This is a genomic window from Pontibacillus litoralis JSM 072002, from assembly GCF_000775615.1.
Lineage (GTDB): Bacteria > Bacillota > Bacilli > Bacillales > BH030062 > Pontibacillus > Pontibacillus litoralis.
Window position 1 is genome coordinate 115,344 of record NZ_AVPG01000003.1, and the last position, 57,671, is coordinate 173,014.

The 57,671-nt window shown below is 39.7% G+C and carries 53 protein-coding genes and 1 CRISPR repeat array (2 of these 54 cut by a window edge); of the genes, 8 read left to right on the forward strand and 45 right to left on the reverse strand.

The genetic code is table 11. From position 1 onward, the window contains the following. From cas5c to N784_RS04050, 6 genes are all read right to left on the reverse strand, one after another. A protein-coding gene (gene cas5c, locus N784_RS04025) for a type I-C CRISPR-associated protein Cas5c (RefSeq protein WP_036832586.1) crosses the window boundary here: on the reverse strand, positions 1–553 show its 5' portion. 164 nt of this gene lie to the left of the window's left edge; only the first 553 of its 717 coding nucleotides appear in the window; its start codon is at positions 551–553; its stop codon lies off the left edge, out of view. A gap of 186 nt (positions 554–739) precedes the next feature. After that, positions 740–3,163 carry a CRISPR-associated helicase/endonuclease Cas3 gene (locus N784_RS04030; RefSeq protein ID WP_036832588.1) on the reverse strand — a complete coding sequence of 808 codons (2,424 nt, stop codon included), beginning with the start codon at positions 3,161–3,163 and terminating at the stop codon, positions 740–742. A gap of 430 nt (positions 3,164–3,593) precedes the next feature. Continuing rightward, positions 3,594–6,226: direct repeats of the CRISPR family, unit length 32 nt; unit sequence GTCGCACTCTATATGGGTGCGTGGATTGAAAT. 165 nt (positions 6,227–6,391) lie between these two features. After that, the gene (locus tag N784_RS04035) at positions 6,392–6,589 is read right to left on the reverse strand and encodes a YwbE family protein (RefSeq protein WP_036832590.1); all 198 of its coding nucleotides are present in this window, start codon (positions 6,587–6,589) and stop codon (positions 6,392–6,394) included. A gap of 160 nt (positions 6,590–6,749) precedes the next feature. Then, positions 6,750–7,019, reverse strand: coding sequence for a zinc ribbon domain-containing protein (locus N784_RS04040; protein WP_036832592.1), 270 nt, complete (start codon positions 7,017–7,019; stop codon positions 6,750–6,752). A gap of 12 nt (positions 7,020–7,031) precedes the next feature. Then, positions 7,032–8,210, reverse strand: coding sequence for a formamidase (gene fmdA / locus N784_RS04045; protein WP_036832594.1), 1,179 nt, complete (start codon positions 8,208–8,210; stop codon positions 7,032–7,034). A gap of 199 nt (positions 8,211–8,409) precedes the next feature. Then, positions 8,410–8,775: a PH domain-containing protein gene (locus tag N784_RS04050; RefSeq protein WP_036832597.1), complete on the reverse strand. Its 366-nt coding sequence runs from the start codon at positions 8,773–8,775 to the stop codon at positions 8,410–8,412. Positions 8,776–8,908: 133 nt separating this feature from the next. Here N784_RS04050 and N784_RS04055 point away from each other — a divergent pair, with 133 nt between their 5' ends. Continuing rightward, entirely contained in the window at positions 8,909–10,126 is a 1,218-nt protein-coding gene (locus N784_RS04055) for an MFS transporter (protein ID WP_036832601.1), read from the forward strand. 49 nt (positions 10,127–10,175) lie between these two features. Here N784_RS04055 and N784_RS04060 read toward each other — a convergent pair whose 3' ends face one another. Together N784_RS04060 and N784_RS04065 are read right to left on the reverse strand one after the other, a co-directional pair. Beyond that, a complete protein-coding gene (locus tag N784_RS04060) occupies positions 10,176–11,204 on the reverse strand; it encodes a FecCD family ABC transporter permease (RefSeq protein WP_036832603.1) in 1,029 nt (342 codons plus the stop codon). Then, complete coding sequence (locus tag N784_RS04065; RefSeq protein ID WP_036832607.1) at positions 11,204–12,247, reverse strand: FecCD family ABC transporter permease; 1,044 nt, start codon at positions 12,245–12,247, stop codon at positions 11,204–11,206. The genes N784_RS04060 and N784_RS04065 overlap by 1 nt, the downstream gene beginning before the upstream one ends. A 234-nt stretch (positions 12,248–12,481) precedes the next feature. Between N784_RS04065 and N784_RS04070 the strand changes: the two genes are divergently transcribed. After that, a complete protein-coding gene (locus tag N784_RS04070; protein WP_036832609.1) occupies positions 12,482–13,450 on the forward strand; it encodes an ABC transporter substrate-binding protein in 969 nt (322 codons plus the stop codon). A 225-nt stretch (positions 13,451–13,675) separates the two neighbouring features. Here the strand turns inward: N784_RS04070 and N784_RS04075 are convergent, their stop codons facing one another. From N784_RS04075 to N784_RS04110, 8 genes are all read right to left on the reverse strand, one after another. Beyond that, positions 13,676–13,975 (reverse strand): nucleotide pyrophosphohydrolase, encoded by a 300-nt coding sequence (locus tag N784_RS04075; protein ID WP_052127119.1) that lies wholly within the window; start codon positions 13,973–13,975, stop codon positions 13,676–13,678. Positions 13,976–14,134: 159 nt separating this feature from the next. Then, positions 14,135–16,333 (reverse strand): UvrD-helicase domain-containing protein, encoded by a 2,199-nt coding sequence (locus N784_RS04080; protein WP_084600121.1) that lies wholly within the window; start codon positions 16,331–16,333, stop codon positions 14,135–14,137. Next, entirely contained in the window at positions 16,318–16,749 is a 432-nt protein-coding gene (locus N784_RS04085; protein ID WP_036832618.1) for a hypothetical protein, read from the reverse strand. The genes N784_RS04080 and N784_RS04085 overlap by 16 nt, the downstream gene beginning before the upstream one ends. Positions 16,750–17,004: 255 nt before the next feature. Next, entirely contained in the window at positions 17,005–17,211 is a 207-nt protein-coding gene (locus tag N784_RS04090; protein ID WP_036832620.1) for a helix-turn-helix domain-containing protein, read from the reverse strand. Positions 17,212–17,220: 9 nt separating this feature from the next. Beyond that, positions 17,221–17,697, reverse strand: a complete 477-nt coding sequence (locus tag N784_RS04095) for a DUF2975 domain-containing protein (protein WP_036832622.1) — start codon at positions 17,695–17,697, stop codon at positions 17,221–17,223. A gap of 329 nt (positions 17,698–18,026) precedes the next feature. After that, positions 18,027–18,563 (reverse strand): GNAT family N-acetyltransferase, encoded by a 537-nt coding sequence (locus N784_RS04100; RefSeq protein ID WP_036832624.1) that lies wholly within the window; start codon positions 18,561–18,563, stop codon positions 18,027–18,029. A gap of 218 nt (positions 18,564–18,781) precedes the next feature. Beyond that, positions 18,782–19,075, reverse strand: coding sequence for a hypothetical protein (locus N784_RS04105; protein WP_036832627.1), 294 nt, complete (start codon positions 19,073–19,075; stop codon positions 18,782–18,784). After that, on the reverse strand, positions 19,065–20,057 hold the full coding sequence (locus tag N784_RS04110; RefSeq protein WP_036832631.1) for an alpha/beta fold hydrolase: 993 nt from the start codon (positions 20,055–20,057) through the stop codon (positions 19,065–19,067). The genes N784_RS04105 and N784_RS04110 overlap by 11 nt, the downstream gene beginning before the upstream one ends. 103 nt (positions 20,058–20,160) lie before the next feature. Here N784_RS04110 and N784_RS15910 point away from each other — a divergent pair, with 103 nt between their 5' ends. Continuing rightward, complete coding sequence (locus N784_RS15910; protein ID WP_052127121.1) at positions 20,161–20,778, forward strand: HIRAN domain-containing protein; 618 nt, start codon at positions 20,161–20,163, stop codon at positions 20,776–20,778. 161 nt (positions 20,779–20,939) lie between these two features. Here the strand turns inward: N784_RS15910 and N784_RS04120 are convergent, their stop codons facing one another. From N784_RS04120 to N784_RS04130, 3 genes are all read right to left on the reverse strand, one after another. Next, positions 20,940–21,923 (reverse strand): tRNA dihydrouridine synthase, encoded by a 984-nt coding sequence (locus tag N784_RS04120; protein WP_198134391.1) that lies wholly within the window; start codon positions 21,921–21,923, stop codon positions 20,940–20,942. A gap of 540 nt (positions 21,924–22,463) precedes the next feature. Continuing rightward, positions 22,464–22,703 (reverse strand): helix-turn-helix domain-containing protein, encoded by a 240-nt coding sequence (locus N784_RS04125; RefSeq protein WP_036832635.1) that lies wholly within the window; start codon positions 22,701–22,703, stop codon positions 22,464–22,466. A 205-nt stretch (positions 22,704–22,908) separates the two neighbouring features. Further along, entirely contained in the window at positions 22,909–23,106 is a 198-nt protein-coding gene (locus tag N784_RS04130; protein ID WP_036832637.1) for a hypothetical protein, read from the reverse strand. Between the two features lie 139 nt (positions 23,107–23,245). Here N784_RS04130 and N784_RS04135 point away from each other — a divergent pair, with 139 nt between their 5' ends. Together N784_RS04135 and N784_RS04140 are read left to right on the forward strand one after the other, a co-directional pair. Then, on the forward strand, positions 23,246–23,530 hold the full coding sequence (locus N784_RS04135; RefSeq protein WP_052127122.1) for a hypothetical protein: 285 nt from the start codon (positions 23,246–23,248) through the stop codon (positions 23,528–23,530). A 343-nt stretch (positions 23,531–23,873) separates the two neighbouring features. Continuing rightward, positions 23,874–24,074 (forward strand): hypothetical protein, encoded by a 201-nt coding sequence (locus N784_RS04140; RefSeq protein ID WP_036832641.1) that lies wholly within the window; start codon positions 23,874–23,876, stop codon positions 24,072–24,074. An 800-nt stretch (positions 24,075–24,874) separates the two neighbouring features. Here the strand turns inward: N784_RS04140 and N784_RS04145 are convergent. The 16 genes from N784_RS04145 to pcrB all read right to left on the reverse strand — a co-directional run bounded on the left by N784_RS04145 (position 24,875) and on the right by pcrB (position 43,434). Then, complete coding sequence (locus N784_RS04145) at positions 24,875–24,988, reverse strand: replication domain protein (RefSeq protein ID WP_232305969.1); 114 nt, start codon at positions 24,986–24,988, stop codon at positions 24,875–24,877. A 459-nt stretch (positions 24,989–25,447) separates the two neighbouring features. Then, positions 25,448–25,600, reverse strand: coding sequence for a hypothetical protein (locus tag N784_RS16795; protein WP_232305971.1), 153 nt, complete (start codon positions 25,598–25,600; stop codon positions 25,448–25,450). Between the two features lie 210 nt (positions 25,601–25,810). Then, entirely contained in the window at positions 25,811–27,187 is a 1,377-nt protein-coding gene (gene rlmD / locus N784_RS04155; protein ID WP_036832646.1) for a 23S rRNA (uracil(1939)-C(5))-methyltransferase RlmD, read from the reverse strand. Positions 27,188–27,279: 92 nt separating this feature from the next. After that, a complete protein-coding gene (locus tag N784_RS04160) occupies positions 27,280–28,191 on the reverse strand; it encodes a diacylglycerol kinase (RefSeq protein ID WP_036832768.1) in 912 nt (303 codons plus the stop codon). A gap of 216 nt (positions 28,192–28,407) precedes the next feature. Then, entirely contained in the window at positions 28,408–29,838 is a 1,431-nt protein-coding gene (gene gatB, locus N784_RS04165; RefSeq protein ID WP_036832648.1) for an Asp-tRNA(Asn)/Glu-tRNA(Gln) amidotransferase subunit GatB, read from the reverse strand. Beyond that, positions 29,835–31,313, reverse strand: a complete 1,479-nt coding sequence (gatA, locus tag N784_RS04170) for an Asp-tRNA(Asn)/Glu-tRNA(Gln) amidotransferase subunit GatA (protein WP_036832651.1) — start codon at positions 31,311–31,313, stop codon at positions 29,835–29,837. The genes gatB and gatA overlap by 4 nt, the downstream gene beginning before the upstream one ends. A 15-nt stretch (positions 31,314–31,328) precedes the next feature. Continuing rightward, positions 31,329–31,619 carry an Asp-tRNA(Asn)/Glu-tRNA(Gln) amidotransferase subunit GatC gene (gatC, locus tag N784_RS04175; RefSeq protein ID WP_036832653.1) on the reverse strand — a complete coding sequence of 97 codons (291 nt, stop codon included), beginning with the start codon at positions 31,617–31,619 and terminating at the stop codon, positions 31,329–31,331. Positions 31,620–31,950: 331 nt separating this feature from the next. Then, the gene (putP, locus tag N784_RS04180; protein WP_036832656.1) at positions 31,951–33,468 is read right to left on the reverse strand and encodes a sodium/proline symporter PutP; all 1,518 of its coding nucleotides are present in this window, start codon (positions 33,466–33,468) and stop codon (positions 31,951–31,953) included. 383 nt (positions 33,469–33,851) lie between these two features. Then, entirely contained in the window at positions 33,852–34,988 is a 1,137-nt protein-coding gene (locus N784_RS04185; protein WP_036832658.1) for a bifunctional cystathionine gamma-lyase/homocysteine desulfhydrase, read from the reverse strand. Positions 34,989–34,992: 4 nt separating this feature from the next. Then, positions 34,993–35,910: a PLP-dependent cysteine synthase family protein gene (locus tag N784_RS04190; RefSeq protein WP_036832660.1), complete on the reverse strand. Its 918-nt coding sequence runs from the start codon at positions 35,908–35,910 to the stop codon at positions 34,993–34,995. 2 nt (positions 35,911–35,912) lie between these two features. Then, positions 35,913–36,386: an S-ribosylhomocysteine lyase gene (locus tag N784_RS04195; protein WP_036832663.1), complete on the reverse strand. Its 474-nt coding sequence runs from the start codon at positions 36,384–36,386 to the stop codon at positions 35,913–35,915. 7 nt (positions 36,387–36,393) lie between these two features. Then, positions 36,394–37,035 (reverse strand): class I SAM-dependent methyltransferase, encoded by a 642-nt coding sequence (locus tag N784_RS04200; RefSeq protein ID WP_036832665.1) that lies wholly within the window; start codon positions 37,033–37,035, stop codon positions 36,394–36,396. A 250-nt stretch (positions 37,036–37,285) separates the two neighbouring features. Next, positions 37,286–38,443, reverse strand: coding sequence for a CamS family sex pheromone protein (locus N784_RS04205; RefSeq protein ID WP_036832668.1), 1,158 nt, complete (start codon positions 38,441–38,443; stop codon positions 37,286–37,288). Positions 38,444–38,459: 16 nt separating this feature from the next. Continuing rightward, positions 38,460–40,463: an NAD-dependent DNA ligase LigA gene (ligA, locus tag N784_RS04210; RefSeq protein ID WP_036832671.1), complete on the reverse strand. Its 2,004-nt coding sequence runs from the start codon at positions 40,461–40,463 to the stop codon at positions 38,460–38,462. A 13-nt stretch (positions 40,464–40,476) separates the two neighbouring features. Further along, positions 40,477–42,729 carry a DNA helicase PcrA gene (gene pcrA, locus N784_RS04215; protein WP_036832674.1) on the reverse strand — a complete coding sequence of 751 codons (2,253 nt, stop codon included), beginning with the start codon at positions 42,727–42,729 and terminating at the stop codon, positions 40,477–40,479. Between the two features lie 15 nt (positions 42,730–42,744). Then, positions 42,745–43,434 (reverse strand): heptaprenylglyceryl phosphate synthase, encoded by a 690-nt coding sequence (gene pcrB / locus N784_RS04220; protein WP_036832677.1) that lies wholly within the window; start codon positions 43,432–43,434, stop codon positions 42,745–42,747. Between the two features lie 390 nt (positions 43,435–43,824). Between pcrB and N784_RS04225 the strand changes: the two genes are divergently transcribed. Further along, positions 43,825–45,207 carry a glycine--tRNA ligase gene (locus N784_RS04225; protein WP_036832680.1) on the forward strand — a complete coding sequence of 461 codons (1,383 nt, stop codon included), beginning with the start codon at positions 43,825–43,827 and terminating at the stop codon, positions 45,205–45,207. A 195-nt stretch (positions 45,208–45,402) separates the two neighbouring features. On the opposite strand, the gene N784_RS04230 is transcribed toward N784_RS04225, so the two are convergent. Genes N784_RS04230 through N784_RS04240 form a run of 3 tightly spaced genes read right to left on the reverse strand, consistent with a single transcriptional unit; the run spans position 45,403 to position 48,534 of the window. Beyond that, a complete protein-coding gene (locus N784_RS04230; protein ID WP_036832682.1) occupies positions 45,403–45,699 on the reverse strand; it encodes a YerC/YecD family TrpR-related protein in 297 nt (98 codons plus the stop codon). Between the two features lie 19 nt (positions 45,700–45,718). Further along, positions 45,719–46,750, reverse strand: coding sequence for a DUF3048 domain-containing protein (locus tag N784_RS04235; RefSeq protein WP_036832685.1), 1,032 nt, complete (start codon positions 46,748–46,750; stop codon positions 45,719–45,721). 44 nt (positions 46,751–46,794) lie between these two features. Then, positions 46,795–48,534, reverse strand: coding sequence for an adenine deaminase C-terminal domain-containing protein (locus N784_RS04240; protein ID WP_036832688.1), 1,740 nt, complete (start codon positions 48,532–48,534; stop codon positions 46,795–46,797). A 76-nt stretch (positions 48,535–48,610) separates the two neighbouring features. Between N784_RS04240 and N784_RS04245 the strand changes: the two genes are divergently transcribed. Together N784_RS04245 and N784_RS17170 are read left to right on the forward strand one after the other, a co-directional pair. Continuing rightward, positions 48,611–48,847: a YgaP family membrane protein gene (locus N784_RS04245; RefSeq protein ID WP_036832691.1), complete on the forward strand. Its 237-nt coding sequence runs from the start codon at positions 48,611–48,613 to the stop codon at positions 48,845–48,847. 70 nt (positions 48,848–48,917) lie between these two features. Further along, entirely contained in the window at positions 48,918–49,013 is a 96-nt protein-coding gene (locus tag N784_RS17170; protein WP_332307840.1) for an EYxxD motif small membrane protein, read from the forward strand. On the opposite strand, the gene purD is transcribed toward N784_RS17170, so the two are convergent. The 7 genes in view from purD to purQ are tightly spaced (at most 17 nt apart) and all read right to left on the reverse strand, a layout consistent with a single transcriptional unit that may run on beyond the window. Beyond that, complete coding sequence (gene purD, locus N784_RS04250) at positions 48,994–50,262, reverse strand: phosphoribosylamine--glycine ligase (protein ID WP_036832693.1); 1,269 nt, start codon at positions 50,260–50,262, stop codon at positions 48,994–48,996. The genes N784_RS17170 and purD overlap by 20 nt on opposite strands. A gap of 17 nt (positions 50,263–50,279) precedes the next feature. Further along, on the reverse strand, positions 50,280–51,821 hold the full coding sequence (purH, locus tag N784_RS04255; protein WP_036832695.1) for a bifunctional phosphoribosylaminoimidazolecarboxamide formyltransferase/IMP cyclohydrolase: 1,542 nt from the start codon (positions 51,819–51,821) through the stop codon (positions 50,280–50,282). Position 51,822: 1 nt separating this feature from the next. Continuing rightward, a complete protein-coding gene (purN, locus tag N784_RS04260; protein WP_036832697.1) occupies positions 51,823–52,392 on the reverse strand; it encodes a phosphoribosylglycinamide formyltransferase in 570 nt (189 codons plus the stop codon). Beyond that, positions 52,389–53,423, reverse strand: a complete 1,035-nt coding sequence (gene purM / locus N784_RS04265) for a phosphoribosylformylglycinamidine cyclo-ligase (RefSeq protein WP_036832698.1) — start codon at positions 53,421–53,423, stop codon at positions 52,389–52,391. The genes purN and purM overlap by 4 nt, the downstream gene beginning before the upstream one ends. Further along, complete coding sequence (gene purF, locus N784_RS04270) at positions 53,423–54,844, reverse strand: amidophosphoribosyltransferase (protein ID WP_036832701.1); 1,422 nt, start codon at positions 54,842–54,844, stop codon at positions 53,423–53,425. Before purF ends, purM begins: the two co-directional genes overlap by 1 nt. Next, complete coding sequence (gene purL / locus N784_RS04275) at positions 54,820–57,045, reverse strand: phosphoribosylformylglycinamidine synthase subunit PurL (protein WP_036832704.1); 2,226 nt, start codon at positions 57,043–57,045, stop codon at positions 54,820–54,822. Before purL ends, purF begins: the two co-directional genes overlap by 25 nt. Then, on the reverse strand, positions 57,029–57,671 hold the 3' portion of the coding sequence (gene purQ / locus N784_RS04280) for a phosphoribosylformylglycinamidine synthase subunit PurQ (RefSeq protein ID WP_036832706.1). Its footprint extends 41 nt past the window's final position; only the last 643 of its 684 coding nucleotides appear in the window; its start codon lies off the right edge, out of view — the gene reads right to left on this strand; the stop codon is at positions 57,029–57,031. Before purQ ends, purL begins: the two co-directional genes overlap by 17 nt.

Genomic DNA, 57,671 nt, shown 5'->3' on the forward strand with positions numbered 1-57,671 from the left:
GAACTTCAAGTTGGTTGCGCCCTGTTTCATCAGGATAATTAATGCCATGAACCATCGTACCGAAATGAACTTCCGGAATACTATCATAAAAACCTATTCCTTCGTCAAAAGCACACGGTTCAACATACCCTTGACACTCTCTAGTCCCAAGAAAAATGTCTCTTCTTCCTCCAGCTTTAACGGATCGTTTCAAGATATTGTAGTGCTTACCTTCATTGCGATCGAAAGCCATATCAGGTCGATTTAAATTAAATTCAAAGTGCCCTTTCACTTTATATACGACGTCTCTTAAATACGTATAGTTGGCTAACGTATTTCCACCACTATATTCAATAGGTCTAATTCCCTTAGACTCCATTTGTATGGGATTCATAATACGCACTTCATCCACATAATTTATAATTGTAGGCTTCCAATATATGGAGTCCATAATCCCTTTTAAAGATTGGTATGTTGGAACTTGATACGTCATTTTTTCCCCACCAATTTTCGTAAGCGGATCTGTAAAAAGGGCATAATCTCCACGTACTTCAAATTCAATACTATTACGCACTCTTCCACTCCCTCCCTGCATTTAATATATTATCCAATTATTTTAAGTTAGTCAATATATAATAAAACATTATATGAAAATGTTAATCTTTTTTTCATATGTTATAATAGAAATTCGCTTGTTAGCGCGGATTGAAATATATATTGTTTTATTTGGGAACCTATCTTTACAATACAAGATAGGTTTTTAAAATAATTCTATCCCAGACGAGCTTTCATTTTCGACATCTAAGCCAAACGTTTTATCGTACGCACTTTCTTTCAAAGCAAGTATTTTTCCGTCAAAATAGCTCACCAGCCCATTACTGCGATTTAAATAATCTTTTTCAAAAGGATATAGGTTCACAGTATAATGTTGTGCTTTTTTCAGAAACGTTGATAACTCTTCAGTTCGGTAGTTGCCGTTAAGCTCCGCGATAATTTCTTTTCCTTCCCCATAAGGTACGAGCACAGATGTTGTCCGATCCTCAATTACTTGAAAATGTTCAGCAGCTGTGTAATAACTATTCGTAATAAATATAGGTGGCCATTTTTTATACTTACTATAGTAATCCTTCACAAAGGATGATTTATGTTTAGGGGCCATTAACAACTCCGTCATTTCTTTCTTTAATTCAGGAATAAAATAATTTAGGTCTTGGGTGAAATCAGTATAGAATTCTTTAAAATAACGCTCCATAGCTTGATTCGACAAAACACTTCCCCCATGACTCGTTTCATCTTTAGACAAATCAACTAGAATTCTTTTGGAGATTTGTTTTCCAATCGCAATTTCTCTTAATCTTGTAAGGTTCTCTTGCTTATGATCAATTACATACACTTGTTGAATGTCCTTCTCGCCATGTCTGTTGCAACGTCCTGCCGCTTGTGCAATAGAATCTAAACCGGCTAATGAACGAATAACACAATCAAAACTGACATCTACTCCCGCTTCAATTAACTGCGTACTAATGCATATAATTTTGTTCCCTTGTTTCAAATGCTCTCGGACTTCACTCAAAATAGCATTTCTATGGGCAGCACACATAGTAGTACTTAAATGATAAATAGGTATATTATTTCGCATTTCTGTTAAGTATTGATACAACGCTCTAACTGTTTTCTTCGTGTTTAATATGACTAAAATGCTATTGAGTTCCTCGATCTTATCATTAACAAATTCAGCTAATGTACTGGTATCCATTGGTTGATTTGATGCCTTATCAACAATTTCTACTCGCTTAAAAGCTTTCATTACCCGTTCTAAATGATTGATTATTTCACCGTCTGGATCCATTTCTAATTTATGCTCAACAAAATCTAAAGCAGGCTGAGTAGCAGTACATAAAAGGATGCTAGAATGACAATTGTCTTTGAGGAAGTTAATAGCTTGATTAAATAAAGAAACGCATTTAATAGGAACCTTTTGCACTTCATCAAAAACAATCACTGCATCACTAAGGTTATGCATTCTTCTAATACTTCTCGTCCCTTTACCATAGAAAGTATCTAGAAATTGAACCATCGTTGTAAATATGATTGGTGAATGCCAATTATCTTTAGCAAGTTTTAATTTTTGTTGTGTGCTCATTATTCCATCTTCATTTTCATCATCGTCATGCGTATCCTCAATTACATTGGAATGATGCTCCAAAATATTCTCATCATCTTGTAAAATTTTACGTACTTCTTCTGCATTTTGTTCAATAATAGTTGTATATGGCACAACATAAATAATTCTCTTTTTATTATGAAGTAAAGAATGTCTTAACGCATAACGTAAACTGGCTAACGTTTTCCCACCACCAGTTGGGATAGATAATGTATATACACCTGAAGGATTTTCTGCGAAGTTGTCACATTGATTTGACATTTGAGATCGTAATTTGTTTATTGGATGTTCAGCAGATGGATGATTCTCAAATGATTTAATTTTTGCAGTTAATCGACTATAATACACTTGGAATAATTCTTCATAGTTCACTCTTTCTTCTATAGAGTCTTCCTCAAATTGTCTAGTATTTGTCCGATCAGCATCAATCAATGCACTAAAAACGAATTTCGTGATAAACATTAATTGTTTTGAAATATCTTCCCTATTAATATGTCCTAATAAAGACACTATCTCTTCACATGCTTTATCTACGTACTTGTAAAACAAATCTTTCTCTATAACATTTTCAAAAAAATATGAAACAGTAGTATCGAAATCTATCAATTCTTTTTCAGATACTCTTATCAAATACTTCGAGTTTAATTCTGGGGTTATAAAATCTTGAAGGTAAGAGTGATGAGAAATTATAGCGTTTCCAACCACTTCCGCAACAATCGCTCTGTTTGGGTTTATTTTTCCAGTGTGAAAAAAGTTGTAGAGCAGTTTACCTCCAGCAGTTGAATGATCTACGCTCCCTCTTTTTGGCGGATTATCTGGATTACGAACAGCTTCTAATATGTATTCTTTGAATTCATTACCGCATTTTCCGAGGTCATGTAACATCCCAGCAAGACCTGCCAAATGTTTCATTCCTACTTTGTCACCATGCTGTTCGGCTAAATTTTTCACTTCCAACAAATGCTCTTTTACCGTCTGTATTTCTTGATCACTTTGGCGAATATGTGCAATGTATTCCAATTGTCAAACCTCCCTAAAGAAGCTATACTAAAAACAAATCAATATACCTAAATATAACTGTTTTAAAAACTATCTCCACTATAACAATTATACTATTTAATAGGTAAAAAGTATTGATGAACAGAATATTTTTACAAAGTTTACAAAAGGCATAGCTTGTTGTATAAATCATTCTCTTAAGACTACTGTATCAAAAATGGTGCACATATTTTTGTACACCCCCTAATTAAATTTATTAACAATGTAAAAACACTTTTTGAAGTGCGAATCCGAAGCTCACATGAAATCGCTAGAAGGTTCGCACCTGTTTTATCATAGTTTTAATACTAGATATCATGTATAATAGTAAATAAACACCAAATGAACCAACTTACTTGCGATTAATAATAGGATATTTTGTTTTTTCTAGGGAAAACCTATATTTTTCGCTGTCGCACTCTATATGGGTGCGTGGATTGAAATCCATCTGTAAGTGGCGGTGGTTCCGGTGGTTCTATTGTCGCACTCTATATGGGTGCGTGGATTGAAATGTAATAGCAATCCTAATTTTGCGAATTATGTTAGGTCGCACTCTATATGGGTGCGTGGATTGAAATAACAGGGGAAGGAGACAAACCGATCTCTGATAATATCGTCGCACTCTATATGGGTGCGTGGATTGAAATTCCATTATCCAAGTCCTCAATAAGCGCTTGCATGGTCGCACTCTATATGGGTGCGTGGATTGAAATTGTGACAGCTTTGTCACCTACCATTGTATACTTGTCGCACTCTATATGGGTGCGTGGATTGAAATTTTGCTACGGATCACTACTACATTACGTCATCGAGTCGCACTCTATATGGGTGCGTGGATTGAAATTGCTTTGGTTCAGCAGGCGTAGGCTCTTCTTTAGGTCGCACTCTATATGGGTGCGTGGATTGAAATAAAGCTATATGCTCGGCTCCTACCACACCTCTCACGTCGCACTCTATATGGGTGCGTGGATTGAAATATTTCCGCCTTTAGCGACTTGCTTACCCCATTTTTGCGTCGCACTCTATATGGGTGCGTGGATTGAAATAACTTTTAAACATTGGTCAAAAGGGCATCGTGTAACGGTCGCACTCTATATGGGTGCGTGGATTGAAATTTGCTTTTTTAGCACGCTCTAACGTGCTAAATGGTCGCACTCTATATGGGTGCGTGGATTGAAATTTAATCTTATACCATTCATTCCTCATTGTGTTTAGTCGCACTCTATATGGGTGCGTGGATTGAAATCTTTACTTTTTGGAGCATTTTTATAATTCCAATAGCGTCGCACTCTATATGGGTGCGTGGATTGAAATGACGCTCTCATTTAAAATGTAATCTAGTTGCATGTCGCACTCTATATGGGTGCGTGGATTGAAATCTTGGTTATAGACAACGGCAGTTAACTCCGTTTGTCGCACTCTATATGGGTGCGTGGATTGAAATCTCTCTATCAAGCACTTATGCCGTGCTTGATTGAAGTCGCACTCTATATGGGTGCGTGGATTGAAATTTTTGAGTTTTGTTCTAGCTTCTTTTGCGTTCTGTCGCACTCTATATGGGTGCGTGGATTGAAATCTCTTGAGATTGAGCCAATTCTTGCATTGAGCCGGTCGCACTCTATATGGGTGCGTGGATTGAAATTTAAGCGATTTTAAAGTAGTTAACATGGAAACTGAACCGTCGCACTCTATATGGGTGCGTGGATTGAAATAACATCGACACCGCATTCTTTAAATCTTTTAAAGTCGCACTCTATATGGGTGCGTGGATTGAAATCGTCAGTGTATATAAGCGTTTATCAGTCATATCCTTGTCGCACTCTATATGGGTGCGTGGATTGAAATGGGTATGTTCTATATATATCCTCAAGTAGTCGGGGTCGCACTCTATATGGGTGCGTGGATTGAAATTTTTAGGTTGTGATAAATGCCTCTTCTTGTGGCGTCGCACTCTATATGGGTGCGTGGATTGAAATTATTTCTACGGTAGTGGATTTGACAAACCGTCAATAGTCGCACTCTATATGGGTGCGTGGATTGAAATGTGCATACTCAACGTCAACATCTTTTGACTTACCTGTCGCACTCTATATGGGTGCGTGGATTGAAATCACCTCATAGTCTATCCTAGCCAGCTGGCTGTCCCGTCGCACTCTATATGGGTGCGTGGATTGAAATATCCATTGTTTTAGCCATTATGATTCCTCCTCAGTCGCACTCTATATGGGTGCGTGGATTGAAATACAAATTTTGGCTCCACGTTTACGGAGGCTGGTGAGTGTCGCACTCTATATGGGTGCGTGGATTGAAATCTTTAATACAAAGAGTTTCCGTAATATCTTTAACGTCGCACTCTATATGGGTGCGTGGATTGAAATCCGTAACCAAAGCCGGATTATCAATGTCTTTTTGAGTCGCACTCTATATGGGTGCGTGGATTGAAATCTGCCGTACATATCCCTACGGACAAACTAACGGGGGGTCGCACTCTATATGGGTGCGTGGATTGAAATAACGTGTGAAACATTTTTAAAAAAAGAACAAAAAGTCGCACTCTATATGGGTGCGTGGATTGAAATTGCAATATAAAACGTAAATTTACGCCCTTCTCGCGTCGCACTCTATATGGGTGCGTGGATTGAAATCTCGATCCGTGGGTCAGCGATATTTTTAGCTGCGTTAAGTCGCACTCTATATGGGTGCGTGGATTGAAATTAATGTAGTATCAAGTCTTGCATACGGCGCAAAACGTCGCACTCTATATGGGTGCGTGGATTGAAATATGGCACCGCGAGCATATTTCCAGCCCGCGGTAAGTCGCACTCTATATGGGTGCGTGGATTGAAATACAGCTTCGCTATGGGACTTGTCGTTTGATAACGTCGCACTCTATATGGGTGCGTGGATTGAAATTTCGACCCATGGCTCTCCTTCGAATGTTTTGCCGGTCGCACTCTATATGGGTGCGTGGATTGAAATATCTAGTGTGGTTTCGAAAGTCTTAGAACCTAACGTCGCACTCTATATGGGTGCGTGGATTAGAATTTCACCTATACCTCATATATAACCAAAACTATTACCGCCCCCATATGAGAGCATAAAGGAATTTATGTTCAATCATGTTTACAAATGGTAAGTCAGCAGTAAACATGCACACCCAAAAAGCCCTAACCAAAAAAGTTAGGGCTCTCGCTTAGTTACATTAAATATTCAATCCTTCTCTATTTCCTTTACTCGCCCAACTATACCACCTTCAAGCATTACTTTAATGCCGTGCGGATGCTGTGAGGAGTTCGTCAATATTCTAGAAACAACGCCTTCTGTTAATTTACCGGTTCGTTGATCTTGCTTTTGTACGACCTTCACGTTCATGCCTGGCTTGATATTTTCTCGTTTTGTTCCTGTCAATTTCAGTGCTCCTTTAAGTAGTATGTTATTTTCATTCACCATAACATAGCTCGCTTTTTTATCATCTACTAATATGGAAAAGGGGAAAAATTATTCTCTCATTATAGCATTGAAGCCGTAAGATTATAAGTCACTCCTCCAAAACATACTAGGCATAATATCAATGTCCGGCTTGCCAGGGCCTCGGAGCAGAGGGCACACGTTTCTTTGAATTGGGTAAATCGGTTCGGTTCACAACACGTGGCTCCATACCACGTTCCATTCTACTTTTCACTTTGTTATCCATTTGATTCGTCATGGGCGCCCTATAAACGCGTTTACTTAATTGATTGCATTTGGCGCATTCCGCTTCTTGATGACTTCCTCGCATATGGTTATACCAAAGTGTAAATTCACCACAGTCTGGGCACAAAAATGTATAGCTTGGCAACTGGAAGCCTCCTTATTTCGGCATGATATCAAATGTAAATATATCTTTAGGAAGTGCAATCGTACAGCAAGAATTAGGAATATCGACAACTCCCGCTAAATGCCCTTGAACAGGTGCAGAACCAAGGAGCATATAGGCTTGTTCACCAGTAAATCCATGTGCTTTCAGAAATTCAATCGCATTTAAACAGGCATTGCGATAAGCTACATTGGCGTCCATATACGTTTGCTTTCCTGTAAATTCATTTACCGATACCCCTTCAAATACAATATATTCATTATAGTGAGGATCCATTGGACCTGGTCGGAAAGCAGGGTTCTTCTTAATTTGATACTTTTCCATACCACCTTTGATAACTTCTACGTGTAAATCGATCCATCCAGGCATTTCAATACCACCGCAGAAGGTGATTTCTCCATCTCCTTGCGAGAAGTGTAAGTCACCTACGGATAATTTTGCTCCTTCTACAAACACGGGGAAGTAGATTTTTGAGCCGCGTGATAAGTTTTTAATGTCACAGTTCCCACCATTTTCTCGTGGTGGCACTGTACGAGCACCTTCTCTCGCAACTCGGTCAAAGTCTTCTCCTGTCAAGGTCCCTAAAACCACACTATCTTTATCTGGTAGATTGGCTAATGGTGGCACACGCTTCGGATCTTGATCGACAAGTTCTGATTCACGACGGTTCCATTCATCAAGCAGCTCTTGAGAAGGGGCAACTCCAATTAGACCTGGATGAATAATACCTGCAAATTTAACGTTAGGAACGTGACGAGAGGTTGCATAAATACCATGGAAATCCCAAATTGATTTTGCTGCCTCTGGATAGTGGTCCGTTAAAAAGCTACCACCATTTTCTTTAGCAAAAATCCCATTAAATCCCCACTCGTGTGCACTAAATGTACCAATGTCGAGAATATCAACAACAAGCAAATCACCTGGCTCTACACCATTAACATACACTGGACCACTTAGTACATGGACACGATTCAGATTGACATCCCGAATATCGGAAGGGTCATCATTGTTACGAATTTGTCCATCCGTCCAATCCAAGCACTCCATTCGGAATGATTCACCTGGATTCACCGAAAAAGCAGCAGGAATATCGGGATGCCATCGGTTGTGTCCCGGTACATCTTGCTTATCCATCGTCTTGTTCAAATCCACTTGAAATAACTTTTTTGGCATGTCCTCTTCATCCTTTCAAGATTGAGGTATCTTAGTGTAAATTCTTAGAAGCCCCACACAAAATACAAAAGAATTTAGCTTTAGCTTATCTTAAACTTTTGTAATTTTCAATCTATTTTAACCAATAAAATGCCTACAACAATTTACTAAAGAAGCCCTCCATCATTACGATAACAAAAGGCTTCAAGTATGATGCTCTCTACAAGATATACGTGGCAATCAACCGATCAAGCTTACGGACATCTACTTTTCTATTTAAATTCAATTTAAAATTCCCCGCTCTTGTCCACAGTTCAATTTCTGTATTAAGGTCAAACTTCCCACTATTTTCAGTAGAATACATCGTAATCGACTTAAAAGGAATCGTGTACATTTCAACCTTCTTTCCTGTAATTCCTTGGCGGTCAGCAATAATAAAACGCTTATTCGTAATAACAGCTACATCACGTACCGTTTTATAAGCTAATACCGCCTTTTCTCCTTCTACTAACATATCTTGCATGTCATTGGGAACTTCCGTTTCTTGATCAAATGTCCATGCCATGATTTCATTTACAGATGCCATGTTACGCCCTCCTGATTGTATACAATTTTGTTCGCAAATATATATTCGACATCCTATTAGAACATTCCTTCTCAAACAGATTCATTTGGATTTTTAGCACCGTGCAGTACAATAAGACAAGAGGTGACGAAATTTGAGTGAGCAAAACAATCTAGGAATTAAAAACAATCTATTACCTTTCTTTTTATTAGTATTTATTAATTTCTTCGTCGGGTCGATGGTTGGACTAGAACGAACCGTTTTACCCCTTATAGGTGAAGAACATTTCGGTATGGTTTCTGCTAGTGCTAGCATTTCTTTCATCGTTAGCTTCGGTTTCTCTAAAGCAATTGTGAACTTTTTTGCTGGGAATCTTTCTGATCGTATCGGTCGTAAACAAGTTCTTCTACTCGGTTGGGGAATCGGGATACTAGTTCCATTCTTTATCATCATTGCCGAGTCATGGTGGGTCATTGTATTCTCTAACGTTTTACTAGGTCTGAACCAAGGTTTAACGTGGTCAATGACTGTCAATATGAAAATAGATATAGCGAAAAGCACCGAAAGAGGCATTGCTGTTGGTCTAAATGAATTTGCCGGTTATATAGGAGTTGCTGTTGCTGCCATTGCATCAGGGTATGTCGCAACAACGTATTCCTTAAGTCCAGAACCATTTTATATTGGCATTGGGATTGCTATTATAGGCTTTTTCTTATCTTTATTCGTTCAAGAAACAAGTACCTCTGTGTCGAATCGCCAAGCACAATCCAAAAATCAGACATTATCCTTGAAAGAAGTCTTTCATTTAACCACTTGGAAGAATCGAACTTTATCCATTATTAGCTTAAATGGCATGATGACTAATTTTAAAGATGGCATGGCTTGGGGATTATTCCCTTTATTCTTTGCTTCTAGTAGTCTTTCAATTAACCAAATCGGAACTATTATTGCCGTTTATCCAGCAGCTTGGGGGTTCTTTCAATTATTTGTTGGTGCTTTAAGTGATCGCATCGGTCGCAAGTTACTCATTACAATTGGGATGTGCACACAGGCATTTGCTTTGTGGGGAATACTTCTCGTAGATAACTACGCTTTATGGCTCTTTTTCTCTTTCCTACTAGGGATTGGTACGGCCATGGTATATCCTACCCTTATTGCTGCAGTGAGTGATGTCGCTCACGCTGACTGGCGAGCTAGCTCATTAGGAATTTACCGCTTCTGGCGAGATAGCGGATACGCATTTGGAGCATTAGCGGCAGGATTTTTTGCTGATTTGTTTAGTATCGAATGGGCGATTGCTATTGTAGCCTTATTGCCACTCTTAGCCGGAATACGAACTGCATTTACAATGGAAGAAACACTAAAAATATAACAAAAGAATCCACCAAGCATTTTTGCTAACTGGTGGATTCTTTTTGTCACTATTTCTCTCGCGCTAATAAATATAAAAAGTATGGTGCACCAATAACTGCGACGACAATACCAGTAGGAATCTCGGTTTGAAAGATAGAGCGCCCGATCGTATCTGCTGCAATAACAAGTAAGCCACCTGTTAAAGCAGATGCAGGTAATAGAAATTGCTGCCTTGCTCCTACAAGTTGTTTAGCCAAGTGAGGACCAATCAATCCAACGAAACCAATTCCACCACTAACCGCTACGCTTGCTCCTGCTAAGCCGACAGCAGCAGCAAGTAACAATCGTCTTTCTCTTTCTACAGCGACACCTAGCCCATTTGCCATTTGATCACCTAAATAAATAACATTTAACGTTTGCGCTTTTAAAAATATATAAGGGAGTAATAGCATAACCCATGGCAACAATGCAAGAACAAAATCCCAATTCGAACCCCAAATACTTCCTGCTAACCATGTTGCCACAAATTGATAGCTTTCTGGTGTTAAACGAAGAGTTAATACAATCATTGCTGAACTAATACCTGCTGCTACTGCAACACCTGTTAAAATTAATCTTGTAGGTGAGATTCCTTCTCCTTTTTTATATGCCAATCCGTAAATTAAAATTGCAGCTAGTCCTGCACCAATAAATGAAAGAAAAGGTAAGAACATAATTGACATAAAATTCTTTTCTGGAAAAAATGTAATATAAAGGACAACCATTAATCCCGCACCCGAATTGATGCCAAGAATGCCTGGATCAGCTAAAGCGTTTCGGGAAATTGTTTGCAAAATGCACCCAGATACAGCTAATGCCATTCCTATCAAAACAGAAATAACGATTCTAGGCAAACGAAATTCAAACAAAATAACCTCTTGCTTATCCGTCCCTTTCCCAAATAATGTTTCAAATACTTCTAATGGAGAAAGTCGAATATATCCTGTATTCATACTAATAATAAATGCAACGACAATGAGAACAACGAGTAGCCCAATCACCAGAACCTTCTTCATATTTGTTTTTTGTTGTTGATTTTTCTTAAAGGTCGTGTTCATTACAACTCTTTACCTCCTTTCCTTGCAATATAAAGAAAGAAAGGTACACCAATCACGCCAATTAATGCTCCTATTGGCGTTTCATATGGAGCGTTTAAAGTTCTTGCTGCTAAATCGGCAAGAACCAATAACAAACCACCATATACCATTGAATTTGGAATAATCCAGCGGTAATCATGCCCTACAATTGCCCGAGTAATATGAGGAATGATTAGCCCAACAAAGCCTACACCACCGACGACAGATACGGCAGTACCCGCTAATACAAGTACAATCATCATTCCAACCATTTTAACGACCTTCGTACGCTGCCCGAGTCCAACAGCTACCTCTTCCCCTAAACTTATCATCGTAATAGACCGAGAAATAATCCAAGCACTGGCTAATGCCACAACTGCAATAGGGGTTATAATCTTCAAATGATACCATTTGGCACCAGATACCCCACCAGCATACCAGAACGCTAAATCTTGACTAACATTAAAATAAATCGCGATTCCCTCACTTAAGGCTATAAATAAGGAACTTACTGCTGCCCCTGCTAGCACTAAACGCATCGGTGTAAGACCATTTCTTGTCAAAGAGCCTACCCCAAATACGAGGCCAGCTCCTATAGTCGCTCCTAGAAAAGAAAATAAGATGATGAAAGAATAAGACAACCCTGGAAGAAAAGCAAAGCAAAGAGCTAATACAAACCCCGCACCCGCATTTAAACCTAACAACCCTGAATCCGCCAGTGGATTTCTTGTCATCCCTTGCATCACAGCTCCAGACACGGCAAAGCAAGATCCTACAACCGCCGCTCCTAACACTCTAGGTAAACGGACTTCTTGAATAACTTGGTGAGCCGTCACATCTTCATTATAGTGAAAAATGGAATTCCACACTGTCTTGAAATCTATATCCGCTGCACCTAACGAAATAGAAGCCATAATAGATAATATTAAAGCAATGATTCCTCCTATGAATAAATAAAGACCCACCATAGGTCGTGAAATTTTTTCCATCTCTATCTTTTCCTCATATGTCTCTGATGTTGACATGGAGAATAAGCCTCCTTAACCACAAACCTTTATTGATAATGAATTTCATAATCATTTGAATTGTACCAAATGCTGAACGATAATTATAGATGAATTTTCAAAAATCTAATTTTCTTCTTCCCTATCTGTATTTTTATTTTTTACTTTAGGATTGACCTTTTAAATGAACACGTGTATGATTACTTTTGTAATTGATAATGAATTTCATTTTCATAATATGAAAGGAGAAAGCGCATGCAAAATAATACAATAAGATTCATACCATTCCTTCTATTGTGCTTAATATTTATCATTAGTGGATGTAGCAATAGTAACGAGGCACAAGGCAGCGAAGAAAAACAGAATAATAAGGACAAGGACACTACTGCTGACGTTCGAGAATACGAAAGCTTAAACGGAACAATAGAACTTCCAGCGAATCCAGAGCGAGTGCTCGTAGCTGTACAAGATTATGTAGGAGATGTACTTGCATTAGGGGTGGAACCAGTTGGAGTAGCTGGGTGGATTTCTGAAACCTCGCCTTATCATAAAGATTTAATTAAAGGTATTGAAAATGTCGGAGAAAATCGAGAAGTAGATGTCGAAAAAGCAATGTCTCTTAATCCAGATGTCATCCTTACATATGACCCCAACATGTATGATAAACTATCCAAAATTGCACCAACAGTAGTCATTCCATTAGATTATGGCTACCACGATCGAATTACTGAAATTGGAAAAGTTCTAAATAAACAAGAAGAAGCAAACAAGTGGATAAAAACGTTCGAGTCAAAAGCAGAGGAGAAAAAGCAAGCATTAATTGATGCTAACAAAGGGGATATAAAAGTTGCGATTGTTGAACTGAGTGCGAAAGATATCTATTTAATGGGAAAAACATTTGGTAGAGGTGGACAAATCATTTATGAACTTCTTGAGCTTGAAGCACCAAAACCTGTAGAAGAAGAAGCATTTAAGAAAGGATGGGCAAGTATATCCGAAGAAATGATACCCGAAATTCTTGGGGAAGCAGATCATATCCTTTTAGGTGTTCGAGGCGATGCAGAAAAAATGGAAAGCACGATTACAGAAAGCTCATTGTGGAAAAGACTACCTGCTGTTCAAAGTGGCAATGTTCATCCATATAGCGTTGATGCACTTTATTATAGTGATGCAATTGCATTAGAACATCAATTAGATCAAATCACAGCAATGTTCTTAAAATAATAGAAATCTAAAGGAAATAGAACCCTTCCTTCGACACTAACACTCAATCGGAACATCTGATTTATCTGTTATTAGTACCGCCACCTACTGTATGTTGTTGACTACTTTATATTATTGAATAGCAAGGCACTATTTCCACAAAACAAGTTAACTACATACTATTACCTTCTAGTAAGGATAATAATTAAGCATGAAGAGAAGTGAGGAGTTTTGCCCCTCACTTCTTTACTTTACCGGATACTTTTCTCGATTCTTCGCCAATTTAGCAAGTACTTCCTTTTCTAAATCCATGTCCATTTTATCTGCCATTTGAATTAAGTAAATAAGAACATCCGCCATTTCCTCTTTTATATTTTGTTTCGACTCTGCAACAGCTTCTTCACTACTTCTCCATTGGAAATTCTCCAACAATTCATTTGCTTCAAGCGAAATAGAAAGAGCTAAATCTTTCTCTTCATGGTACTGCTTCCAATTGCGCTCATCACGGAAGCGTAATACTTCTTTATAAATGCTATGCATATTCATTGCTCCTTATATGGTTGTATCGATTATTTTATCATAATTAAAGTTCAGTCATTGGTTAGAAACGGAAAAATCCCTGCCCGTTAACACGGAACACCTAAAGGGACAAGTGTGCATTCACCTTATATAAAATGGCAAGTAGCGCCACATCTTCACACTACACTATCTCTCCACCACTTCACGTACGCCTTGCTTCATAACACTTCCACACAACGGACAATCTATCCATTCCTGTTTTGCCTCTTCCGGTTTATCCATTCGTTTCCAAGCAATGCAGTCGTTGCTTGTACATTCCCATGCACGGACAGACACCCTTTTTCCTGTTCTCTTTTGCTTTTTTTTCTGTGGCTTTTTATATTGTAATTGGCGTTTTTTAATTGGATCAGTAAATACATCCATGATAAATCTAGATATGCTCGTCTGATTGCCTTGGTTCAAGCGTGGGGAACTGATATATAACGACTGTTGCGCTCTCGTTATAGCTACATACGCTAGGCGGCGCTCTCCTTCTATTGCCAGCTCTGTTTTCTTCTGTTCATTCACTACTATATCCTTTTTGGCATTAGCCTCTAGAGCGGAACGATGTGGTAAAACATTTTCTGATGCTCCAATTAGATAGACAACCGGAAATTCTAAACCTTTTGATTTGTGAATCGTCATTAGCTTCACTACGTCAGCTTGATTGTTTCGGCGAAGTTGGTCCATTTGTTTGTTCTTTTCAATAATTTCATCGACAAATGTAATAAAATCGGCAATTGTTTTGTACCGGCTTGCTGAAGATTCAATTTCAGATAAAGTATCTTTTATCATTTCTTTATGCATAGTTAAATTCTTCCGTTTATCGGCATCTACATACGCATCATATAGTTTTCTAACTTCACGTACTGCTTCTAGCGCGGTCATTGCTTTCAACCGCTTCAACAGGCTAATCCGTTCCATAATATGCTTCTTTTGAAATGGTTTAATGTTCGGTAAATCAAGCGTATGAGCTAGCAAGTTGTGTTTAGGGCTTGTCATCTCTTTTCGCATAATGAACTCTGCTGTTTGTTCCCGGTTCAAATAAAGAGACGGTAATATTCCTGTAACAGCATCCATTTGATTCCCATCTAAAGCCAATCGTAAATGATCCATAACAGGTTTAACTAACGACTGTTCATAGAAGGTATTCTTATCCCCATACGTAACAAAAGGCACCTCTTGTAAAATGAACTGTTCATAAATAGCCCGGCTATTACTATTCGCGCGGTACAATATAGCATAATCCTTGTAAGCACGATCACCTGCTTTGACATCACGTATAATTTGCTGAACGATTTCCTCTGCTTCCTCATTCACATCATTCGGGCGTAAAAAATGTGGAGAAGCCTTTGCTTCATTAACAGCTTGTAACGTTTTATCATGGCGTTTCTTATTGAAAGCAATTACTTTATTGGCCAATCCAACAATACTCGTTGACGAACGGTAATTAACGTCAAGCTTGTACGTTTTCGTTTCTGGATACTGTTCACTGAAATTCAATATAATCGAAGCATCAGCACCATTAAACTCATAAATCGTTTGGTCATCATCCCCTACGACAAATAAATTATTTTGCGGAAGGGCAATCATTTTAATCAACTCATACTGCACCGGATTCGTATCTTGCCATTCATCACACAATACGAAAGCAAAACGATTTTGCATCATTTGACGCATGCGTTGATTTTGCTTCAATAAAAAATAGCAGTCCAGTAAGATATCGTCAAAATCCATATACCCATAGTTACGCTTCACCTTTTCATATTCTGTTAAAATTTGCTTCACTTCTTTGTCAATCAGCGTTTTTACTGGTAAACCTTCAACAGGTACCATGTTGTTCTTATAATGGGACAAAATAGCCAACAACGATTCTGGCTCATAATTATCTTTATAGCCAAGTTGCTTCATAATCTTTTTGAGATAAACATGCTTTTGCCGCTCATTACTCAAAATGTTGCGAGCATCTCCTTGCCCTCTTAATAATCTCAAAAAAATTGAATGATACGTCCCACTCGTTACATTTCTTACTACACTGGGCGATAAACCAGGCAACAACGCGAGCCGCTCCTTCATTTCTTGTGCAGCCTTCTTTGTAAAGGTCAGTAACAATATATCGCTTGGATCTACATGGTGAAAGGAGAGTAAATAACCAGCTCGTGACGAGAGCACTCTCGTTTTTCCGCTTCCTGCCCCAGCTAATACTAAAGCCGGCCCCTCATAATGACGCGTTGCTTGCAACTGTGGTTTATTCAACCAAATCCCACTTCTTTCAAGTGCACGAAAATAAGAAGCATCACTATCATCAGCCGTGACTAAATCAAACGTCGTCATCGCATTTGCCATTTCCGCCTTAGGTATAACGTTCCTCGTAGCCCCTTCTGGAAGAGTAAATGAAGCGCCCCATTGTTGAATAATTTTACAGGCGAGCGAACGATTGACTTCCCTATTATCATTAGCAAACCACCATTTACCTTTCTAATATCATCCTCCGTAATCGTTAGCTGATTTTTAGGAAGCGCCAATAAAGCTTCTAATATATTCTCACGTAATTCCCCGTTAGATGAATCAATATGTTGGAGCAAATACGGAAAAGCTACCGCACATTCCGCCGGATATTGCACCACCAACTTCCTAATCGCACAAGCAGCTAACCCCTTGTCCTTTTCCGAACCTTGTTGTAAATATCGCACTATATATTTAATAGCTTCATTACTATTACTCTCTCCTAATCCATAGGGCGACATCCGTTCGAAATCCATCATGATTCCCCCTCTATCAAAAAAACTCCTTCCCTAGTTTATCATTTTCCCACAACAAAATCCCCCTCCCTAATATTAGGAAGAGGGATTTTGTTGTGGGGATTTCTAGTTTAAATCAAATCTAACATTACATAATAACTGCAAAAAAGCTAACACTTTGCGAAACAACGTTATCTTTTTAGTGAGATTAGTGGACGAAGTAGTAGAGTGATAACAAGTAATATACTCTCATTACAATCTTCGTTTAGACGTATTTCATTCGTTTTTATACTCTAGTATATCACCAGGTTGACAGTCTAAAGCCTTACATATTGCATCTAATGTAGAAAATCTAACAGCCTTTGCTTTGTCATTTTTTAAAATGGAAAGGTTCGCCATTGTAATTCCAACTTTCTCCGATAATTCTGTAACGCTCATATTTCTTTTCGCTAACATTACATCTAAATTAACTATTATCGCCACAATTTCACCTCAAATTGTTAAATCATTTTCTGTTTTCATTTGTACTACCCCATTTAATAATTGTTGAAGCACAGCCGTGAATAGCATAATAACTATTGATGAAAAAAGGATGACCAACCCAATGATTGCTATACCAGGATGCAATGCACTTTGGGTCATAAGCGCAATCATGCCGATTACATAGAACGTGCCGATTATACCTGCACAGTACTTTATCCGACCCAAAGCACTTATCGATAGGGTTGAAAAAGCATGATTGATTTCAATATTCTTTAGGAGCCGCCAAGCTTGAATTAACGCAAAGAAAAATGGAATTACAGTGGCATACAAACCAAGGAGAACCGGATAATGTAAATAAGCAAACTCTGGATACAACTCTGCTGTATGAGTAGCAAGTGGCGGTAATGCAAAGGCACACAAACTACCTACAACGATCCCAATAACAACAACAGCTACTTTCAAGAAAATCACCATTCCACGTTTCATAAAGCACCTCACTTATTATTGTTATTTATATCCTATACTATATTTTATTGTTTATCAATAAATATGGGCACAAAAATCTGTAAATAAATATCAAAATGTAGGATTAAGCAACAAAACTCTGGGGAGATGCTCTATTTTTAAGTCCTAAATCCCCTTAAAATTAGCTTAGTTAATCGTTTAGTCATTCGAATTACTTCTTCTGTAAATTTTTTTACCGCTTCCTTTAATACGTATTTCAAGTGGTCAATAAAAATAAAAACTAAACTGTGAATAATGAGCTCATACTCATTTTTTACACAGTTTAGTTTGATCTCTTTAAATAAAGAAACTTATATGTTATCAGATTTTAATTTTGAATAGATATTTAAATCAACAAATGTTCCTTTTGATTTCTCCGCTTGTCTCATTGTTCCTTCATAAATAAAATGAAGTTTGTGTAGAACTTTAATGGAGTTTACATTCTCAGGTTCAACTTTCGCTTCGATTCTATTAAACTCCAAAGAATTAAATGCGTAATCCATTAAGGAAGCAATCGCTTCTTTAGCATATCCCTTCCCCCAATGCTTTTTAGCTATGTCATATCCGATTTCGGCCTTCGCATTTTCAAAGTCTATGAAATTATAACCGCAAGAACCAATGATTTCATTAGAGCTTAATTCTACTATGGAATAACGCAATGCTTCATTGTTTTGACTTAATTGATCAAGATGATAAATCATTTCTTTTGCCTGATTTTCGTTAGTAAAGTTACTTACATTCATATACCTAGTAACATCTGAATCAGACCATATGTCAAACAAACTCGGTGCATCTGAAATCTTCATTTTTCTTAAGTGCAATCTTTCTGAATATAAATCTGTAATCAATACCTTTACCTCCATTTTATCCTGTATTCTATGTTTATAGGTAAAAAAATATTGATATCTGCGCATCGTTCATTCCTTTCAAATTTGAAGTAATTAAATTGTATATTGTTTTTACCTTTCATACAAGATATAAGTGGAAGTACTCCACTAAAAAAACTGTATGAGCAAGAGCCATACATATTCTTACTTACACAGTTAAAATTACATTATTCTTACTACTAAAACCAAGATCTCAACCTTATATTTTCATAGATACCTTCATACATACGATCGATTTCCATAAGGTCGATTTGGTTTTCTTCAAATCGCTTTATGAGTACTTGATTCGCTTTTCCATCGAAGCTATGTTCTAGTTTATTGATGATATCTCGATGCTTTTCAGAAAGCGGTTGAACCGCATAACAATGGGCAAGATATTGCTTAAAGAATTCTATGCTTGCTTCTAACTCATTTTCTTGCCTATTCACTTCTAAGTAATTGTGCCACCAGTCAGTACTATCCTTATCTTTCATTTAATTCACCGATATCCAATAACATGGGCAATCCTTCTGGACCAACACCTGTTAAATCACGGAAGATTTCCTCTACATGAGAAGCATTTAACTTATCATACTTGCCAAAACCGACAGCATTGATGTATTTGCGCTTCAACTCTGTCATCGTTGTTATATAGTCATCGAGAAAATGTGTCAACGCCTTTCTTGTGGCTGAGATTTGTTCCTCACTTTCCTTCATCTCGATAACATAACCATCCATTAAACTGGACTGGATACGAATATGAAAGTCAGAAACACCACTATTTTTCAAGGCTAAAGGAGACATCTTTAATTGACCTTGTATCTTTTCATCGTATAATAGCCGTGGCAAGAAATAACCTTTCTCATCATACATACTATTGTCCATATAATTGTTAATACCGTGGCTACTTAATCCCCAGCATCCTTCTGCCGGATTACCCATATAGTAAACAGAACCTATTGAATCTTTATAGAATGTTCCTACAGCATCATCCGGGTAGGTGTAAGAAATGACATTATCCTTAAACTCACCACTTAATGCTCGCTTTTGATTTTCTTCAGATAATAAATCAAAGACATCCGCCGCAGCGAAGGTAATAGCATTTGAATCATATTTCACAGCATAATATTGAGCAAGTCCACCGCCTAATGAGTGACCAACAAAGGTAATATTATTGGCTCCATATTTCTGCACATATTTATTTACAACGTGATCTGCTTCGGTGAATTGATTTTTATTGGTATACGTGATGGTTTGATTGTTGGGGTTTAACTTAGCCTTACCAGTGGCGAGAGCTGCATCTTGCGAGGGTCTTGTTGTGTAGGGTGTTGTTCCATATTCCTTTTTGCTATAATTGGAATTACCAAGGACAATTCCCTCGACATCTTCTTGAACATCTTTTGCGAATTCGGAAAAGTCCGTGTCTTTCGTTTCATAAATCAGATTACCATCTTTAAGGTCGATGATATCTATCAAAGTCCAATGGGAGGATTGACCGTTGATGGCAGTGTTAATGAAGGAGTTGCTGACTTTTCGGCAGGGGTTGAAAATGATTATACTGTAGGGAGTATAGGGTTGAGTGAAGGGTTCCCCCAAAGGAAGGAAGAATGTAAAGAGCAAGCGTGCAAATAATAAACAGGACGGTATTCAGAATGGGGAAATATCTCAGCGATACCATGTAGGTAGGTTGCTTCATGAAGATGGCGTCTATACATTTTCATACGAAACAAAAGGATATAGAAGAAAATTGAAAGAAGCTATGGACAACGGCTATCGACCTCATTTAGCATTTCCAGATACCAATATGACATATACTTCCAATGTTCTTTTTGGCCCGTTTGCACGCCGTCTACCAGACTCACGAAGGCCGGACTACTCATCTGTGCTTCGAGAATTAGGCCTTTCGGCAGAGTGTACAGAGATGGATGTTTTACGTGAAAATGATCATGACAATAAAGCAATCGTCGTTATGTCTGTCAATGAAGAGAAGCTAGGATATATTCCTGCTTTTTATAGTAGTTGGATGTATGAAGTGATCGAGAAAAGCTGTAACTACCAAGCGAAGGTATGGGCAGTTCATCCACAAGCGGTTCCACATCGCAAAGTCAATATTTCGATTGTCGGCGAGATAAATCATTTTATGGACATTCAGGAATTGTTAAATGATAAAGAAGAATTACGGCTAGTGATGTGTTAAAGAACCAAAAAGCGTGCACTCATCCAAAATCGATGAGCGCACGCTTTTTCTATGCCCCAACCTCATCAAAGAACTTGAAACTGATTAAAAATAAGTACACATGAGTTAATGTGATTCATTTTTTTCTACCTTTTAGGGAGTTACTCCATTTCTCTATCCCATCAACGTTGTTTTCCGAAGGTGTCCAGCAATGCACGCACTTCATCTGTTGATTTCGTGTTCATCAATTGATTTCTTAATTCAGCAGCTCCTGGAAATCCTTTTACATAAATTTTAAAAAAACGATGCAGCGCTGTAATGGAACGTGGAAGTACTTCCGCATATTGATCTTGAAGGTCAAGCTGCAGTCTTAAAAGGTCTAGGTATTCTTTACTGCTATGCTCTTTTGGCTCTTTTTCAAAAGCAAAAGGATTTTTAAAAATACCTCGTCCGATCATAACGCCATCAATACCATATTGTTCAGCAAGCTGCAGCCCTGTTTGGCGGTCAGGAATATCTCCATTAATTGTTAGTAGCGTATTTGGTGCGATACGATCACGTAATTTTTTAATCTCCGGAATGAGCTCCCAATGCGCATCTACTTGGCTCATTTCCTTTCTTGTACGTAAATGAATAGAAAGGTTCGCAATATCCTGTTTTAACAGATGCATTAGCCACTTCTTCCACTCATTTACATCCTCATAACCAAGTCGTGTTTTCACGCTGACAGGCAGTCCACTTATCTTTGCTGCTTGAATAAGCTCTGCGGCAACATCTGGACGTAAGATAAGACCACTACCTTTTCCTCTCGTTGCCACATTCGGCACAGGGCAACCCATATTAATATCGATGCCTTTAAAGCCCATTTCTGCCATACCAATACTCATTCGACGGAAATATTCGGGATTATCCCCCCAAATATGCGCTACCATTGGCTGTTCATCCTCTGTAAAGGTCAAACGGCCACGCACACTTTTCATACCCTCCGGATGACAATAGCTATCCGAGTTTGTAAACTCTGTAAAAAACACATCCGGTCGACCGGCTTCACTTACTACGTGGCGAAAAACAACATCTGTTACATCTTCCATTGGTGCAAGTACAAAAAATGGTCGTGGTAAATCACGCCAAAAATTATCTATCATTTCAAACTCAAATCCTCTCACTATGAATACAACTTAAAACTCTTGGTCAAAAAATAGAAAGCCAAATAGTCCACTTCTATATACACTTATATCATGCTTAATAACTTATTATCAAATACAAAAACATTTGGACATTTATAATTTAGTGCAACAGCTAAAAAAATAGAAAGTCATCGTGATTCCGCGTATAGTTTAGGTTGACCAAAACACAAAACATACGGCGAGAATTCACGATGACTCAGACTCATTCTAACACGAAAAAGCGTACCTATACACATCTAACCGATATATTTAGAATACGAACTGTCACTGAGGACTATTGGAGAGAAAGTGGAGCACGATGTAAGTAACATCTCACGTGAAAAGAAACGAGGTTGCGTCCAACAAATCGATACCTTTTACAAACCTTTCATGAAGTATTTTCCATGAATGCCGCGGACCATGGCAAGAGTCTCTAATAACTTAAATTGGTGCGTGTTTTTAATCTTTTAGTAAAATCGCGGTCAAGTGGTCAATTTAAAATCACCTATCGAATTTATAAACGATAAGGGCTAATGCTTGCTATTCATCATACGGACGATATTTTTTCCTAAGTTCATTTAGTTCTTCTTTTTTATCCAAAATGACTGACTTCAAAAATACCTTTGGCTGATCTTTTGCTGGCTGTAGTTTACCGCTTTTCATTAAGTGACCAATACGAGCTTTGGATACATCTAATATTTCAGCAGCTTCTGCTGCAGATAACAATTCACGATTTAAAAAGGTTAATAACTCATCTGTAGATTCAAAGTGATAAGCCATACCTATCCCCTCTTTATTTTTATTATAATTAAAATTACCCTTACAAAGTGAATTAATAGTAAGATTCCGTATAATACATAAAATAATTTGTTATATATAGACGGTTGCTCAACATCTATAGTTCCATAAAGAAAATACGTACAGATAGCAAGCATCATTAAATTTGTATAACCAAACCTTTTAAGCATACTTTTTAGTGGATGTGTTACAATGTAATTGGGTAGGGAGGTTTTACCCTCCCTGTGTGTTTTTTTCGGCGCTTCTTTTTAGGAGCGTCTTTTTTGTTTTTCTTACGTTGTTCCTGCTGTATCACTATATCTTGTATGTCTTTCATGCTTGATGTGATTGCTTTGAGTATTCCTGATGCTAAAGCGATAAGCCCTAAAACCTTTTCTACATCCACTTTGTTTCCCCCCTTTCTATAATCTATTATAGCAAACCTATTCAAAAAATCGAATAGATATTCCTATCTTTAAATGTTAATTTATTGTAAAGAAGAAGGTAATAATATCTATTATGTCGAATTATTTAGTTAAATTAATTTGGAAAAGGAACTTTTAAGTATTTTTAAATATTGGGAAAGTAAATTAGAAAAGCATGAATGGTATTTTATAGATTCTTATGAAAGCATTATTAACGATCTAACTTCTGAAGATGCATTTAATAGCATCCCAGAAACAGTCTCTGTACCATTAAAATTAGAAAATAGCTTTCTAATAGGTGAAACAATTGATTTTATACATGAAATATATAATATAGCGGATATCACAGAAATACATCCTTATTTAGAAACTCTCATAAATAACAAACGAAAGGCAAATGGATAAAGCATTAGAGGAAATGGAATAACTAACAGCCTCATCCAACTAAGGACGGGGCTTATTAAATAGTGAAAATTCCACCTTATTGTTTACGTTGTAAACAATAAGTGTTATAATATAAATTATAAATATAGAAAGAAGGTGAAGAAGTGGAATACTTAGGAACCTCACTGAGTATACCACAAAATTGATGGAAATATTAATTATTATCATGCTGTCTATATCGGCAGTACTTGGCGTGTATCAGTTGTTCTTGCTAAATACTAAAAAGAAATTGCAAGCAGAAAAAGAAAGACTAGAAAATAAAAAGTCTAAAAGATAAGGAACAAATATTTTTGGAGTGAATAAAATGACGAACCTACCTAAGTTATACTCTAAAGCTGACATTGCTCGGCGTTGGAACGTGAGCAGACAAGTGGTTAAAAATTGGGAGTTAAGACACGATGATTTTCCTCAGCCAGTTATGTGGGTGCATGATAACTCCCTCCCTCTTTATTTAGAGGAAGACATTAAAAAATATGAAGTAAAAAGAGAGTTATTCAAGAAGTGAATCCATGAAAATAGATATGCGGAAACCAAGATTTTTAATATATCAATACATTTCTGATTTACGCACCTATGATATAATACCATCGAGCAGTACTCGATGTAATCTTTTATAGACTTTATAAGCAACAGTCTGTAAAGAGCTAGCGATTCTCCTTACAGTTACTATAACTGTTTAGAAGGGCGTTTAAAAATGACATTTATTTTGGCTCTCTCATCTTTTATTATTTCCTTAGCTACACTATTTATAGTTTTAAAAAAGAAATAAATTAATCAGATTGGCATGTTTTGTACATTACTCGCCCCCTCAAACTAAGGACGGGGCCAATTAATTTGCGAAAAGTGTATTGGAAGAGACAAGTCAATAAAGCAAAAAGCGGTGAGTAACATTGAAAGAGGAAATAAAGCCCCCACAAGCGTGAGGGCTTTATTGTTTTAATTTAAGCGCAGAATATCTCTCTAAAACCTAGATTTGAACAAATCGAAAAATTAGATGTTCTAGTAATTATTCATATTAAAAACCATTTAAAAGAAGGGGTAGAATTAGACTGTTTGAAAATATTAACACTTTTACATGAAACTCTAACACCTTTGAATACAAAATATGATATACAATTAACCTTATTTCCAGACGAAAATAGACTAGATAGAATATCAATTTAAACAAAAATGACTATATAGCTTTAAACAAGAAACTAGAAACAGGAGATATAAGCTAAGAAAAACATTTTCCCACTTATCAATTAAATCGATAAGTGGGAAAATAACTCAGTTCTTAACAAAATAATTTTTCCGTTTCCAATTCTACATAGCAATAATGGAATATCCATCTTCATCAGCTTTTTCATCATTATCTGTATGAACCAAATCACCATCTTCTGCATCATCAAGATTTAATTTTTTATGTATTTCCTTCAACAAACCACCATAAGAGGGCGGACGATGGGTATTCTCCCCTTTGCTATTTGAGTAGATATTCTATCTGGCAATAGTGGAGGAAAGCCTGCTCTTTCCGCAAGACGTAAAAAACGATTGCAGATTACGGGCTTTAAATAATATTTCAGTGGCACGAAATCCTCCAAAATCTGCCACGAGGAAGATACGCCTTCTTCTTTGAGCAAGTGTGGGCCTTCCCCAATATTGGGCATCCAACAATCGTCAAGCGATATCAACATCATTCCCACGGACCATTCCGGCGTTTGCCCAGAATTCAGAATCAGGCATTGGAATTTCGGTATTTGTAAACGAGAAGGTCTTACAGGAAGTCAATCTAGTTTATTTTATCACGCAATACGAATTATAGAAGAAATGAGGTATGCAACGAATGGAACATATCCAGTTATCGCTGTTTTGGAAAACGTCATGGGAGCTTTTTCATCAAATAACTGGCTGGATTTTAAAACCGTGCTTGAATCGTTCAGGTACTTTTTCAATTTCACTTGCCCATATTGGTTGAATCCCATAACGAGAAGCAGCTAATGGAAATACACCAATCCCATAAAATAAACTTCCTAAAGTTAGTTTTGTCATATTCCACCTTCTATTCCCCGTTTTTAGGCGTAAAAAAAAGACGTTCATTTTATTTGAACGCCTTACAATATTTTCACTCTATTATGTTCCCACACCCCAGATCAATTACCACTGAAACGGTAATGTGGTTTTTCAGTACTTTATTTCTCGTTTTTTCACCTTCTCCCACAAACACGAAATGCTTGTGAAAGTGTTTAAAACTAAGGATTTCTATATAGTTTCTCTTTGTAGCAACGATACACACTCCACATGCCCCGTCTGCGGAAACATATCAACTGGCTGTACTTCTTTCGTTTCAAATCCACCATCTTCTAATATGCGTAAGTCTCGTGCTAATGTGGATGGGTTACAGGAGACGTAGACGATGCGTTCTGGTTGCATGTCGATCATGGCGTTGAGTAAGGCTTCGTCGCATCCTTTGCGGGGGGGATCGACGACGATGACGTCTGGGCGTAGGCCTTGGGCTTGCCACCATGGGAATATTTTTTCGGCTTCGCCAACGTAGAATTCGGCGTTAGCGATGTTGTTTAGTTTGGCGTTTTTCTTAGCGTCGTCGATTGCTGGGGCAACGATTTCCACACCTAGTACTTTCTTGGCTTGTTGGGCGAGGAATAAGCTGATTGTTCCGATGCCGCAGTATGCGTCGATGACAGTTTCGTGTCCTTGTAGATTGGCATATTGTAATGCTTGGTCATATAGTTTCTTTGTTTGGGTAGGATTGACTTGATAGAACGATTTCGGGGAGATGTTGAATTTAATATCTCCAATCGTATCCATAATGTATTCATCGCCCCACAGGACAGTTGTTCTTTCTCCCATGATGACGTTGGTGCGTTTGTTGTTTACGTTATGCACGATGGATTTAACGTCTGGGAAAGTTTGGCGTATTTCTTGCACGATTGCTTCTTGATGTGGTAATTTTCTTGTTTTTGTAATAATAACAACCATGATATCGCCAGTTGTTTGTCCAGTGCGTACCATAATGTGACGTAGTATGCCGCTATGGTCTGACTCTCTATACGGTTTTATTCCGTATTTTTCAGCGATGCGGCGGACCGTTTCTACCATGCGGTTGTTGTGTTCATCTTGAATCATACACGTATCCATATCGATGATGTCATGGCTTCGTTTGCGGTAAAATCCTGTTTTAAGGTTTCCATTTTTGGATTCGCCAAACGGGATTTGGACTTTGTTACGGTAGTTCCATGGATCATCCATGCCAATAACGGGATGTACGGCTACGTGTCCTAAATGTCCAATTTTGTGCATTGTATCTTGGACTTGCTTCTGTTTCATTTGTAGTTGTAAGTCATAGCTCATGTGTTGAAGCTGACAACCCCCGCATTGTGTGTACACATCACACGGTGGGTCAACGCGTTGTTCGCTTGCTTCTTGTACGTCCACCAGTTTGCCGATGGCGAAGTTTTTCTTTACTTTAATTACTTTCACTTTCCCTGTTTCTCCTGGAAGTGCGTATGGAACAAACAGTGGATAGCCATTTAGCTTACCGACACCATTTCCTTCATGTGTCAAGTCTTCAAAGGTAAGCTCGATTGTTTCATTCTTCTTTACAGGTGGTTTTGACATTGTTACCTTCCTTTACCGTTCAAAATACTGTTCGCATTATATCATAGTTTACCCATTGTTGTTGGTTTTCTTCTCAAAGAAAAAGACAGCCATTATGACTGACTGTCTTCCTCCCAATGACTTCTCGGAACAAAAAATTGGATATGGCGATGTAAATTGACAAATTCCCCGGGTAATAATCCGCCATATTCACCGTCAATATTGAGTTGCATCTTTTCTTCGGTGTGGACTTTAATGCGGTTTGCTTTGGTATATATAATGTTGGGATCGTTTAAGTGATTGCCCTTCATCGCTAAAGTAGCAAGGCGGATGAGTTCAGGAATGTTCACTTTTTTCACAATTAATAAGTCGAACATGCCGTCATCTAGAATAGCATCTGGAGCTAGTTTTTCTAATCCGCCTACGGAATTGGTAAGAGATATAAGAAAAACCATTACTTCTCCTTCAAACCATTTCCCATCGTATTCAATTTCTACATAAGTTGGGCGGATAGACGGTAGCATTTCTACACCCTTTAAGTAATATGCTAATTGTCCTAGTGCTGTTTTTAGTTTACTTGGCACTTCATAAGAAAGTTCTGTTAATTTACCGCCACCAGCAATATTGACAAAGTATTGATTGTTAACTCGGCCGATGTCTAATTCTTTGGAACAACCTTCTAATATAATGTCTACTGCGCCTTTTACTGTTCTAGGGACACGGAGTGCTCTGGCAAAGTCGTTTGTCGTTCCTACTGGGATAATTCCTACTTTAGGTCGATATTCTGATTCTGCTAGTCCATTAATGACTTCATTAATCGTTCCATCGCCACCTGCTGCTACGACAAGATCGAAATTACGTTGTGCGGCAAGTTGAGCAGCTTTTGTCGCATCGCCCTCTCCTGTTGTTGCATGAGTGGACGTTTCGTATCCTGCTTGTTCAAATCGTTGTAATACTTCAGGCAATTCACGTCTTACTGCTTCTCGACCTGACGTTGGATTGTATATGATTCTAGCGCGCTTCATCGATTTTCCTCCATCTAAGCCATATTTCCTATTATCAACACAGCCTTTTTCTATTGTTTGACCATTCACTTCTCACTATGCAAACTGTTAACCTTATCCCCTTAATCACTTACCCATTATTATACAAATAAAACATTATATATCCTACTCATGGTTGTTTATTCATCAATAAATCCTGCTACATCAGAGTAGCAGGATTTACTAGCTTTGTCTATCTTAGCGTTTGTTCATTTCTTCCATAATAATTTTATTTACCATTGGTGGGTTTGCTTGTCCTTTGGTTGCTTTCATCACTTGTCCTACTAGGAAGCCAAGTGCTTTGTCTTTACCGTTCTTAAAGTCTTCAATGGATTGCTGATTATTATCCAGAATACCTGAGATAATATCGCGCAGTTGACCTTCGTCGGAAATTTGTCCAAGACCTTTGTCTTTCACAAACTGTTCTGGTTCTGTGCCGTTTTCTACTGTTTCCGTAAAGACTTTCTTAGCAATTTTAGAAGAAATCGTACCATTTTCAATTAGTTGAATAACTTTTGCTAAGTTTTGTGGTGTTAATGCAAGTTCTTCTAGTTCTTTTTGTTGCTTATTCATATAGGCAGACACTTCACCCATTAGCCAGTTGGATGCTTGCTTGGCACCTGCACCTGTTTGAATAGTTTCTTCAAAGAAGTCAGATAGTGCTTTGTTGTTTGTTAACACTTTAGCATCGTATTCTGGTAGTCCTAATTCATTTACGTAACGGGCTTTTCTTGCATCTGGAAGTTCAGGAATTTCATTACGTACACGTTCTTTCCATGCTTCGTCAATGTACAATTGTACAAGGTCTGGTTCTGGGAAGTAGCGATAGTCATCGGAACCTTCCTTCACACGCATTAGAATTGTTTCCTTCGTTTGCTCGTCATATCGACGTGTTTCTTGAAGAATCTCGCCTCCGGAAAGAAGTACTTTTTCTTGACGCTTTTCTTCAAATTCTAGTCCTTTTTGTACGAAAGAGAAAGAGTTTAAGTTCTTTAATTCTGTCTTTGTACCGAATTCTTTTTGTCCGATTGGGCGAATGGAAATGTTAGCATCTGCACGAAGAGAGCCTTCTTCCATCTTACAATCAGATACGCCCGTGTATTGAATAATATTCTTTAGCTTCTCTAGGTACGCATATGCTTCCTTCGGTGATGCAATATCTGGTTCTGAAACGATTTCTACAAGTGGTGTACCTTGGCGGTTGTAGTCCACTAGTGAATAACCATCTTTACTGTGAGTTAATTTCCCTGCATCTTCTTCCATGTGCAGGCGAGTAATTCCGATACGTTTCGTTTTTCCATCTACTTCGATGTCAATATAACCGTTTTCGCCAATTGGTTGGTCAAACTGAGAAATTTGATAGGCTTTCGGATTATCTGGATAGAAATAGTTTTTACGATCGAATTTCGTATGCGTTGCAATCTCACAATTTAAAGCCATCGCTGCTTTCATGGCAAAGTTTACGACTTCTTCATTTAGAACAGGTAAAACGCCAGGGTAACCTAAATCGATTGGGTTTACATTAGAGTTCGGTTCGCTTCCAAATTCATTCGGGCTTGGACTAAAGATTTTAGATGCTGTCTTTAATTCTACGTGTACTTCAATACCAATTACTGTTTCGAAATTCATTCGTTAGCACCTCCCAGGGACGGTTTGTGTGTATGATGATCTGTCGCCTGCTCGTATGCATGCGCCGTACGATAAACTGTGCTTTCATCAAAGTGTTTTCCAATAATTTGTAAACCGATTGGTAGTCCTTGTGAAGAGAAGCCACAAGGTATGGATATTCCTGGTACACCAGCTAAGTTCACTGGGATAGTAAGAATGTCATTGGCATACATCGTTAATGGATCTTCTGTTTTTTCGCCTACTTTAAATGCTGGAGTTGGCGTAGTTGGTCCAATAATAACATCATAGTCTGCAAAAACTTTCTCGAAATCTTGCTTAATGAGTGTACGAGCTTTTTGAGCTTTTTTATAATAAGCGTCATAATAACCAGAGCTTAGAGCAAACGTTCCAAGCATAATTCGACGTTTTACTTCCTCACCAAAGCCTTCACTACGGGAAAGCTTGAACATATCAATCATGCTTTCTGCTTTTTCAGAGCGACGACCGTAACGTACACCGTCGAAACGAGCAAGGTTCGCAGATGCTTCCGATGATGATAGTAAGTAGTACGTAGATAGAGCATATTTGGAGTGAGGTAATGTCACTTCTTCCCATGTTGCGCCCATGTCTTCATATACTTTCAATGATTGTTGAACAGCTGCTTTTACTTCCTCAGATACACCTTCACCTAGGTATTCTTTCGGAACGGCAATTTTCAGACCTTTTACATTTCCTGTTAGAGCGTCTGTATATTTCGGCACTTCTACATTGGCAGAAGTGGAATCCATTTTGTCATAACCTGCAATTGCCTCTAGTACGTATGCATTATCTTCTACATTACGTGTAATAGGACCGATTTGGTCAAGAGAGGATGCAAAGGCAATTAAACCGAAACGAGATACACGTCCATATGTTGGTTTAATACCTACTACTCCACAATAAGCTGCTGGTTGGCGAATGGATCCACCAGTATCAGAACCTAGTGAAAATGGCACTTCCCCTGCCGCTACTGCTGCTGCTGACCCACCACTTGATCCACCAGGCACATAATCTGTGTTCCAAGGGTTACGTGTTGCAGCATAGCTTGAGTTCTCATTGGAAGAACCCATCGCAAATTCGTCCATGTTGAGTTTCCCTACAGACACCGCTTCTTCCTTATTAAGCTTCTGAACAACATGAGCATCGTAAAGAGGATCGTTTAAATTATCAAGAATTTGACTTGCTGCTGTCGTACGAACGCCCTTCGTTACGATATTATCTTTAATACCAATTGGCATACCGAATAACAAGCCTCTTCCCTCTTCTGTTCCACGAAGCTCATCCAATTCAGTCGCACGAGCTCTAGCATTTTCTTCATCTAATGTTAGAAATGCTTGCACTTCTCCGTCTACTTCTTCGATGCGCTTGTAGGCTTCATCAAGTAGATCATGGACACTAATTTCTTTCTTATGTAACATTTCTTGAATGTCAGACAGTTTATGATCAAATAAAGACATGTGTCGTTTCCCTCCCTATTCCAAAATTGATGGTACACGGATTTGTCCATCTTGTGTTTCTGGTGCATTCTTTAATGCTTCTTCTTGTGTAATCCAGTGCTTCGGTTCGTCTTTACGCATCACATTTTTCAAATCTAATACGTGCGTTGTTGGTGCAACATTATCTGTATCTAATTCGTTTAATTGTTCTGCAAACGAAATAATATCGTCTAATTGTTTCGCAAACATGTCCGCCTCGTCCTCTGTAACATGTAATCGAGCTAAATTGGCAACGTGTTTAACTTGTTCTTTGCTAATTCGTGACATTGATTTACCTCCATTCATTTCGAACTCACATAATATTAGATGATACCAAACTTACTACCTAACAATCAACGTTGAGCCGATTTCTTTACAAAAAAACAGTTGAATGTTTAGATTACAAGTTTTCCTCTTGATGTAACATGAATCATCTATTCACATTTTATCACTTCAGCCAAATAAAAAACATCCTAGCACACGTTTCCAGTACTAGGATGATCTTTACGCTAGCGTACGATGACGAATTCGTAAAAGCGACGAGAGAACTCACAAACCGACGCTCACGAATTAAGTACACAGCTTTTCTGTGTCACCTCTGTTTCGCTTTCCAGCACCATTATTTCGCTTTTGCTTGCTCAAACTCTTGTTTAATTTCATCTGTTGGTTCTTTATCCAGTAAACTAACGACAATTGCTACGAGTCCACATAGAAGGAAACCAGGAACAATTTCGTATAATGGGAAGAATGGTTTTACCAACTGATCCCATGCAATAACGGTAATAGCTCCGACAACCATACCAGCCATGGCACCATTTCTCGTAAGTGATTTCCAGAATAAAGATAAAATGATAATCGGGCCGAATGCTGCTCCGAATCCTGCCCAAGCATAACTAACTAAGTTAAGCACCGAACTTTCTGGATTATACGCCAAAATGATGGCAATTAATGCGATAACAGCAACGGAAAGACGTCCAACCCATACGAGCTCTCGATCCGTTGCATTTTTACGTAATATTGCTTTATAGAAATCTTCTGCAACGGCAGATGAAGATACAAGTAATTGGGAATCAATCGTACTCATGATGGCAGATAAAATGGCAGCTAATAAAATACCTGCAACAATTGGGTTAAACAATACTTGTGAAAAGGCGATAAAGATTTTCTCTGGATCACCAAGCATTTGAATACCTGCATCACTTGTTACTAGTTGCACACCGAATTCAGATAGTTTTGCTGTGTTTCCTTCATCTGCAACATATGCTAAGCCGACGAAACCAGTAAAGATTGCTCCGTATAAACCAAGCACCATCCATGTAATACCGATAAATCGTGCTTTTGGAACATCTTTTGCTGAACGAAGTGCCATAAAGCGTGTTAAGATGTGTGGTTGACCAAAGTAACCAAGTCCCCATGCTAAGGAGGATATAATAGCCACTGCACCAACACCTTGTACCATATTCAAATGGTCTGCATTAATTTCCCCAACTGTGTTAACGACTTCATTCCAACCGCCGAGCTCCATAATCGCAACAATTGGCACAATAATTAATGCCAAGAACATTAATATTCCTTGAATGAAATCTGTCCAGCTTACCGCGAGAAAACCACCTAAAAAAGTATAGGAAATAATAACAATAGCTCCAACCCATAAAGATGTTTCATAATTTAAGCCAAACGATGCCTCAAACAACTTAGCACCAGCAACCATTCCAGAAGAAGTGTAGAAGGTGAAGAAGATTAAGATGACCAAAGCAGAAACAACACGTAACATGTGAGAGTTATCTCGAAAACGATTTTCTAAAAAGTCTGGCACTGTAATGGAATCATTGGCTACTTCCGTATACGAACGCAAACGACGTGCAACGAATTGCCAGTTTAAATAGGCTCCAATAGCAAGACCAATTCCAATCCAAGCCTCTGAAAGCCCTGATGCGTATATAGCTCCAGGCAATCCTAATAGCAACCAGCCACTCATGTCAGATGCCCCTGCACTTAAAGCAGCCACTCCAGGGCCAAGCCGGCGTCCTCCTAATACGTAATCAGATAAGTTGCTCGTTAATCGATAAGATGCGATCCCTATCCCTAACATTCCTAATAAATAAACTACAAATGTAACTACTGTAGCCGTTCCCATATTCTATTCACCTCTCCTCTTTCCTAGTGTAGCAATACATAAAATAATTAAAACAGGCATCGGAACAAACAACCAAAACCATGTTGCTCCCGTAATCGCAAATTCTTCGCCCATTATTCTCCCTCCTTCTAATGTTATACTTGTATCCATACTCCAAAGCCAAATGAATTATTCAAAAAAATTAATAGAGATACACGCCATCAACAATTACTTTTTCGAATATTATAAAAATTATAATAATGGTGATTACGTTCATTATACATGAATCCCTATCATTTTTGTTAAGGATTTTGCTATTTCATTATAGAATTGAATTCCTTTATTACCGTTCCCGTTATGTCTAAGAATATCTCTTCTCCAGCAAAAAAAGGTTAACGAATTCGTTAACCCCGTAATGCTTGATCGATATCTTCTTTTAAATCTTCAATGTCCTCTAATCCAATCGAAACGCGAATAAGGCCATCTGTAATCCCCAATTCAATTCGGCGCTCTGTTGGAATAGAAGCGTGTGTCATTTTTGCTGGAACGGAAATGAGGCTTTCTACTGCTCCAAGACTTTCAGCTAAGGTGAAATAACGCAAATTGCTAAGTAGTTGATTAGCGTTCTCCTCACTTCCGACGTCAAAGGAAACCATGCCTCCTGCTCCTCTTGCTTGTTGTCTATGAATCTCATAACCTTCATGAGTAGGTATCCCAGGGTAGTAGATGTTCGATATTTCGGGATGAAATTGAAGATGTTGAATAAATGCCTGTGTATTCGCTTCGATTTCTTCCATTCGAACTGCTAATGTTTTTATTCCTCGCATAAGTAACCATGCGTCTTGTGGGCCAAGCACGGCTCCTACTGAATTTTGGACATAATGCATTTCTTCTGCAAGAACCTCATCCTTCACCACGACTAATCCCGCCACAACATCACTATGACCACCTAAATATTTCGTAGCACTATGAATCACGATATCTGCACCATGTTCGATCGGATTTTGCCAATATGGTGTGCTAAACGTATTATCGACAATATATCGTAATTGATAGTCCTTCGCGATTGTTGCTACAAGTTGTAAATCAGTAATTTTCAGTAGTGGATTTGTCGGCGTTTCCACATAAATAGCCCGTGTATTCGGTTGAATGGCATTGCGAATTGCTTGTTCGTTTGCCGTATTTACAAACGTTACGTCTATTTGAAACCGCTCAAGCACATTGGCAATCAGTCGGTACGTCCCACCATACACGTCATCAGTACAAATAATATGATCTCCACTTTTCAGCAACATAAAAATGGAAGTAATAGCCGCCATGCCAGAACTAAATGCATAGCCTGCTACTCCACCTTCTATTTCAGCTATGAGTTGCTCTAGAGCATGTCTCGTTGGATTTCCTGTTCGAGAATATTCATACCCTCTGTGCTTTCCTACCTGATCTTGTTTGTACGTGCTTACTTGATAAATGGGAACTGAAACCGCTCCTGTATGATCATCTCCTGTAATACCGCCATGAATAAATGCTGTTTTCCGTCGCACGTTCTCACTCCTCATATATGTGTTGACTCAAGTATCGTTCGCTGCCATCTGGAAATATCGTTACAATGGTTGTGCCAGGTGGAGCCATTTGTGCTTCTTTCATGGCCGCTACAAATGCTGCTCCTGAAGAACTTCCTACTAGCAATCCTTCCTTCAAGGCTAATTGCTTCACAGCTGCAAATGCCTGTTCGTCCTTAATTGTATGAATGCCATCAAAGTAACGTCGATCCATAAATGGGGGGATAAACTCCATCCCAATTCCTTCTGTGCGGTGTGATGTAGGTGCACCGCCATTTAATATGGATCCTTCTGGTTCGACGATAACCGTTCTTGTTGATTCATTATGCTCCTTAAAATAACGAGCACATCCCATAAACGTCCCGCCAGTTCCTCCTCCAGCGACGAAAATATCCACCTGCCCCGCTAACGCCTCATAGATTTCTGGAGCTAGCGTTTTGTAATACGTGGAAGGATTAGCTTCACTAGCAAATTGTTGAGGGCAATAAGCATTTGGTATTTCACCCATTAATTGCTTTGATTTGCGTATTGCACCTTCCATTCCTTCTTCTGTTGGTGTATTGATTACCTCAGCCCCTAAAGCACGCATTAATAGTTGCTTTTCGACACTAAACTTCTCCGGTGTAACAAATAGAACATTAAATTCTTGACCGACAGCAGCTAAAGCTATCCCTATCCCTGTATTGCCTGCTGTCGGTTCAATAATCGTTCCACCAGGCTTGAGCTTACCTGTTGCAACCCCATGCTGGATAAGTGATTGACCAAGACGATCCTTCACACTACCACCCGGATTCAAATACTCCAGCTTTGCAAATATTCGAATATTTTCTGGTACGTGTATATGCGTTAATTCGATTAAGGGGGTATGACCAATTAATTGCTGCACATCGGTTACATAGTTCATCCTCATCTTTCCTCAGCAAAAATTTGTGTCCATTCATCTTGTTGACGTAGCATTTCTCTCGCTAACGCCTGTGCCCCTTCTAAACTATGACTAGCAGCAAAGCCACATTGCACCTCGTTACAAGCTGGTACTTCCGTTGCTTGCAGGACGTCTTCTAATGTCTGCTTTAGCATCGTTAATATCCCTTCATAAGAGTCATCATTAAGAATTGAAATATAGAACCCTGTTTGACACCCCATCGGACCAACGTCCACTATATGATCGTGATGATTACGACTAAACTCTGCCATCATATGCTCCAATGAATGAAGAGCAGGCATATCCATATAGGCTTTATTCGGTTGCTTAATACGAAAATCATATTTGTAAATTTTGTCACCATGAGTGCCTTCCATAACACCTACTAGTCGAACATATGGAGCTTTGACTTTTGTATGATCTAAATTGAAGCTTTCTACGTTCATTGGCACATCCATCACTCCTTTATCTTTTCTTCGCTACCATTAACCACACGTACGTATTTAACTGCTGAAATGTCACATCGAACCCTTGATTTCGACAAATGTCGGTTAACGTCGGTATATCGCTATAATATTCGGTCGCTAAATCATCTGCTAAATCATGATGGTAAGCAGCGATTGCCCTTTCTATACTATGCTTTTTCGCCTTCTCCGATTCAAAAACCGTATCAGCAAAAACAACAACACCCTCTTCTGGCAAAATATTTGCATACAACTTCATTGCTTGTTCTTTTTCCTCATCGGTTAAATGATGAAAGGCATAAGAACTTACAATAGAATGAACGGGTACTTGAGGTGTCGCAAATTGAAGAAAGTCCCCTTCTTGAATAATTGCTTCTGGAACCTTTAATTGGCCAATTCTTAACATCTCAAACGAAGGCTCTACACCAAATACTTTATAATTCGCGTTGATTAGTTTACGTGTTAAATTACCTGTACCTACTCCAAATTCAAGTACATTCGCACCGTCCGTATAATCCACAACTGCGTTTAATATATCATCATATCCAGCAAACACTTCTTGATACTGGACATTCTCACCAGCAACCGTACGATCATAAGACTCAGCCCAACCATTAAATAAATCAATAAACTCCCTACCCATCCGTTTGGCCCCTCTCTTTTTCATTATTCCTATAAGTTTACTTGGTTATAGAATTGTTATGATTATAGCATAACGTTTCAAAAGTAGTAAATAGACATTTGCCCAATTTGTGGATAAATTTCATTATTTAGATTGGAAGAGGGCAATATCACCATTTAAAAACGCACGACCTTCCAAAACTAAACCAAATACTTTAAACTCTAAAAAAAAAGACCTGTCCCACTATTTTAGTGGAACAAGTCTTCTCTCTTTATTGTCCATATATGTGTACAAACGGTTCTTCTTCGTCTGCTTCTCTAGATATTAGAGCTTCTTGGCCGTTGTGTGATTCGATGTTCACTTCTAAGTCAAAGTAGTTCGGGAAGTTCTCTAATATAATGGAATAGACGTATTGGGTTAATCCTATTACTTCTGTTTGTCCTTTAAATTCGATCGGGATGGTAATAGAAAGTTGTTGTAAATCATCTTCTATATAAAACCCTTTACCGACAACACCGATATAGTTCGGAAAATATTTCGCTACATCGTTTTGTAGGTTGTTCATTAATGAAGCTTCTTCTGGGTATTCGTCCTCTGCTTCTTTAGATGGGAATAAAATGTAGTCCTCGTCGATCCTATCCCATTCACCAATTTTCACTTTGTCTGCTTTCACGGTTGTTTTAGCAACGTAGTTCCCTGGTGTCATTGCGCCTAGTTCTTCTTCACGGTAAATAGCTACCATAATCGGCACATTTGGTATCGCTTCGTCTTCGCGAATTCTGTCTACTACTGTTTGTGCCATTTTCTGACCTTGCTGCAGCATTTCTTCCTTACTAATATCCTCGTAGCGGTATGGTTCACCAAAGTCTGTTTGAAAACGATATTGAGATTTCATCGCAATTCCAATGGACATTCCTTTTAACTGAACTTCGCCGTCTTTACTCGCCTTTAAGTAATCTTGCTCCAGTATATGGGATAGGTATTTCGGATTCTCTCTCATCTCTTTCTCTCCGGCACCATCTTGGAGTGATGGATTTAATCCGTTCTCTGTCCCGCCATTACCATTTTTATTATTGCTGCGGTCAAGCCAATCATAGAGCATATCTTCTGTTATATATTGGCCTTCTTGAAAAAAATAATCCTTCGGGTCAAAAGCATCTTTCGAATGACGGCGTAAGCCTTCTTCCATTTCTTTAATGTCTAGGCGATTCCCTATTTGATTTGTAATTACGCCTCTTGATTTACTAGGCTTATATTCCTCCAGTGGGCGGTAATATTCATCAGAGATATTATATTTTGGAACAATCGCTTTATCATTTTGACTATTGTCATTCGTTTCCATACCGACTTGCTCATTTTTTTCATAGACCGGAGCGCATCCTGTTATGATAACAACAAGGCTCAGCATGAACAATGCGATCCGTTTCATAATCGTACCTCCACTTCTATTGTGATAACGCTTCTTTCATACGTTCTTCATCCCATATTTCAATGCCTAGTTGTTGTGCTTTCGTTAATTTGGAGCCTGCGTCTTCTCCAGCAATTAAGAGGTCGGTTTTCTTACTAACACTGCCCGTCACCTTACCACCAAGTGCTTCTACACGCTCTTTAGCTTCCGTACGGCTAAATGCTTCCATCTTCCCTGTAATGACAACGGTTTTGCCAGATAGGATGGAATCGATGGACTGCTCCGACTTCTTCGGCCCTAGATACGCAACATTTAAACCGAGATCACGTAATTCTGTAATCAGCGCTTGTACTTCCTCCTGCTCAAAATATCGTACGACAGAATCGGCAATTTTTTCGCCCATTTCATGAATTTCAATCAACTCATCATACGTAGCACGTTGCAAGCGATCAAGTGTGTCAAAATGTTGCGCTAACGTTTTGGCTGCTTTAGAACCTACGAAGCGTATGCCTAAACCGAATAATAATTTCTCTAACGAGTTCGCTTTTGAGTTTTCTATAGCTGTTAATAAATTATTTGCTGACTTCTCGCCCATGCGATCTAAGTTCAAAAGCTCTTCTTTACTTAACGTATATAAATCAGCAATCGTATGCACAAGCTGCTCTTGGAACAGTTGAGCAATCACTTTCTCACCTAAACCATCTATATTCATAGCATTTCGTGAAACAAAGTGAATCAACCCTTCTCTCAGCTGAGCTGGGCAGTTTGGATTAATGCAGCGTAGGGCTACTTCTCCTTCTAAACGTTCTAAAGGACTGTTACACTCCGGACAATGGTCTGGCATCGTAAATGGGGGCTCGTCACCGGTTCGTTCATCCATAACTACGCGCACAACTTCTGGAATAATATCGCCAGCTTTGCGAATGACGACTGTATCACCAATGCGAATATCCTTCTCACGGATAAGATCTTCATTGTGTAAAGATGCACGTTGCACCGTTGTTCCAGCAACTTTCACAGGTTCTAACACTGCTGTTGGGGTAACAGCTCCTGTACGTCCTACACTAAGTTCAATATCTGTTAATTTCGTTATCGCCTCTTCTGCTGGGAACTTATACGCAATCGCCCAGCGCGGACTTTTGGCTGTAAAACCTAATGCTTCTTGTTGCTCAATGCGATCTACTTTAATCACAATGCCATCAATTTCATAAGGCAGGTTTGCGCGTGCTGCTGTCCATTCGTTCACATAATGGATGACTTCATCAATCGTCGCACACTTACGCCACTGTGGATTCGTTTTGAAACCAAGATTGTGTAATTGTTCTAGTCGACCGCTATGAGTGGATACTGGGTCTGCTTCCCAAACACCAATTCCATATAGAAAAATATCCAAATTACGACTAGCAGCGATTTTAGGATCTAACTGACGTAAGGAACCAGCAGCAGCGTTACGTGGATTCGCAAAAGGTTCTTCTTCCTTCGCCTGCCTTGCTTCATTTAAAGAGATAAACGACTTATGCGGCATAAACGCTTCCCCGCGCACTTCAATTGTCGCTGTTTCCGGTACGCGCAATGGAATACTGCGGATTGTACGTAAATTAACGGTAATATCTTCTCCTGTCGTCCCGTCTCCTCTAGTTGCACCTTGAACGAAAAGGCCATCTTCATAACGAAGCGAAATAGCCAGTCCGTCTATTTTTAATTCACAGACGTACGTAACACTTTCCCCGATAGCCTCTTGCACGCGGCGATCAAAGTCTCGTAAATCTTGTTCACTAAATGCATTCCCTAAACTAAGCATAGGAATTGTGTGCTGCACTTTCTGAAAGGCATCCAATGGCTGACCACCAACACGTTGACTTGGTGAATCAGCTGATTGAAGCTCTGGAAATTGTTCTTCTAAAGCGAGAAGTTGTTGCATTTTCTTGTCGTACTCGATGTCAGAAATACTCGGCTCATCGAGTACATGATATTCATAATTATATTGATCAAGCTCGGTTCGTAATGCTTTTACTTGCTCTTGTGCTTGTTGTTTGTCCATCTACTCACCTCTATTACGCTTTCGTGATTGGGGCGAATTTCGCTAGAACACGCTTAATCCCCACCGGGGCAGGAAATGCAATATCTAACTCCATCGAATCTCCATCGCCTTGAGCTTTGACAACCGTTCCTTCTCCCCATTTTTTATGAATCGCTTTATCGCCTGTTTTCCAAGCAACGTTATCAGCACCTGTTCCCGCTTTGCTTCTCATTGTCGTCGCTTTGCGTTTTGGTTGAGCTTGACTAGATGAAGTAGCATTGAAGCCGTTTGGAAGCGGATCATTGAAGCCACCGCGCCCTCTAGGGGAAAAGGAGCTAGGTTCCGCGCGCCCTTCTATTAAATCTTCTGGAATCTCACCGATAAAACGACTAACAGGGTTCATATTCGTTCTACCAAATAGTGTGCGCATTTTTGCATTAGTTAAAAATAGTTGTTGCTCCGCTCTCGTAATTCCTACATAAGCAAGCCGACGCTCTTCCTCCATCTCTTCCTCTTCCATAATTGAACGGCTATGCGGGAAAACGTTCTCCTCCATTCCAATTAAGAAAACTGCCGGAAACTCTAGTCCTTTCGCAGAGTGAAGCGTCATTAACGTCACTTTATCATCTGCGAATGGGTCGTCATCTACTTGATCAATATCAGCGATTAGAGCTAAATCAGTTAGAAAGGCAATCAGCGTTTTATCTTCACTCGTTTCTTCAAAATTCTTTGTAACAGATAGAAACTCATTTATATTCTCTAACCTACTTTGTGCTTCGAGCGTTTTCTCTTTCTTTAGCATATCTTCATATTCTGTTTGCTTAAGCACTTCTTCTACTAAATCCGTCGCAGATAAATACTCCTGTTGTTGCGTCCAATTCTTTATCATCTGTCCGAATTCTTTTAGTGCGTTGGTCGCCTTTTTGCTTAAACCGACGAATTCTATTTCCTTGACCGCATCGTAGAACGATATATCATGCGTAGCGGCATACATTTGCAAATTCTCCATAGAGGTTTTTCCAACGCCACGCTTAGGCACATTCACTACTCGTGTGAAGCTAATATCATCATGCGGGTTCGCAATTAAACGCAAATAGGCCAGCAAGTCTTTGATTTCCTTACGATCGTAGAATTTCGTACCGCCAATAATTTGATACGGAACATTCGCTTTGACGAACGTTTCCTCAATTGTACGGGACTGGGCATTCGTACGGTATAAAATAGCAATATCCTTATAGTTAAGCTCACGACTGCGTACAATCTCTTCAATTTTATTCGTCACATACAGCGCTTCATGACGTTCTGTCGGAGCTTCATAGTATTGTATCTTCTTGCCGTCATCATTGTCTGTCCAAAGATTTTTCGGTTTACGGCCTGCATTATTTTGAATGACTTCATTAGCAGCTTTCAATATGCTTTTCGTTGAGCGATAGTTTTGCTCTAGCATAATGACTGTGGCATTCGGATAATCTTTCTCAAACGATAAGATGTTCTGAATATCTGCCCCACGCCAGCGATAAATCGATTGGTCAGAGTCACCGACGACGCACAAATTCTGAAAACGATTCGCCATTAATTTCACGAGTTGATATTGAGCATGGTTCGTATCTTGGTACTCATCAACATGAATGTATTGAAATCGTCGTTGGTAATATTCCAGCACTTCTGGAAGACGGTTAAATAACGTCAATGTTTGCATAATTAAATCATCAAAATCGAGGGATTGATTTTTTCGCAGCTTTTTCTCGTAAGCTGAGTAAACATTCGCCACTTGCTTCTCATAATGATTTCCTGCTGTTTTCCCGAAATCGGCTGCTGTTTGTAATTCATTCTTCGCATTGCTAATAGACCCAAGCATAGCACGAGGGTCGTATTGCTTCGGATCAAGATTTAAATCTTTCAAAATTTGCTTCATCACAGACAATTGATCGGACGTATCTAAAATAGAAAAGTTTCGATCAATTCCTATTCGGTCAATATCACGACGTAGTATGCGTACACACATGGAGTGGAATGTAGATATCCACATATCATTCGCTTCAGGACCAACGATAGACGCCACACGATCCCTCATTTCACGTGCCGCTTTATTCGTAAATGTAATCGCTAGAACGTTTCGTGGCGCTACGTCCTTCTCTCCTAATAAATAAGCAATTCGGTGCGTTAAGACACGGGTTTTCCCACTACCTGCACCTGCCATAATTAATAATGGGCCATCGGTTTTCTGGACGGCCTCTTTCTGTTCTTTGTTTAAACCTTTTAATAAATCGTTTGTTAACGGGCTCAAAGGAGACACCTTCCTTTATTCTCGTTCTTTTACTGCTCGTACTGTTTTTAAGGCAGCTTTTTTATTCTCATAAATGACATTACCGACTACGACAACATCTGCATACTGTTTCATTTCTCTCGCTTGCTCTTCAGAAGCAATACCTCCACCGTAGAAAAGCAGCGTATGCTTCAGCACATGCGACACTTGCTCGACAATTTTTGCATCACCATACATCCCACTATACTCCACATAGAAAATAGGTAGCTTAAACATGTGCTCCGCCATTTCCGCATAAGCAATAATTTCTTCCTCATTAGGCATGTCACAATTCGTTCGCTGATACGCTTTTGATTCTGGGTTTAATATGCAGTACCCTTCTAACATCATTTCGTCCCAATCTATCATCGCACCATATTGCTGTACCGCCTTATGATGCATGCCCATAGTCCACTCTTTATCCGCACTATTAAGCACAGTTGGAACAAAGTAATAATCGTAACCCGGTGTAACGGATTCCATATTCGATATTTCTAATATAACAGGAACCGTGAACCTGCGAATGCGCGCAAGTAAAGATAATACTTGATCCAGTGTCACACCATCCGTTCCACCGACCATAATGGCGTCGGTACCTGATTCACATATATCCTCTAAATCTTTATCATTAATTTCTTTATTGGGATCAAGCTTAAACACATGCTCCCACTGATTTATATCATACATGCAGTAATCCTCCGTTTTACATTTTCCATCAATTTATTATATCAAAAATTCATCCATAACATGAGAGAGAAGGGTATTTTGTTTTTTTAGACTAGACTTGTGAACCTTTATCCGCTATGCTACTATTAGATAACAAACAACATATTTAACCATATGATGACGGAACAATAGTACTTATCACCCTCTTCCTTTAAGCGATTCAGGGATAGTGAGAGCCTGAAGAATGGGATAAGGAAACGGCACTCTAGAATATGGACACATAAAGTGGATGCAACCGTTATGCATCAAGCAGGGTGGAACCGCGGGTAAACCTCTCGTCCCTGGGATTAGTCCCAGGCGCGTGAGGTTTTTTTGATGCATCCATTTACTACTATTAAGGAGGAAAAACGTATGTCAACTACAATGGAACAATTAGTATCACATTCAAAGCACCGTGGCTTTATTTTTCAAGGATCTGAAATTTACGGTGGTCTTGCTAACACTTGGGACTACGGTCCATTAGGTATTGAATTAAAGAATAACTTAAAGCGCGCTTGGTGGCAAAAGTTCATTCAAGAAAACCCAATGAACGTTGGTCTAGATGCAGCTATTCTAATGAATCCAAAAACATGGGAAGCTTCCGGGCACCTTGGCAACTTCAACGACCCAATGATGGATTGTAAAGAATGTAAATCACGCCATCGTGCAGATAAATTAATCGAAAACAAATTAGAAGCAGAAGGCAACGAAATGATTGTCGATGGACTTCCATTCGAAAAAATGGAGGAATTAATCCAAGAACATAACATCGTTTGTCCTAACTGTGGAGAGCAGAATTTCACTAACATTCGTCAGTTTAACCTCATGTTCAAAACACATCAAGGTGTAACAGAAGGATCAACCGATGAAATTTTTCTACGTCCTGAAACAGCACAAGGTATTTTCGTAAACTTCAAAAATGTTCAACGCTCTATGCGCAAGAAGCTTCCGTTCGGTATTGGTCAAATCGGTAAAAGCTTCCGAAATGAAATTACACCTGGTAACTTCATCTTCCGCACACGTGAATTCGAACAAATGGAAATGGAATTCTTCTGTAAACCAGGCGAAGAACTAGAATGGCATCAATATTGGAAGGATTTCTGCAAAAATTGGTTAACAAATCTAGGCGTGGCAGAAGAGAGTATCCGCCTACGTGAGCACGATGAAGACGAACTATCACACTATAGTAATGCGACAACAGACATCGAGTATAAATTCCCAATGGGTTGGGGCGAACTGTGGGGAATCGCATCACGTACAGATTACGATTTAACGCAGCACGCGAACCATTCAGGTGAGGATTTCCAATACATCGACCAAGAAAGTAATACACGCTACATCCCATACGTCATTGAACCATCACTTGGTGTTGATCGTTTAGCACTAGCATTCATTGCCAATGCATTTCAAGAAGAAGAACTAGAAGACGGCTCAAGCCGCACTGTTATGAAGTTCCACCCAGCCGTGGCACCTTACAAAGCAGCTATCTTTCCACTTTCGAAAAAATTAGGCGGGGAAGCACAAGAAGTATTTGCTGAGCTAAGCAAAAAATTCATGGTCGATTACGACGACGCTGGATCTATCGGTAAACGTTATCGCCGTCACGACGAAATCGGAACACCTTTCTGCATCACATACGACTTCGACTCTAAAGAAGACGGTCAAGTAACCGTGCGTGACCGCGATACAATGGAACAAACACGTATGCCAATCTCAGAACTAAAAACATTCCTAGAAGAAAAAATGGCATACTAAATTATAGGAACACCCGATTTCGCACGCAGCGTAATCGGGTGTTTTTATTGAGATGAAGGTTGCACTCCCATTTCGTAGGTTCCACGCATAAACTCTGGAATTCCGAGCATCAATCTCAGAATCTGAGCACAGATTTCAATCCCGCCACTCACAAAAAAGCACGAAATCCACAATATGGGATTAAGTGCTTTTTTGTTATTCATTGCCTGAGATTCGTCCGAGTGCCATTGCGTATGCGTCGTTGCCGTAGTTTAAGCAACGTTTGACGCGGGATATAGTTGCTGTTGATGCACCTGTGCTTTCTTCAATTTTATGGTATGTGTGTCCTTTCTGTAGCATTCGAGCCACTTCTAGGCGTTGGGAAAGGGATTGGATTTCATTCATTGTCGCTAAATCGTCAAAGAATTGATAGCATTCCTCTATATCTTCTAGTGATAAAATAGCTTGAAATAATTGATCAAGCTCTTTTCCTCGTAATTTATTTATTTGCATGTCTTTAACTCTCCTTTGCTTATTGTGCGCTAATGGTAACAGATTGTTGTATGCCTGGTTGTTCAGGCACAACATTCACCCAAGTTTTTCCCGGCACAAATCTTAGTTGCTCTCCATCTTTATACGGAATAATGTGACCATTATCGTTTTGCCATTGTACTTGTTCCATTTGCCCATGTTGAATCAAATAGCCATTTCCCCCTACCTGTAAATCGATAGATCTTCGGCCTTGTTCATCGATGACGTGATGGGCGGCTTCAACGATAAATACGTTCTGAACAGTGACCGGCTCGTCTGTATGATAGTCTACTGTTTGTTCTCCATCATTGTAGCGAGTATAGTGGTGCTTCGCTTCATCATACTGATACTCCACTACTTCAGACTCCGCGTATGCTATTTCTACGTGAGAGGCACTTTCTCCATTTAGTTGGTTCACTTGTTCATCGTCTAAAAACGGTAGTGCTCTATGTTCAAATATTACTTGTAAGTCGTTTGCTTGGGCAGTATCGTAAACACCATGAAACTGTAAATACGAGTTATGAGGTGCTTCGCGAAAGTTCTCTCTCTTAAAGAGCGTGCCATTGTTATCGTACTCTTTCCCATTTAAATAGTCGATACCAAGCTGCTCGATTTCTTGTTGTATTGGTTTAGCTGCTCCATGATAAACGTAAAGAGCATTGAATCCTTGAGCTAACGTATAGTAATATTCCCGCGCCGAACGGACAGGACCGATAACATTTGGCAGTTCACTTTGAAATAATGCAAGAAATCGAGTAATATTTCCTTCAGCCAGTATTTCATAAACTACGTCTGCATCTGTGAGACCAGTTTGCGGTCGAGCTTTCGAATGATTATTAACCATTACAGCTACAATTCGATTGTCTACTGGTTCATTTGATACTTCTCCTGTTAAAGGGTACGTATAAGTTTTCTGTTCAGATTCTACGGATGGCTCTTTCTCCTCCTTTGCTTCCTGCGCTTTCTCTTGATTAGAGCAAGCGGCGAGGAACATTAATGTAAACAAAAGAAATAAACCTACACGTTTCTGCATCCTGAATACACACCTTTTCTTCATGCTTTTAACACATTTACATTTTACCGCATTATTGCAGGAAAGAGTACATCTTTCTTCTTTACATCAATAATTCCTTTCGGTGTAATGCGAATAAATGGTAAGTGAGTAGACGATAGGAACAACAACGTGTACACTGGATCATCGAAGGTAAATCCGTGCGCCTTCACGATTTCGTTATACTCCTTTACTTTCGCAATTAGGAACTCCATTGGTATATCCGTCATCATGCCAGCAACTGAGAGTGGCAATTCGAATACAATTTTCCCTTCATTAGCCAAGACAAGACCGCCACCTATTTCTTTCATCCGTTTAAAGGCTAACTTCATATCTTGCTTACGCTTGCCGATGAGCAAGATATCCATCGTGTTTGAGTAGGAACTAACAAGGCCACCTAACGTTTTTGTAAACCCTTTCAAGATGGAGGTTACTTTCCATTGACCATCGCGATCGACTAGCATTAAGAAAGCCTCATTGCCGGCGCATATATCATTTGTGCCTACATCTATGTTCACTTGATAAGGCTTTAAGATGACGTCATTGACCATTTCCAGTCCTACAGGTGTAGAAAATTGCCAATCATCATCGGTTAACTCCCAATCGAGATGTAACGGTCCCATCTCGTAAGAAGACCAATCAACCTGCCTAAAGATGCTCTCTACAATGCCGTTACGCTTCACCCATTTCCCCTTTGCCAATACAGAAATTGGGGTAGGATTGTCCTTCTCCGACAAGAAGTTAATATGAGCAACTCGGCCAGGTCCAATGCTTCCAAGCCGATGTTCCATTCCGTAATGCCTAGCTACATTGTAAGAAGCCATGCAAAATGCTTCCATCGCGGGGATACCATTATCTATACATATTTCAATACAACGGTTTATCATTCCATGCTCATAAAAAGCTGGTGTCGAGCCGTCTGTGGTCAGCATGATACGTTCATAATGATGAATATTTAACCTGTTCATATCTTGAATAAGCTGAGGTAAATCAGGACGAATGGAAGAATAGCGCAATGTAACGGAATACCCCATTTTCAACCTGTTCCACACTTCTTCTCCTCTCATTGCTTCATGATCTCCATCGGTCCCGAGCAACTTCATCTTCATTAACGTTCGCTCTGAAGCTCCTGGAAAATGCCCTTCCACCGGCTTTCGGGAGCGCTTCGTTTTCTGCATCCAGTGTAGCACATGATCATCATCTTGTAACACACTCGGCCAGCAAGTCAGCTCTCCACCTTGAACAACCGCGTCATGTTCAATCCATTCTTGAACTTTACGATCGTCTAACAATTGGTCTTCATCTTGTAACATGGACTGCGAGTCAAAACGGCTCCACCACAATAAGGAAACAGGTAACTCATTAAGCTCCTCCATTAAAGAAAACGCTTTCTTATTGTGTAATAAAAAAAGCAACACTAAGTTGTCATTAATCGTTGTAGTTGTTCCAGATTGAGATGCATATTGCGCTAATGTGTGGGGATTATATAACTGAAATGGATGGGCATGTGGCTCTATGTAACCTGGCACTAAATATTGGTCAGAGCAATCCACATATTCAATCGTTTCCTTATATTTAGGGAGTTCATCTCCAACGTAAACAATACGGTCACCATAAATCCAAATATGACCTGTCATCCATTTTCTTAAAAATACGTTTAAATACGTCGCATTCGTTAACACAATAGTTGGCGTTCGATGACCGTCTAATACTGCAACATGTTCACGTAGCTGTCGATTACGCCAGCGATAACGGTGTTCGTTCATCATTTCAGCCCCCATAAACTTTTTTTCTATTTTAACACAACCATTATGTAGTTAACATTGAAAGGATTGTGAAAAAATGGTGCGATCAAACATCGGAACATTAAATGCTTTCATCCGCATTACAATCGGATTTACGTTGTTAAGTTATACAACTGCTAAGATGGTGCGAAAACCTTGGAAGGAAAATTATGTATGGTGGATAATGATTGCTGCAATGAAGGTGGCAGAAGGAATTGTTCGTTATTGTCCAATTGTAGCCTTAATGGAAGCCATCAACAAAAATAATGACGAAACAACCATTAATCCTTCATAAAATGAAACAAAGCGCCCGGAATAAATCATCCGGGCACCTTTCACCAAAGGAGGGTATTACATTGAATATTATGGAATATTTGTCCGATATGACGTTTGTAATTGCAACTGTTATTGGAACCATTGTTGCGATTCTTTATATTTATATTAAGAAGAAGAAGACTTAATGCCTTTCGAAGCAATATCACTTCGATAAAAATAGCCACCCTCTGTATTTGCTTCTCCATACACTTCATATACATTTGTCACAGCTTGCTGTAGTGTTTGGGCAGTAGAACCAACTAATAACACTCGTCCTCCGTCAGCGACAATTTGTCCATTCAGCTCTTTCACCCCAGCATAGTTCATAAACACATCGTTTCCATCAATAGAAAAAGTAGGAACTAGATGACCTTTTTCATAAATACCAGGATAGCCACTAGATGCCAGTACAACACCTGCACAAAAATGATTTTGCCACTTAAGTTGTGGATCAACCCCTTGCAGTACATCTTCTAGCACTTGAACGAAGTCATTGCATAATAACGGCAATACGACTTGTGTTTCTGGGTCTCCAAAACGGGCGTTAAATTCAATCACTTTTGGTCCATTATTCGTTTGAATGCAGCCAGCGTACAATATTCCTGTAAAACTTCGCCCTTCCTGCACAAGCGCCTGAGCTGTAGGAACGACAATAGATGTCACTGCTTCTTCGATATCCGCTTTTGTTAAAGAAGGAACTGGAGCATAAGCCCCCATCCCGCCTGTATTAGGCCCTTGATCACCATCGAACGCTCGCTTATGATCCTGAGCGGGAATCATTGGATATACGTTCTCACCTTGAACGAAAGCCATTAATGAAAATTCCTCTCCTTCAAGGAATTGTTCAATAACGACACGGTGTCCGGCTTCTCCAAATTGATTATCCGCCATCATGCGGTGAATCGCATCGAACGCTTCCTCTGTTGTGGAGGCTACTGTAACCCCTTTTCCAGCTGCAAGTCCATCTGCTTTCACTACAATAGGTGCACCTTTCGCACGAACAACTGCTATTGCTTCATCCAACGTTGTGCACGTGTGGTAACTTGCTGTGGGAATGTGATATTGTTCCATCAATTGTTTAGCATATGCTTTACTTCCTTCAATCAATGCCGCTTCCTTTGTAGGTCCGAATACCGTTAACCCCGCTGCTTGAAAGGCATTGACAAGACCTTGTAAAAGAGGAACCTCTGGACCAACAATCGTCATATCTATTTGTTTTTCTTTCGCAAAGGATACGAGTTCCTCTTGCTCGGTAACAGCTATTGGAACACACGTTGCTTCTTCCATCCCTCGATTCCCAGGTGCACAATAAATCGTTTCTACACGACTACTTTTTTGAACTGCTTGTACGATGCTATGCTCTCGGCCGCCTTGTCCAATGACGAGAATGTTCATCCAATCGCTCCTTCCCATTAATGTTTAAAATGACGAACCCCAGTAAATACCATAGAAATTCCGTGCTTGTTACATGCATCAATTGACTCCTGATCCCGCTTCGATCCACCAGGTTGAATAATCGTCGTTACTCCAGCCTGAGCTGCCGCCTCTACCGTATCTGGCATTGGAAAGAAGGCGTCACTAGCAAGGGCTGCTCCTTGACACTTCTCTCCCGCTTGCTCAATTGCTATTTTCGCCGCACCGACGCGATTCATTTGTCCAGCACCAATCCCGATTGTTTGTTGACCTTCCGCTACGACAATCGCATTGGACTTTACATGCTTGACAACTTTCCACGCTAACTGCAAATCCTTCCATTCTTGTTCCGTAGGCTTTCGATCTGTAGCAACCGTAACTGTCGCATCAGCAAGTGTTGCTTGATCGACATCTTGCACTAACAACCCACCACGAACGGATGTTAGTTGCTTATCTACCCCTTTGTCTTGATTCATATCTACTTGTAACAGACGTAAGTTCGTTTTTTCTTCTAATACATGTAACGCCTCTTGTGAGAAGGAAGGAGCAATAATAATTTCCAGAAAAATCTCTTTCATCTTCCATGCTGTTGCTTCATCTAATTCTCGGTTTACAGCAACAATTCCTCCGAAAATAGACACAGAGTCCGCTTCATAAGCACGGTCATATGCGATTTCAATCGTATCCCCTATACCTACCCCGCAAGGATTCATATGTTTCACAGCTACAGCAGCAGGTTGCTCAAAATCTAACACCATAGATAACGCAGCGTTGGCATCTTGAAGATTGTTATAAGAAAGCTCTTTACCGTTTAACTGGGTAGCATTCGCAAGTGATACTCCTTTATACAGCGGGTCTACATAAAATGCTGCTTGCTGATGTGGGTTTTCTCCATAGCGTAATGTTTGCACTTTCTCAAATGTTGTCGTCCATTGATCTGGCGCACCTTCATGCTTCACAACCTCCGCAAAATAATTGGCAATGAGCGTATCATAGCTTGCTGTATGCTCAAATACGTTAGCAGCTAATTGTTTTCGATACGCTAGTGGAATATCGCCCTTCTGAAGGTAGGAAATAACCACTTGATAATCATCTGGACGGACTACTACCGTAACGTGAGCAAAGTTTTTAGCAGCGGCACGTAGCATCGTTGGGCCACCAATATCAATATTCTCAATCGCCTCTTCCTCTGTCATAGAAGGCTTCATGATCGTTTCTTTAAATGGGTATAAATTGACGACAACGAGATCGATTCCTTGAATACCTAAATCCTCCAGTTGCTTTACATGGTCGTCGTTTGTCTTTTGTGCTAATAGTCCGGCATGGATATGTGGATGAAGTGTTTTGACGCGCCCTTGTAGAATTTCTGGAAATTCCGTAACTTCTGATACAGAAATAACAGGAACCCCAGCCTCTTCTAAAGTACGTTTCGTCCCACCTGTAGAAATGAGCTCATACCCTAATTGAACTAACTGCTGAGCGAATGAAACAATGCCCGCTTTATTAGAAACACTAATGAGTGCCCGCTTATGCTGTGCCACTTTATATCTCCCCTTTTACAATTTGTTGAATAACTTGTGGATAAAGACGATGCTCCATTTGTTGTATCTTTTTCTGTACAGCACTTGCGTCTTCCCCTTCTTCTATACGCAGTGCTTCCTGTTCAATAATTGGTCCGGTATCCATTCCTTCATCAACGAGATGAATCGTCACACCTGTTACTTTCACGTTCGCTTGAAGTGCTTGTTCAATAGCATCTTTCCCTGGAAAAGCAGGCAGCAACGACGGATGAATGTTCAGAATCTTCCCTTCATATGCTTGTAACAACGTCGGGCCAATCAAACGCATATACCCCGCTAACACAAGCAACTCCACATCCGCTTCATGTAATACATGCAAAATGTCCTTCTCAAAGTCTTCCTTATGCTCATAATTACTCGGCACAAAACGGAAAACAGGTACACCTAGTGCTTGCGCTTTCTGTTGTACAGGTGCATGTTCTTTGTCACATACGAGTAATTTCACCTTTACATCTAGAATTCCTTCTTGCGCTTGACGAGCAATAACATCGAAGTTCGAGCCACTCCCAGAAGCAAACACAGCAATATTCATCGGTAAAACACTCCTTGCTCATTCGTCACTGTACCAATCACAAAGGCTTGTTCACCAACTTGTTCAATCGCTTTAGTCGCTTCTTCTACATCCTCTGGAGCGACAGCCAACACCATCCCAATCCCCATGTTAAAAATACTCATCATATCATAATCGTTCATGCCGCTTTTCTCTTGGAAAAACGAGTAAACAGAAGGAATGGGCCAGCTATCCACGTGAATGTCAGCCCCCAGGTTATTAGGTAACATGCGTGGTAAATTTTCCTGAAATCCACCACCTGTTATATGAGATATCGCCTTCACCTCAACTCGTTGTAAAACACTCTTTACTGGCTTTGCATAAATTTTTGTTGGCGTTAACAATACATCTCCTAATGTTTGTTGAAAGGTTTGATTGAGACCAGGATAGCTTTCGTGTAAGTCTAACTGAAAGTCTTGTAACCATTTACGCACAAGGGAAAAACCGTTGGAATGGATGCCACTAGAGCAAAGACCGATTAATACATCACCCGCTTGGACATTGTCACCCGTAATGAGCTTCTCTTTTTCTACAACGCCAACGACGAAACCTGCTAAATCATATTCATCTAGTTCATACATGCCAGGCATTTCTGCAGTTTCCCCACCAATAAGTGCACAACCTGCTTGCTCACATCCGTCCGCTATCCCTTTCACGATTGCCTCTATACGACTTGGATCATTTTGTCCACACGCAATATAATCTTGAAAAAATAGCGGCTGGGCTCCTTGGGCTACAATATCATTGACACACATGGCGACAGCATCAACGCCAATCGTGTCATGACGCGCCATTTCGAACGCGAGCTTCAGCTTCGTTCCTACGCCATCTGTGCCAGAAACTAAAACAGGCTGTTCATACGGAAGGCTTGATATATCAAACAAGCCTCCAAATCCTCCTAGACCTCCTAGCACTTCTTGTCGAGTAGTACGTTTCACATGTTGCTTCATCCGCTCCACCGCTTCATAACCAGCTTCTACATCAACACCAGCTTGCTTATATTGATCTCTCATTACTTAGCCCCCTCTTTCTCATGTGGATGGATGGTGCTGTCGTAAATTTCCGTCGGATAGTTACCTGTAAAACACGCATTACAAAAGCCGTGCTGGATGGAATCATTTTGCTTGCCGATTGCCTCCTCCATCCCTTCTACAGATAAAAAGGATAAACTATCTGCACCAATAATTTCACGCATTTCTTCAATACTGTGACTACTTGCAATAAGCTCTGATGACGTCGATGTATCTATTCCGTAATAACAAGGGTTTTGAATAGGTGGCGCGCCAATTCGTACGTGTACTTCTGTCGCACCAGCTTCTTTTAACAGACGAACAATTCGTCTACTCGTTGTACCACGAACAATCGAATCATCAACCATAACGACGCGCTTTCCTTCCACGATGCCTCGTACAGCAGATAATTTCATCTTCACTCCTTGTTCTCGTAATTCTTGGGACGGCTGGATAAACGTTCGCCCGACGTACCGATTTTTGATCAAACCGAGTTCATACGGAATCCCTGTTTGCTCCGCATACCCGATTGCCGCAGATATGCTGGAGTCTGGGACACCTGTGACAATATCTGCTTCAATCGGTGCTTCTACTGCGAGCTGCTTACCCATTCGTTTTCGCGAGGAATGTACGTTAATACCATCGACATTACTATCAGGACGGGAAAAATATACATATTCCATTGCACACATGGTACGTTGTATCGGAGCAGCGAAACGTTCTGACACAAGCCCGTCATCATCAATTATTAATAATTCTCCTGGTTGTACATCACGTACATATTCCGCTCCAATCACATCAAAGGCACACGTTTCAGAGGAGACAACATACGCATCGCCTAATTTTCCGAGCGATAAAGGTCGTAACCCACGCGGATCTTGAGCGATGAATAACTGCTTTTCAGTCATAAAAACTAACGCATAAGCTCCCTTAATCATCGATAACGATTGCTTAATGCTATTCTTTAATGGCATGTGGCCACTTCGTTTAATTAAATGGGCAATGACTTCTGTGTCCGAGGTTGTTTGCAATATACTTCCTTGTGCTTCTAATTGGTTTTTTAACGCATGGGCATTTACGAGATTGCCATTATGAGCGAGTGCTAATCCGCCTGACTGAGAGCGAAAAAGAAGCGGCTGAACATTCTCATAACCGCCATTTCCTTGTGTCGCGTACCGTACGTGCCCGATTGCTTTCGTCCCTGGTAATTGCTTTAGCCTTTTCGCTTGGAACACTTCCGTTACTAAACCGAGTCCTTTTTCCGCATGCAGTTTTTCACCGTCAGAAACAACAATACCTGCTCCTTCTTGACCTCTATGCTGCAAGCTGTGTAAGCCGTAATAAGTAACTTGTGCAGCGTCCTCATGCCCCCAAACAGCAAACACACCACACTCTTCGTTTAAGCCTTTGATTTCAGCTGGCACGGTATCGACTCCCTCCAAGCTTTTTTCATCTCACTCGTGGATAAAGCGATAACTTCTTGTTCATTCACATGGACATGCATAGTGCCAGAATCCGTTACTTCCCCTAAAACATGTATGTCAGAAACGATTTGTTCAAAAGCTTCTTGGTGTTGCTTTGAAACCGAAACGATAAATCGTGATTGTGTCTCACTAAATAATTGTGTCGTTGCATCACCTGTTAGATGAATAGCACACCCGAGTTCATTGGCAAACAAGCTTTCTGCCAAACTTACTGCTACACCACCTTCTGCTACATCATGAGCGGACCGGACGAAACCATTCTGAATTGCTGCTAACAATTGCTCTTGCCTTTGTTGTTCTAGTTCTAAATCAATAGAAGGGGCTTTACCGAAATACGATCCTTCTAGCACCTTCTGTATTTCGCTACCTCCAAATTCCGCTTTCGTTTCCCCTATCAAATAAATAACATCGCCTGCTTGTTGAAATGCTTGCTGCGTAATGTCGTCTAGTTTTTCAACAAGTCCAACCATACCGACAACAGGGGTTGGGTAAATGGATTGATTGTTCGATCCGTTATATAAGGATACATTTCCGCTAATAACAGGTGTCGTCAATTGATTACAAGCTGCACTCATTCCATCTACTGTCTTTGCCATTTGCCAATAGTTTTCCGGAATATCTGGACTACCGAAATTCAAGCAATCTGTTAATGCCATTGGTTTAGCACCTGAACACACGATATTACGTGCCGCTTCTGCTACCGCAATCTTCCCGCCTGTTTCTGGGTCTAAATAAATGTAGCGTGAATTACAATCCGTCGTCATCGCGATTGCTTTTTCCGTACCACGCACCCTGACAATTGCTGCATCTGATCCAGGCGTGACTACTGTATTCGTTCCAACCATTGTATCGTATTGATCGTACACCCATTCTTTACTAGCAATAGTCGATTGTTGTAGAAGCTGTAATACCATTTCTTCTTCATTATCTACAACTGGAACGTAATCGGGCTGTTGTTGAAACGTTGTAAAATATTCTGGTTCCTTTGATTCAGGATAGTAAACAGGCGCTTCTTCTGCTAATGCATCAACTGGTACTTCAGCTACTGTTTCTCCTGCAAATTGAAGCCGAAGTACTTGCTCTTCCATTACTTCCCCTATCGTACAAGCGCTCAAGCCGTATTTCTCTACAATTGTTTCTATTTCTCGTTCTCGACCTTTTTCAACAATTAACAGCATACGTTCCTGTGACTCTGATAACATAAGTTCATATGGTGTCATTTGTTGTTCGCGCTGTGGTACTTCGTCTAAACGCATTTCAATACCTGTTCCAGATTTACTAGCCATTTCACTCGCTGACGACGTCAAACCTGCTGCTCCCATATCCTGCATCCCAACTAATGCATCGCACTGGGTAATTTCTAAACAAGCTTCAATTAACAATTTCTCCATAAAAGGGTCTCCTACTTGAACAGAAGGACGCTTACTTGCCGACGAATCCGAAAGCTCTTCCGATGCAAACGTAGCACCATGAATTCCATCACGACCAGTAGGGGCTCCCACATACATAACCGAGTTGCCGATTCCTGTGGCAATACCTTTCTGAATATCCTCTTGATCAATAATACCTACACACATTGCATTTACGAGTGGATTACCTTCATAGCAAGCATCGAATTGCACTTCGCCACCAACCGTTGGCACCCCGACACAATTGCCATACCCGCTTATGCCATGGACGACTTCACGAAACAAATATTTCACTCGTTCTGTTGTTAACTCCCCAAATCGCAACGAGTTTAGTAATGCAATTGGACGAGCTCCCATGGAAAACACATCTCGCAATATACCGCCTACACCAGTTGCTGCACCTTGATAAGGCTCGATTGCAGATGGGTGATTGTGACTTTCAATTTTGAACACAACCGCTTTCCCTTCGCCAATATCAATAATCCCAGCACCTTCTCCTGGACCTTGTAGAACATGAGGAGCCTTCGTAGGAAACTTCTTCAATAGCGACTTGGAGTTTTTGTAGCTACAATGCTCCGACCACATGACAGAAAATAATCCTGTTTCTGTATAATTTGGTTTGCGTCCTAATATTTCTTTAATAGAAGCAAACTCATCATCTGACAATCCCATCTCTTTATATAATTGATCTTGTTCTATTTTGTCCGTGCTAATGTCAAGTGTTGAGTACATGAGATTCCCTCCAATTGCTTACGATTGATTGAAATAACGTTAAACCGTCTGTTGATCCTAATAAACTTTCTACCGCACGTTCAGGGTGTGGCATCATGCCGAGAACATTCCCTCGTTCATTACAAATACCAGCAATATCTTGAACAGAACCATTTGGATTATTGGAGTACGTGAATAGTATTTGATTATTGCGCTGCAATGCTTCATACGTCTGGTCATCACAGAAGTAATTCCCCTCACCATGAGCGATTGGCAATATAATTTCTTCCCCTTGCTCATATTTGCTTGTAAACATCGTGTTGTTACGTCGTACTTTAATGCCAATATTGCGACAAATGAAGGAAAGAGATTCATTACGTAACATAGCACCTGGCAACAACCCTGCTTCTAGTAGTATTTGAAATCCGTTACAAACGCCAAGTACAGGTTTGCCTTTGGCCGCTTCTTGTTTCACCGCTTGCATAATCGGAGCTGTTGCCCCCATCGCCCCGGATCGCAAATAGTCCCCATGGGAGAAACCACCCGGAAGTAAAATGCCGTCATATGGCGATAAATCTGTTTCTGTATGCCAGACAAAGCTTGCTTCTTCTTGCAACGCATCGGTAATCGCATGAAGCATGTCTCGA

Coding starts and splice junctions, on each gene's coding strand:
- N784_RS04095 (WP_036832622.1), bottom strand. CDS start 17,697: ATGAAACGTGGAATGGTGATTTTCTTGAAAGTAGCTGTTGTTGTTATT.
- N784_RS04065 (WP_036832607.1), bottom strand. CDS start 12,247: ATGTCAACATCAGAGACATATGAGGAAAAGATAGAGATGGAAAAAATT.
- purD (WP_036832693.1), bottom strand. CDS start 50,262: ATGAACATTCTCGTCATTGGACAAGGCGGCCGAGAGCATAGCATCGTA.
- purM (WP_036832698.1), bottom strand. CDS start 53,423: ATGAGAGATCAATATAAGCAAGCTGGTGTTGATGTAGAAGCTGGTTAT.
- N784_RS04140 (WP_036832641.1), top strand. CDS start 23,874: ATGACGAACCTACCTAAGTTATACTCTAAAGCTGACATTGCTCGGCGT.
- N784_RS17170 (WP_332307840.1), top strand. CDS start 48,918: ATGGAATATTTGTCCGATATGACGTTTGTAATTGCAACTGTTATTGGA.
- N784_RS04205 (WP_036832668.1), bottom strand. CDS start 38,443: ATGAAACGGATCGCATTGTTCATGCTGAGCCTTGTTGTTATCATAACA.
- fmdA (WP_036832594.1), bottom strand. CDS start 8,210: ATGCCAAAAAAGTTATTTCAAGTGGATTTGAACAAGACGATGGATAAG.
- gatA (WP_036832651.1), bottom strand. CDS start 31,313: ATGTCTTTATTTGATCATAAACTGTCTGACATTCAAGAAATGTTACAT.
- putP (WP_036832656.1), bottom strand. CDS start 33,468: ATGGGAACGGCTACAGTAGTTACATTTGTAGTTTATTTATTAGGAATG.
- N784_RS04230 (WP_036832682.1), bottom strand. CDS start 45,699: ATGCAAATAAATAAATTACGAGGAAAAGAGCTTGATCAATTATTTCAA.
- N784_RS04080 (WP_084600121.1), bottom strand. CDS start 16,333: ATGGCAAATGCGATGACGACGTTTGATTTAGTCACGGCTGATGATAGT.
- gatB (WP_036832648.1), bottom strand. CDS start 29,838: ATGAATTTCGAAACAGTAATTGGTATTGAAGTACACGTAGAATTAAAG.
- N784_RS04200 (WP_036832665.1), bottom strand. CDS start 37,035: ATGGGTAGGGAGTTTATTGATTTATTTAATGGTTGGGCTGAGTCTTAT.
- N784_RS04105 (WP_036832627.1), bottom strand. CDS start 19,075: ATGAAAGATAAGGATAGTACTGACTGGTGGCACAATTACTTAGAAGTG.
- N784_RS04160 (WP_036832768.1), bottom strand. CDS start 28,191: ATGAAGCGCGCTAGAATCATATACAATCCAACGTCAGGTCGAGAAGCA.
- N784_RS04050 (WP_036832597.1), bottom strand. CDS start 8,775: ATGGCATCTGTAAATGAAATCATGGCATGGACATTTGATCAAGAAACG.
- pcrB (WP_036832677.1), bottom strand. CDS start 43,434: ATGTATGATATAAATCAGTGGGAGCATGTGTTTAAGCTTGATCCCAAT.
- ligA (WP_036832671.1), bottom strand. CDS start 40,463: ATGGACAAACAACAAGCACAAGAGCAAGTAAAAGCATTACGAACCGAG.
- N784_RS04070 (WP_036832609.1), top strand. CDS start 12,482: ATGCAAAATAATACAATAAGATTCATACCATTCCTTCTATTGTGCTTA.
- rlmD (WP_036832646.1), bottom strand. CDS start 27,187: ATGTCAAAACCACCTGTAAAGAAGAATGAAACAATCGAGCTTACCTTT.
- N784_RS04125 (WP_036832635.1), bottom strand. CDS start 22,703: ATGGCTTATCACTTTGAATCTACAGATGAGTTATTAACCTTTTTAAAT.
- N784_RS04235 (WP_036832685.1), bottom strand. CDS start 46,750: ATGCAGAAACGTGTAGGTTTATTTCTTTTGTTTACATTAATGTTCCTC.
- purL (WP_036832704.1), bottom strand. CDS start 57,045: ATGTACTCAACACTTGACATTAGCACGGACAAAATAGAACAAGATCAA.
- N784_RS16795 (WP_232305971.1), bottom strand. CDS start 25,600: ATGACAAAACTAACTTTAGGAAGTTTATTTTATGGGATTGGTGTATTT.
- N784_RS04245 (WP_036832691.1), top strand. CDS start 48,611: ATGGTGCGATCAAACATCGGAACATTAAATGCTTTCATCCGCATTACA.
- gatC (WP_036832653.1), bottom strand. CDS start 31,619: ATGTCACGAATTAGCAAAGAACAAGTTAAACACGTTGCCAATTTAGCT.
- purN (WP_036832697.1), bottom strand. CDS start 52,392: ATGAATATTGCTGTGTTTGCTTCTGGGAGTGGCTCGAACTTCGATGTT.
- N784_RS04240 (WP_036832688.1), bottom strand. CDS start 48,534: ATGAACGAACACCGTTATCGCTGGCGTAATCGACAGCTACGTGAACAT.
- N784_RS04225 (WP_036832680.1), top strand. CDS start 43,825: ATGTCAACTACAATGGAACAATTAGTATCACATTCAAAGCACCGTGGC.
- N784_RS04075 (WP_052127119.1), bottom strand. CDS start 13,975: ATGAATATGCATAGCATTTATAAAGAAGTATTACGCTTCCGTGATGAG.
- N784_RS04060 (WP_036832603.1), bottom strand. CDS start 11,204: ATGAACACGACCTTTAAGAAAAATCAACAACAAAAAACAAATATGAAG.
- N784_RS04190 (WP_036832660.1), bottom strand. CDS start 35,910: ATGAACTATGTAACCGATGTGCAGCAATTAATTGGTCATACCCCCTTA.
- N784_RS04085 (WP_036832618.1), bottom strand. CDS start 16,749: ATGGATTTCGAACGGATGTCGCCCTATGGATTAGGAGAGAGTAATAGT.
- N784_RS04195 (WP_036832663.1), bottom strand. CDS start 36,386: ATGGATGTGCCAATGAACGTAGAAAGCTTCAATTTAGATCATACAAAA.